The following is a 57,314-nucleotide window of genomic DNA, read 5'->3' as shown; positions in this document are numbered from 1 at the left end:
GTCTCCTGGCATGCCGGAACGCGTCCGAGGCCGATCGCACCCTGACGCTCCGGCACGCTCGACGTTCCGCGCGGTAGATCTTCGCGGGCGCCGGACGTTGCCGCACGCCTGATGTCGCCGCAGGCCTGACGTTCCCGCGCCTCCTACGTCCGTCCCAGACGCCCGGTGCTCGCGCGGGCCTGGTGAGCACGCTTGCCGTCCCGTACAAGCCCCCGCGGCCCACCACCAGGGCCAGGTGCAGTCCGATGTCGCGGCCGCCGGCCCCCAGCAGCGGCCAGGTGAGGGCCGCCTCGCCGGCTTGGCCGACCCTTCTCCTGACGTCCTCTTCGGGGCTCGTCCTGGGCGGATCTCGCTCGCCACCGGCCCCAGCGCCGCGGTTGCGGTCTTGGCCGACGGCTCCAGCCCTCCCGCCTCGAGCCCGGCTCCGGCGCGTCTTTCCACCGAAAGCTCGAATCGTCTTGACAATAAAGTTTGTCGGTGAGACGGTGATGTCAGCACGAGATGGCGCCGATGCCGGCGGGCCCTTCGAAGAGGGACGCGGTCGCGCCAGGACCACGAAGCCACCCGGACACCGACCGTGAAGGATTTCGAAATGAGCCCCACTGGTGAGATCACCGCCGGCCCCCGGGCCGGGCGGCGTGAGTGGATCGGGCTGGCGGTGCTGGCCCTGCCGACCCTGCTGTTGTCGCTGGACATCAGCGTCCTCTACCTGGCGCTTCCCCACCTGAGCGCCGGCCTCGGCGCCGACTCGACCGAGCAGCTGTGGATCCTGGACATCTACTCGTTCATGCTCGCCGGGTTCCTGGTGACCATGGGGACGCTGGGTGACCGCATCGGCCGCCGCAGGCTGCTGCTCACCGGCGCGGCGGCCTTCGGCGTCGCCTCGGTCCTCGCGGCCTACTCGACCAGCCCGGAGATGCTCATCGCCTCGCGGGCGCTGCTCGGCGTCGCCGGAGCCTCGCTGATGCCCTCGACCATGGCGCTGATCCGCAACATGTTCACCGACCCCAAGGAGATGGGCACGGCGATCGGCATCTGGTTCGCCTGCTTCATGGGCGGCATGACCGTCGGCCCGATGGTCGGCGGACTGCTGCTGGAGCACTTCTGGTGGGGCTCGGCCTTCCTGCTCGGCGTCCCGGTGATGGTGCTCCTGCTGGTCGTCGGCCCCCGCCTGCTGCCCGAGTACCGCGACCCGAACGCCGGCCGCCTCGACCTGGCCAGCGTCGCCCTGTCCCTCGGCGCCATCCTGCCCGCGATCTACGGTCTGAAGGAGCTGGCCCGCGGAGGTGTGCAGGCGGTGCCCGTCGCCGCGCTCGTCGCCGGCGTCGCGATCGGCGCGGTGTTCGTCCTGCGTCAGCGCCGCCTCGCCAACCCGCTGCTCGACCTGCGGCTGTTCGCCGGCCGCACCTTCAGCACCGCCATGGGCATCGGGCTGCTCGCCGGGGTCGTCATGGCCGGCACCACGCTGCTGTCCAGCCTCTACCTGCAGACCGTCCAGGGCCTCGGCCCGATGGAGGCCGGCCTGTGGCTGCTGCCGCAGAACATCGCCATGGTCGTCGGCTCGATGGTCGCCCCGGCGCTGGCCCGCCGCATCCGCCCGGCCTACGTCATCGCCGCCGGTCTGCTGGTGGCCGGGGCCGGTCTGGTGGCCCACACCCTGGTGCCGGTCGTCGGCGGACTGCCGCTGCTGATCACCGGGCTGGTGCTCGCCTCCTTCGGCATCGCGTTCCCGATGTCGCTGACCATGAACCTCGTCATGGGCTCGGTCGCGCCGGAGAAGGCCGGCTCGGCCGCCTCGATCAGCCAGACCAGCGGCGAGTTCGGTGTGGCACTCGGGGTCGCCGCGCTCGGCAGCCTCGCGACCTTCGTCTACCGCACCCAGATCGGCGGCGAGCTGCCCGCCGGCGTCCCGGCCGGCACCGCGGACACCGCGCACCAGAGCATCACCGCGGCGCTCGGCGCCGCTCAGGAGCTCGGTGGCCGGTTCGCGGCCGAGGTGACCGACGCCGCCCGCACCGCCTTCACCAGCGGCCTGAACGTGGTCGCCGCGGTCGGCGCCGCCATCTTCATCGGCCTGGCCGTCCTGTCGGTGATCGTCCTGCGCGGCGAGGGCGCCCCGGCCGCCGCGCCCCAGCCGGAGCAGGCGGAGGCCGAGGGTGCGGTCGAGGCGGCCCCGGTGCCCGTCGGCGCCCACTGACCCGCAGCGCTTCGCGAGCCGGAGCCGGGTGGCCAAGCGGCCACCCGGCTCCTTCCATGCCGGTCGTGGCCGGCGTCGCAGGGACGGTCAGACCGGCTCGGGGAGGCGGCCGTGCTCGCCGAACCGGTGGATCCAGCCGGGGTAGTGGGGGACCCGGTCGGCGCTGACCGCGTCCAGCTCGGCCAGGTCCTGATCGGTGAGGGTCAGCTCGGCGGCGGCGAGGTTGTCGGCGAGCTGGTCGGGCCGCTTGGCGCCGATGATGACGCTCGTGACGCCCGGCCGGCCCAGCACCCAGGCGAGGGCCACGCGGGCGGCGCTGACCCCGTGGCGGCCGGCGACCTCCCGGAGCACGTCGATGACGTCGTACCCCTTCTCCTTGTCGATCAACGGGAAGTCGATCTCGGTCTTGGCCCGCCGGGAGTCCGCGTCGGAGGCGCCGTGGCGGTCGAACTTGCCGGACAGGAAGCCGCCGGCGAGCGGGCTCCACACCATCAGGCCGAGCCCTTCATCCTGGAGCATGGGGACCAGCTCGTGCTCGATGTCCCGGGTGGCCAGCGAGTAGTACGACTGCACGGAGACGAACGGCGCGAGGTTGTGGGCGGCCGAGTGGCCGAGCGCCTTGACGACCTGCCAGGCCGCGAGGTTGGAGCACCCGATGTAGCGGATCTTGCCCTGGCGTACGGCGTCGTCGAGTGCGCGCAGCGTCTCCTCGAGCGGCGTGTACCGGTCGATGTTGTGGATCTGGTACAGGTCGATGTGGTCGGTCCGCAGCCGGCGCAGGCTGTCCTCCAGGGCGCGCATGACGTGCAGGCGGGAGAGGCCGGCGTCGTTGGCGCCGGCTCCCATGCGGGCCGAGACCTTGGTGGCCAGCACGACGTCGTCGCGGCGGTCCTTGAGCACCTGGCCGAGCAGGGCCTCGGACTCGCCGTCGGCGTAGACGTTGGCGGTGTCGATGAAGTTGATCCCCGCGTCCAGGGCCGCGCCGACGAGCCGGTCGCTGTCCTGCAGGCCCAGGCCGCCGACCGCCCCCCACACCGGGTGGTCCGGGCCGCCGAACGACATGGTGCCGAGGCAGAGCTCCGAGACGTACACCCCGGTGCGCCCCAACGGGCGATATTTCATGATTTCTCCCCCTGTGGATGGTTGCTCTTGCACGCTACGCACCCGACCAGGGAGAATCCATGCGAGAAAATCCGATTTTCTTGCGAGATGCTCCGGAGCCGCTATGGATCCGCTGTCCTACGTGCTGTCCATGATGAACGTCGAGAGCGCGCAGCCCGTCCGCCTGGAGGCAGGCGGCCCCTGGGCACTGCGCTTCGACGGCTACCGGCGCGTCAAGTTCGCCGCCGTGCTCACCGGCTCCTGCTGGATCGCTCTGGAGGGCCTTGAACCCGTGCGGGTCGAGGCCGGGGACTGTTATCTCGTCAACGCCGGCGCCCCGTACCGCATGTCACGCGATCGCGACCCCGGCACCGAGCCGGTGTACGGGCCGATCGCGTTCCGCGCCGCCGTCGACGGCGTGCTCCGGTACGGAACGGCCGACGAGGTCGTGGTCGTGGGCGGGCCGATCATGCTGGACGAGGGCAACGCCCGCCTGCTGCTGGACGTCCTGCCGCCGTTCGTCCATGTGCCGGGCGACTCCGCCCACGCCGAGGCGCTGCACGCGGCGTTGCGGCTGCTCGCCCACGAGAACTCCGCGCCGGGCCTCGGCGCCGCGTTCATGACCGAGCGCATCGCACAGATCATTTTCGTCCAGGCGCTGCGCGCCCAGGCGGCGGCCGGGGGAGGATCGCGCGCCGGCTGGCTCGTCGCGCTCATGGACCCGCAGATCGGGCCCGCCCTGCGGCTCATGCACGAGCAGGCCGCGCGGCAGTGGACGGTGCCCGAGCTGGCCGCCGCCGCGGGCATGTCACGGTCGAGCTTCGCCCAGCGGTTCAAGGAGGTCGTCGGGTCTGCCCCGCTGGAGTACCTGCTGCGTTGGCGCATGCACGCCGCCGCGCGGGACCTGCGGGGCACCGACCGTACGATCCACTCGATCGCGTCCGCCTGGGGATACGGGTCGGAGAGCGCCTTCAGCAACGCCTTCAAGCGGGTGATGGGCCGCTCGCCGCGTGCCTACCGGGTCGGCGCGGCCCACAGAGAGGGTGACGGCGGTCCGCGGACGCGTCAGGCGGGCTAGCTGAGCTGACGCAGGCGCGTGGAGACGCGCCAGACCTCCTTGTTCAACGAGATGTCCAGGCGCAGGTCCTGGCGGTGGCGGCGCAGGCCGGGGACGCGGAAGCTGTCCTGCACGGCGAAGCGGCCCCGGCGTGGGTAGCCGAACCCGATGGCGTCGGGCAGCACGCGCAGGTCGTCCCGGTTGCCGCACCGCGGGCAGGTCCAGGCGACGAGATCCATGCCGCGGTTGTAGTCGTGGCAGGCGAGGAAGTACTCCTCCGGCCGGAACCGTGACTCGCAGGCGTAGCAGGGGATCAACGTCATGATCCGCTCCTTGGGACAGGCGGTGCGGGCGTACGCCACAGTCGTACCTCTACCCACTTACCCGCTGCTTGCCGCCGGCTTGAACTCCCGGTGCCCCAGCTCTTTCCGGCCCGCCGTCAGGTGTTTCATCCGCCGTTGATCGTATGTTGAGCCGTGGGCGGGACGCTTCTCGACGTAGGCACGGAGCTTGGGGGGTTCAAGTGTTCGTGCCGAAGTCCGGCCGGTCGTCGTCGTGAGGCGGCCGGTCGCCGCAGGCGCTACCGGTAGACACCGGGCCCCCAGCGCCCAGCGGCGGCAGACGGCCGGCCGGGCACAGCATTACATCCTGCCAGTACGCCAACCGACACAACGGGGATCAACGGTGATCAATCACGTGTGGATGACCAGGATGGACGACGAGCCGTTACACGGAGTCAGAGAGCTCATCGCCGATCTGGTCCGGTTCCAGGAGCGCGCGCAGGTCGTCGGCCTCGGGGGCGCCCAGGCGGGTGAAGATGTCCAGGGCCCGGGTGAGGCAGTCGCCGCTGCGCCGGACGCTGCCGAGCCCGGCGAGGGCACGGCCCAGCACCATCAGTGACAGCGCCTCCCCATAGGGATGCCCGATCTCCCTGCTCAGGGTCAGGGCCTGCTCGGCGTACCGCGTCGCGTCCTGGTAGCGCTCGGCGGCGATGAAGGTCTCGGCGATTCGGCAGCAGACCCGCTGCTCCCACACCTTCTGCCCGCCGGCCCGGAAGAAGTCCAGGCACTCGGCGTGGTGGACGACGGCCTCGTTCAGCCGGCCCACCCGCGACAGCACGAGCCCGAGCTGGTAGCGGGCGCGGGCCATGCCCGGCGCGCTTCCCAGCTCGGCGAAGATCGCCAGGCCGCGGTGCGCGGCGGCGATCGCCTCGTCGGCGTCGCCGAGCCCGAGGTGGTCACGCGCCGAGTAGCTCGCCACCAGCGCCTCGCCCGCCGCCGCGCCGATCTCCCGGTACGCCTTGAGCGCGGAGTCGAACAGGACCAGCGCCTCCTCGTGGTGGCGTCTGCGCTGCGCGACGACGGCGAGCCCGTTGTACAGCTCGCCGGTCACGATGCGGTCGCCGGTGGAGGACGCCACGTCCAGGGCCGCCCGGAACTGCTCCTCGGCGGCCCCGAGCCGGTTGCCGCCGAACAGCGTCCGGCCCAGGACGTAACGGCAGCGCAGTTCGCTCGCCGCGTCGCCCACGGCCCGCGCGGCGGCGATCACCGCCTCGGTACGGGAGACGAACTCCCGCAGGTAGGCGCCCGACTCCAGCAACGGCTCCATGGCGACGAGCAGGTCGGCCGCGGGGAGCAGCGTCTCGGGCGGCGGGCCGGACTCGGCGATCTGGCCGATCGTGGCGAACAACGCCTCCGCCTCGACGGTGAGCCAGGTGATCGCCTCGTCGGCGTCCGCGAAGACGCGTCCGGGGACGCCGGTCGCGACCAGGTGGTCGGGGATGACGCTTCCCTCGTACGCGAGCCGGTGCGCCGCCTGGGCGGACGTCAGGTAGAACCCGAGCAGCCGGCGCAGCGCGAGCGCCGCCGCCTCCGGGCTCTCGGTGGCCTCGGCCTGCTTACGGGCGAACAGCCGCAGCAGGTCGTGGAAGCGGTAACGTCCCGGCGCCGGGGCCTCCAGCAGGCTCACGTCGACCAGGGACTCAAGGACGTCCTCGGTCTCGATCGGGCTCAGCGACAGCACGGCTCCGGCGGCCTGCACGCCGATGTCCGGACCGTTGGGCAGCGAGAGCAGCCGGAACGCGCGGGCCTGCACCGGGTCGAGCTGCCGGTACCCCAGCGAGAACGTGGCGTCCACGGCGAGGTGCCCGATGCGCATCTCGGAAAGGCGGCGGCGCTCGTCGGCCAGCCGGGGCACCAGCGAGGCCACCGTCCAGGACGGCCGTGCCGCCAGCCGGGCCGCCACGATGCGCACGGCCAGCGGCAGGAAGCCGCAGATGGCGACCACGTCCATGGCGGCGGCTCGCTCGGCTCCCACCCGTTCGGCGCCGGCGACCGCCGAGAACAGCGTCAGCGCCTCGTCCGGCTCCATGACCTCCAGGTCGAGCAGTCGGGCCGAGGGCAGGTCGGCGAGCTTGACCCGGCTCGTGATGATCGCCGCGCACCCCGCGGTGCCGGGCAGCAGGTGCTCCACCTGCTCGGCGTCCCTGGCGTTGTCCAGCAGCACGATCATCCGCCGGTCGGCGAGCAGCGAGCGGAACAGCGCGCCGCGCTCGGCCAGGCCGTCCGGGATGACGTCGACCGGGATGCCGAGGGCACGCAGGAAGGCCGCGAGCACCGACTCGGGCGCCGTCGGCTCCTTGCCGTATCCGCGCAGGTCGGCGTAGAGCTGCCCGTCGGGGAAAACGTCGTGCAGCGAGTGCGCCACGTGGACCGCCAGAGTGGTCTTGCCGACCCCGCCGATGCCGGAGACCGCGGCGACCGGCATGCCCTCGGTGCCGGTGCCGCTGGTCAGCAGCGTCCGCAACCGGTTGACCACCTGCCTGCGCCCGGTGAAGTCGTTCACGGCGGCCGGGAGCTGGGCGGGACGCGGCATCTCCTGGAAGCCCTCGTCCTCGCCGCCGGCGGTGGGGAACGGCTGCTCGCCCGCCTTCCGGCCGGCCGCGCCCTGCTCCTCGCCGGAGTCGTGGCGGCCGGGACGGTCTCCGGTCGCGGGCGGCGTGGCGGGCCGGGCCGTCTCCGCGGGCGTCCAGGCGAGCCGGGGGTCGGCGCCGAGGATGCGCTGGTGCAGGGAGGTCAGCTCGTGCCCGGGGTCGATGCCGAGCTCGTTCACCAGCGCGCGGCGGGTGTCGGAGAACACCGCCAGTGCCTCGGCCTGCCGGCCGCAGCGGTAGTAGGCGAGCATGAGCTGGCCGCGCAGCCGCTCCCTCAGCGGGTGCTCGGCGGTCAGGGCGATCAGCTCGGGGATGACGTCGGCGTGCCGGCCGAGCCGCAGGTCGAGGTCCATCAGGCTCTCGACGACCCCGATGCGACGCTCGACCAGCCTGCCGCGCTGGCTCTCGATGTACGGGCCGAGTGCCCCGGCGAGCGGCTCGCCGGACCACAGGGCGAGGGCGTCGCGCACGGTCGTGGCGGCGCCGGACAGGTCGCCGGCCTTGCGCCGGGCGTCCGCGGCGGCGACCGACCGTTCGAAGACCGTGAGGTCGAGCGCGTCCGGCGCGAGGCGGAGCGCGTAGCCGCGTCCCACGGAGGTCAGCAGCTCAGGACGCATGCGCGGGGAGCGTTCCGGCTCCAGTACGGCCCGCAGCCGGGAGACGTACGTGCGCAGCGCGCCGAGCGCCCGAGGCGGGGCCTCCTCGCCCCAGATCGCGTCGATCATCTCCATCGGGGTCACCGCGCGCCCCTCGCGGAGCAGCAGCATGGCGAGGATGGATCGCTGCAGGGGGGTGCCCAGCTCGAGCTCCCTGCCGGACAGCCAGGCCTGGACCGGTCCGAGGACCGCGAAGCGGAGGCCAGCCGTACTCTCTTGACCAGCCATTTTCCGTGCTTCTCCAGCCTAAAGACAGTTCTATCGCCAAATGATAGGTCCCCACATGCTTTCTGCCCTATGCGGTCCCCGGCGCGTTAATCGAGTCGTTGATTTCCCGTTGATCTGGCGTTGAACGGATGGGGCGATGCTCGTCTCATGCCGGACGCGACCCGAGGCGGGGGCGGTCACGGCGGCAGCGGCACCACAGCCGGATCCGGGTCTCGGGGACCGGGGTCCGGCAGGGGCCGGGGCTCAAGCGCCTTGCAGGCGGCGATAAGGCCGTTGTAAGTGCTCTGCAGGCGGTGGGCTCTATCACTTAGGCCATAAGCCCCGAGGCAGCAAAAAGCACTACGGGGGGAACCTCACCGAGGAGAGAACCACAATGCGCCGCTCGATCCGCAACATCCTGGGCCTCGCCGCCGCCTCCGCCGTCATCGCGGTGGGTGTGCCCGCCCTAGCCGGTTCGGCCTCCGCGGCCACCGCCACCACCACCTCGGCCTCGGCCGACTACGACGACTACTGGGGCTACTACTACAGCAAGTACTACAACGGCTCGCGGGCCAAGGCCAAGGGCCACGTCTACGAGGACGAGGACGGGGACTTCCACGTCGAGGGCCGCGTGTACGACAAGAACTCCCCGGGCTGGCTGTGCGGCTACGTCCAGGTCAAGTTCGAGAACGAGGACGGCGACGACTCGACGTACTGGGCCAAGAAGTGCGGTTCCAGCGGCTCCCGCTACTTCCACTTCTCCGAGGAGGACGTGGACAACATCCAGGTCCGGGTCTGCTACTGGGACAACTACAAGCACGCCAAGAAGTACTGCGGCCGCTGGAACTACATCTACGAGGCCGACGGCGACGAGTGACGCGTCCGCCGGATGAGGTCCCCACGGCCTCATCCGCGCGGCGGGCCCGCGGCGCGCTGGGGAGCGCGCCCGCGGGGGCACCACAGGGACGTCCCAGGAGGTCTGACGGGGGAACGCGGCCTCCTGGGGCGTCGGGGGGAAGGCCGGCCGGATCCGGGGGAGACGGCCGGGAGACCGGACGGCTCGGGGAGCCGGACGGGCCGGGGGATGACGCCGGCGAACCGGTGGCGCGGGGGGCGCCGCCGGTGGGCCGGACGAGGGGGGAGTGCCGGGAAGCCGGTGGCGCGGGGGGCGCCGCCGGGGGACCGGGATCACGGGGGAGAGGCCGGCGAACCGGACCGGGGGAGCACCGGTGGCCGGCCGGGGGAGGTGCCGGGGAACCGGTGGCGCGGGGAGGGGGCGCCGCCGGGGACCCGGGAACGGGGAATCGGGGGACGCGGGAAAAAGGGGAACACGGGGAGACCCGGGGAGACCCGGGAAACACACAGCCCGCCCGGCGGCCGTGCAGGCCGCCGGGCGGGCTGTGCGTTCCAAGGTCTCATCGAAAGGAACGGGGATCAGGCCGCCTGCGCGTAGCCGAGTCGCGCGTGCATCCGTTCTCGGACGGCCGGCCACTCATGGCTCAGGATCGAGTAGTACGCCGTATCTCGGACCGTGTCGTCGGCGCCTCGGCTGTCCGCCCGCCGCACCCCGTCGAGGTGTGCGCCGAGGGCCTCGATGGCGGCCCGGGAACGATGGTTGCGTACATCTGCCTTGATGGTGATGCGGTGGACCTGCCAGGTGTCGAAGGCGAGGGAGAGCAGAAGGTACTTGCTCTCGCGGTTCACACTGGTGCCCTGGGCCGAAGCGGCCAGCCAGGTGTAACCGATGTCCGCCACGGAGGGGACCTCGCCCACGACGCCGCGTGCACCGGGCGGCCAGGGCAGAGGGCCCTGCCAGTACTCCAGGTGCATCAGGCGGGTGGAACCGACGATTCTGTCGGTGTGCAGCCACCGGATGGCGAAGGGCATGCTGCGACCCTCCGCCTGCTCAGCCAGAGCCGCCTCGACGTACGAGGTCATCTCTTCCCGACCGGCGGGAACCCGAGTGAAGGCGTAGGTGGAGCGGTCTTCACTCGCCGCGGCGACAAGATCATCGATCACCGCGAAGCTGAGGGGTTCCAGGCGCACGGAGCGCCCGGACAAGGTGACAAAAGCGGGCATGAGCACATGATGGGGGCTCCTTTGAATACTCTGCACCAAATCGGATGGAACATCTAGGTCGGCGTCCGGAAGCGCCGGGGTGACCAGGGTTTCTCCGCAGGTCAGAGGCATGATCGTCGGCCGGTGCGCGGCCGGCCGAGGGTAAAGCTTCGGTAATGCAGATCAGGGTGCGACGGGTGTGACCGTGGAGGGTGTCCAGCGGGCGAACCGCCTGGTCCGGCCGCACGTGGTCAGGGCGGGCAGTGGCGGCCGGCCTTCGGTGGCGGTGGCGCTGCGGACGCTGCCCGCGACCTCGCCGCCGGCCCGGCACCGGTGCGCGCCTGCACCGGCTGAGGCGAGAAGTGCGGACGGTCCTTCGCCGGCCGGACAGGGCGGGCCGGCGAAGGACCGCCGGTCAGCAGTCGACCAGGTCGGGCCGCTGGTTGAGGATCTGGGCGCGGGCGGTGACGAACTCCGCGAGCGCCTTCTCGGCCGACGGGTCGAACACCGCCACCCGGTGGCAGTTCTGGAAGGCGAGCCGCACGCCGAAGTGGCGCTCCAGGGCTCCCCGCATGGCATCGCTCGCCATGCAGCGCAGCAACTGGCCCCGCGCGGCCTCGTCCGGCGGAGGCGTCAGGTTGTCGGCGAACTCGGCGCCGCTCTCCTCACGTTCCCGGACCAGCCCCGTGATCATCGACCAGGCGTACGGGAGGGAGTCGCGGACACAGGCGAGAAACGCCTCGTCGTCCACGTCTCCGGCGCGAGCCTGGTCGATGAGCTCGTTCGGAACGGTCAGCGACATGCTGGTTCTCCTCTCGAGATGGGCGACTTTCGACGTTATGCGGCACGTCGGGACGTCTCCAGGTGGCGGAAGGGGGACAGTCACGTGGGCCGGGGCGGTCCCGGCCGGGCGGACGGCGGTCATCGGGCAGGTCATGGAGCCGCTCGTCGCCAGGTCATCCGGCGGTCACCCTGGGGCTCTCGCCGAAGACGAAGCCATGGTCGATCTGCCGCGTGAGGTCCTCACCGGTGGCCGCGTCGGCCCAGGCCCTGGCGTTGCGCACGTGGAACTCGACGGTCTGGCGGCCGAAGCGCTCCCAGTCCTTCTCCTGCACCCGCACCCGTCCCAGCAGCACGGCCAGGGCGTCGAGGTTGATCGGCTCCAGGTCGTCCAGGGTGAACGGGCGGCCCTGCTCCATCGCCCGGACGGCCGGGGAGTGCTCCAGGCACACCAGCAGGTCGTCGCCCACCTGCTCGGCGAGGAAGGCGGCGTCCTGCTCGGAGTGGACCTTGTTGCCGACCACGGCGATGGGCACCTCGAAGTCGCGGGCGTGGTCGAGGTACTGGCGGTAGACGCTCACGCCCTGCCGGGTGGGCTCCGCCACCAGGAAGGTCATGTCGAACCGGGTGAACATGCCGGAAGCGAAGGAGTCGGCCCCGGCGGTCATGTCGACGACGACGTACTCGTCGCGCTCGTCGACCAGGTGGTTGAGGTACAGCTCGACCGCGCCGACCTTGGAGTGATAGCAGGCCACCCCGAGGTCGTCCTCGTCGAACGGGCCGGTGACCATCAGGTCGAAGCCCTGGACGGGCACCGAGAACCGCTCGGCGAAGAACGGGTCGGCGAGGGTGACCAGCCGGGAACCCCGGCCCGGCGGGGTCGTCTTGACCATCGACGCGGCGGAGCGGATCAGCGGGTTGACGCCGCGCAGATATTCCTTGATCTCGCCGAGGTGTGCACCCAGCGGCTCGGGCAGGGCCGCGGGGTCGAGGCCGAGGAGCATGCCGAGGTGCTGGTTGATGTCGGCGTCGATGGCGACCACCGGGTCGCCCTGCCGTGCGACGTACCGGGCGAACAGCGACGACAGCGTGGTCTTGCCGCTGCCGCCCTTGCCGACGAAGGCGACTCTCATAGGTGCGATCCAATCTGGTTATGAAAACCATTGCAAGTACCGACGAGCCCATGATGCCACGGACCGGTGCTCCCGAAGCCGTTCTTCGCCAGGTCATGACCTTGATGTCACCCTGCTGACCAGCACATATGGCCACAATGCCCGCCTAAGCCACAGCCACCCGGAGACCGCTCGCACTTGCCGGGCTGTGCTCCACCACGATCAGCCCGCCGATGTCCGTGCCCGCATCATCGAGTTGGACGTCTTGCCGCCCGTCCGCGAAATGGACCAGCACGCCGTCTCGGGTGCCCGGCGCCGGTCCCGAGTGGTCGAAGGGGGCTGGTGCGGTGACCGCATACATGCACCGGGCGCGGCTCCACACTTCGGCATGTGCCGCATGTGATCGGCGCCGGGCCGGCGGGTCGGCGTACGGCGATGCCGGCGCCGGCTACGGCGTCCGACCCGGTCAACGTTCGTGGACAGCGCACGAGGTACGGCCGGCAGCCGAGGAAGTGCTCACTCGTCAGCGGCCGCCAGGTGGGGCCGGGAGGAGGTCAGGTGCGGGCGGCCGGGGGGTGGTAGTACTTCAGGATGGCCGTCAGGGTCGGCCTCAGCCGTTCCCACTCCGGCCCGGTGGTCACCCAGTCGATCACGCTGGCCCGGCCGCCGGTGACGATCACCCGCCGCAGCTCGTGGTATGGGACGCCCTTCACCGCCCACGAGTGGTAGCCCGGGCCGGTCCAGGTGCTCTCCCAGTCCGCGGCCTGCCGCCCGCCTCCCGTTCCGGCGGTGGCGGGAGAGGGGCTCGCGGTCCCGGCCGGCGCCTTCTCCAGGCGGACCTTCCGGTACTTGCGCACCGACGCCGCCAGGGACCGCTCGGTCTCCTCCAGCAGGTCCAGCGGGGTCCTTCCCCGGGCGTCGCCGACCTGCACCTCCAGGTAGGCGGTGCCGGTCGGCGCCGCCCAGGTGTGCCTGCCGTCCCGCACCGTGAGCCGCCAGCCGCGCGGCACGCCGGCCTTCCAGCCCGCCTCGGCGTCGTACCACCGCAGGCGCAACCGGGCGGGTGCGGGCGCGGCGGAGGCGGTGCCGCCCACGGTCTGGCCGGACGTGGGGGCGGCCGGGCTCCCGGCCGCGGACGTGCCGCCGGAGGTGGGGGCCGCCGCGTCGGACGGCCGCAGGATCGCCCAGCCGCCGACGGCCACCGCGAGCGCCGCGGCGGCCGCCACTCCGGCGAGCATCCTGGTCCGCGCGACGAAGCGCGGACCGGACGGCGCGGGCGTGGGGCATGGGGACCTCAGCGGTTCCAGCAGGGCCTTGGCCTGGGCGGCGCTCATCCGCTTGGCCGGGTCCTTGGCGAGCAGGCCGGTGAGGACCGGGCGCAGCTCTTCGGGGACCCTGGCCAGCTCGGCGTCCTGGGTGAGCAGCGAGGCCAGCGGCCCCATCGAGTTGTCGTGCGGCGGGCGGCCGACCACCGTGGCGAACAGCGTGGCGCCGAGCGACCACAGATCACCCTCGGGGGCGGCGGGCGCTCCGTCGAGCCGTTCGGGGGCGACGAAGCCGGGCGAGCCCACCGTGCCGCTGCGCTGGGCGTAGGGGTCGCCGAGCGAGGTGGCGATGCCGAAGTCGCTGAGCACCACCCGCCCGTCGTAGCCGATCAGGATGTTGGCCGGCTTGACGTCGCGGTGCACCACCCCGGCCGTGTGCGCGACCGACAGCGCCGTGAGGACCTCGCTCGCGATGGTGGCGGCCCGGGTCACCGACAGCGGGCCCTCGCTGGCCAGCACGCGGTCCAGGGAGCGGGAGGGGACGAGCTCCATGATGATCCAGGGATGCCCGTCCTCCTCGGCGACGTCGTAGACCCCGACGATCGTGCGGTGGTTGAGCCGGGCGGCCGTGCGGGCCTCGCGCGAGGTGCGCTGCAGCATCTGGAGCCGCTGGCGGGAGTCCAGCCGGGGCGGGACCAGGACCTCCTTGACGGCGACCGGCCGGTCCAGGAGGGTGTCGTGTCCTTCCCACACCATGCCCATGCCGCCCTGGCCGAGGGCGCGCACCAGGCGGTACCGCCTCACCACCAGTTGACCAGGAGTTCCCATCGCAAAATGCCCCTTCGCAGGCGATGGAGCGACAAGTCAGCAGATGGGCAGTCTTCCACAGTTCCCGGGACCGGCGCGCTCCAATGGCGAGGGCGGCTGTCCAGCGCGGCGTCAGGGGTGCCGCATGCCGTCGAAGGGCAGGGTGCCGCTGGCGATGTGCGCCAGGGTGATCTCGCTCAGCGTCCGGTCCTCGAACGCGCGCAGCGCCGTCCACACATCGGCCAGCGGCCCGGCGGCGCCCGGGAACCGCTCACCCCGGGGAGGCACGCCCTCGATCACCAGGATGACGTCGGCCAGCGTGATCTCCATGGCCGGGCGGGCCAGCCAGTAGCCGCCGTCCGGCCCGCGCTGGCTCTCGATGAGCCCCGCCCGCCGCAACTGCAGCAGGATGTTGTCCAGGAACCGGCGCGGGATGTCCTGGACGGTCGCGATGCGCTCCGCGGGCACCGGCCCGGGCGGCGCCGCCGCGAGTTCCGCGACGGCGCGCAGCGCGTACTGTGTCCTCGCCGAGATCCGCATCAGCCGACGCGCTGGTCGAGCCCCCAGCGGCGCCGGAGAGCGTTGTCGGCCGCACCGAAGACCATGTCCACGACGATGCCGATGACCAGGATCACGATCATCGTCGCGAGGAGCCCGGGGGCGTCGGACAGTTCGCGGGCGTTGTCGAGCTGCTCGCCGATCGACGTCTGGTGCGCGATGATCACGAGCAGCTCGCCGGCCATGAGGGAGCGCCAGGCGAACGCCCAGCCCTGCTTGAGGCCGGACAGGAACGAGGGCAGCGAAGCGGGCAGGATGACGTGCCGGTAGAGCGCGAGGCGCCGCAGGCCGAGGATGTGCCCGGCGCGCAGCAGGATCGGCGGGGTGTAGTCGACCCCGGCGATCAGGCCGTTGGCGATGGACGGGGCGGCCCCGAGGACGACCACGAACAGGATCGCGCTCTCGCTGAGCTTGAACAGCAGGATGGCCAGCGGGAACCACGCGATGGACGGCATGGTCTGCAGGCCGGTGATCAGCGAGCCGAACGCCGCGCGCAGCGGCCGCACCCGGGACACGGCCGCGCCGACGACCAGCCCGGTCAGCACCGCGATGGCGAACCCGATGACCGCCCGGCGCATGGTCACCGCCACGGCCGCGTAGAACTCGCCGTCGCCGAGGCGGTGCCCCAGATCGGCGAGCACCGTGCCGGGCCCGGGCAGGACGTACTCCGGGCGCCAGCCGCTCAGCACGACCAGCTCCCAGATGGCCAGGACCAGGATGATCGCCGAGATCATCGGCCAGGCCCGCGCCCAGACACGCGAGGCGAGGCCGCGCCGCTCCCGGCCGGACAGCTCCAGCGCGTCCAGCCCGGCGAGGTGCTGGGAGACGTCGGCGGTCATCGCTCGCCTCCCGATGGTGTGGTGCCGGTGGCCGCGTCCGGGCCGCTCGCGGCGGGGGCGCGGCGGGCGTGCCGCAGCACCTCCTGCTTGAGGCGGTCGGTGATGGTGGCGGCCTGCCCGGTGACCTCGCCGGAGTCGGTGCGGCGCGGCCGGTCGAGCGTGATCTTGTAGTCCTCGATCACGGTGCCGGGCCTGCTGCTCAGCAGCACCACCCGGTCGCCGAGCCGCACGGCCTCGCGCACGTTGTGCGTCACGAACAGCACCGACAGGCCGCGCTCGCGCCAGATGCGCTCCAGCTCGTCGTGCAGCAGGTCGCGGGTCATCGCGTCGAGCGCGCCGAACGGCTCGTCCATGAGCAGCACGTCGGCGTCCTGCGCGAGGGCCCGCGCGAGCGCCACCCGCTGGCGCATGCCGCCGGACAGCTCGTGCGGCCGCTTGCCGCCGAAGTCGCCCAGGTGGACGGTCTCCAGCAGCTCGGCCGCCCGGGCCCGGCGCTGCTTTCTGGTCGTGCCGGCGCCCGTGCTGGTCACCCGCAGCGCCAGCTCGATGTTGGCCGAGACGGTGAGCCAGGGGAACAGCGCGGGCTCCTGGAACATCATCGCGATGCGCGCGCCGCCGGTGTCGATCGTCCCGGCCGTGGCGCGGTCGAGCCCGGCGACCAGATTGAGCAGCGTGCTCTTGCCGCAGCCGGACGCGCCGAGCAGGCAGACGAACTCGCCCCTGGCGACCGACAGCGTGACCCGGTCCAGGGCGAGCAGTTCCCTGCCGTACACCTTGGAGACGGCGTCCAGCCGGACCGCGGGCTCGCGCCCGTCGATCCGGCCGGAGCGCAGCTCCTTCGTGGGAGCCGTCATCTGTCGGCCACCGCCTGCTCGCCCTTGGCGGCGAGGACCTCGTTGAGGATCTTCAGGTCGTAGATGCCGTTGAGGTCCACCGGGTCGAGCAGCCCGACCTTCACCGCGTGGTCGGCGCTGCCCACCAGCGAGGAGGCGATCGGGTCGTTGGTGAAGGCGATGTTCTTGAACGCGCTCTCCAGCACCTCGGGCTTGAGCGGCTTGCCGCTGAGGTCCTGCAGTTCGGCGTTGATGGCCTCCTTGGCACCGGCCGGGTCGGAGTTGATGTAGGCGGTCGACTCGACGTGCGCCTCGATCAGCTTCTTGACCAGGTCGGGGTGCTCCTTGAGGAACTGCTGCCGGACGATCAGGTGCGTGATCACGAACTTGTTGCCCGGCCACAGGTCGGACTCGTTCAGCAGGATCTTGCCCTTGCTCTCGAGCACGAGACGGCTGGCGAAGGGCTCGGGCACCCAGGCGCCGTCGATGTCGCCGGTCGCGAAGGTCTGCAGGGTCTGGGCGTTCTCCTGGGGCACGATCGAGACGTCGCCGCCGCCCTTGGTGTCGGTCTTGAGCCCCTTCTCCTGCAGCCAGTAGCGCAGCGCGACGTCCTGGGTGTTGCCGAGCTGCGGTGTGGCGATCTTCTTGCCCTTGAGGTCGGCCACGTCGTTGATCTCGGGCTTGACGACGAGGAAGACCCCGCCGGAGGCCGCGCCAGCGATGATCTTGATGGCCTGTCCCTTGGACTTGGACCAGGCGTTGATGGCCGGGTTCGGCCCGATGTAGGTGGCGTCGATGGCGTCGGAGAAGATCGCCTCGGTCGCGGCCGGGCCGGCGTTGAACGTGGCCGTCTTCAGCGTGACGTTCGAGCCGAGCGCCTTGGCGAAGAAGCCCTTCTTGACCCCCACCAGGGCCGTGGAGTGCGTGATGTTCGGAAAGAAGCCGAGGCGCACCTCGGTCTTGGCAGCCTCGCCGCCGGAGGATCCCCCATCCCCTCCGCAGGCCGCCGCGAGGGCGGTCACCGCGACCGCGGCCAGCGCGGCCGCCATCCCTCGTAGCCTGCGAACCTTCATGACACTCTCCCTAATTCCTACTTAATAAGTCGGTTGAGTGCAATAAGACGGCATGCCGGACACGCTGTCAAGCCGAGGATGGGTACGGCGAAAAGGTCGTTACCGGTTCGTGTCTCCGGCGGTCGGCCCGGGGATCAGCCGGCGGTGACGCGGTACGCGCGGCCCGCCGTGGCGGGGAAGGAGACGGCGTCCCCCTCGACCAGGCACGGGACCGGGGTCCGGCAGCCGTTGAGGAAGGCCGGGTTGCGCAGCCGGACCTCGCCGTCGCGATCGGGCATGACCCGCACCTCGGTCAGTTCGCCGTCCCGCCAGGACGCGCCCACCGTGTGCCCGCCGCGGGCGCGCAGCCCGTCGAACGAGCCGGACGGCCACGCCGGCGGCAGCGCCGGAAGCACGTCGATCACCCCGGTGTGGCTCTGCAGCAGCATCTCGGCGATGCCCGCCGTCGTGCCGAGGTTGCCGTCGATCTGGTACGGCGGATGGGTGCTCCACAGATTGGGCAGCGTGCCGTGCCTGAGCTGCTCGCCCAGCAGGTGGTGCGCCCGTTCCCCGTCGAGCAGCCGCGCCCACAGGTTGACCTTCCACGCCCGGCTCCAGCCGGGGCCGCCGTTGCCGCGCCACTCCAGCGTGACCCGCGCCGCCTCGCCGAACTCCGTGCAGGGGTGGATGCGCCGGCCCGGGTGCAGGGCGAAAAGGTGGGAGAGGTGCCGGTGCGTGTCACTCGGGTCGTCCCAGTCTGCCCGCCACTCCTGCAACTGGCCGGACGCCCCGACGCGCAGGCCCTCGTCCAGCTCGCCGAGCGCCTTCAGGATGCGGTACCCGGGGTCCAGGCCCAGGTGGTCGGCCGCCTCGACGGTGTTGGCCAGCAGGTCCCACACGATCTGCTGGGAGGCCGCGGCGCCCGCCGAGAACGGGCCGTGTTCGGGCGAGTGACTGGGCGACACCACCAGGCCGCCGTCCTCCACCAGCGTGTCCAGCCAGAACTCCGCCGCCTCCCGCAGCACCGGGTAGACGTGATCGCGAAGGTGGCCGAGGTCCTGGCCGAACAGGTAGCGCTCGTACAGGTGCTGGGTGAGCCAGGCCGCCGCCTCGGGGAACCAGAACGCTGTGGGCCAGCCGTGGACGCCGGTGAAGCCGAACGGATTGGTGGCCGAGTGCACCACCCAGCCCGGCGCGCCGAACATGCTCGCGGCGGTGCGCCTGCCCGGGACGCGCAGCGCCTCGACGAAGCGCAGCAGCGGGCCGGTGCACTCGGGGAGCGCGGTCACCTCGGCCGGCCAGTAGTTCATCTGCAGGTTGACGTTGGTGTGCCAGTCGCAGTTCCACGGTGGCGCCGGGCTGTCGTTCCACAGGCCCTGCAGGTTGGCCGGCAGCGGCGAGTCCTCCCGGGAGGAGGCGATCAGCAGGTAACGGCCGTAGGCGAACAGCAGCGTCTCCAGCGCCCGGTCATCGGAGCCCTCCCGGCCGTACGCGGCGAGCGCGCGGTCGGTCGGCTGCAGCGGCCCGCGGCCCGCGCCGATGTCGAGCCGGACGCGGTCGAACAGCCCCCGGTGGTCGGCGATGTGCTCGGCGCGCACCTCGGCGTACCCGCGCGCGGACGCCCGCTCCACCTGGGCCGTCACCGTCGCGTGCGGGTGCGGTCCCCGGTAGTGCGGGTGCTCCTGGGCGTAGTCGGTGCCGGCGGCGAAGACCAGCGTCACGGCGTCCGCTCCCTGGACGCCGACCGTCTCGGCCCCGTCGGTGCGGGTGCCGCCCTCGCAGGTCACCTGGACCTGCCCCTCGTAGCGCAGCCCGTTGTCGTCCAGCGCCCCGCGCATGGTGATCCGCCCCGCGGTGACCGAGATGTCCGGCGGCGTGCTCGACGGGCCGGGGACCAGGTGCACCGTCAGGGACACCTGCCCGGGGCGGTCGGCGGTCAGCCGGACGACGAGCACCTGGGCGGGGTTGCTCGCGAAGTGCTCGCGGGTGAAGCGCACCCCGGCGGCCGTGTAGCCCACCGTCGCGACCGCGGTGGCGAGATCGAGCTCCCGGCGGTACCCCGTGACTCCGCCGGCCGTGGTACGGCCCGCGGGGTCTTCGGCGTCCGGGACGGAGATGTCGAGCAGGAGGTCGCCGAACGGCTGGTAGGCGCCGAAGCCGGGGATGTGCCCGTCCATGGCGGCGACGTCGCCGAGCAGATGGGCGGCCTCGGCCGGGGCGATGCGGCCCTCCTCGGCGATGCGCCGCCTGGTCTCGGCCAGCACGCCGGGCCGGGGGGCGGGCCAGTCGCCGTGGCGGTACCCGTCGGGCCCGGCGTCCTTCGATCCGGGGCCGCCGGTCCACAGGGTGCTCTCGTTGAGGGCGAGCCGTTCGGTGCCGAGCCGCCCGAAGACCATCGCGCCGAGTCTGCCGTTGCCGATGGGCAGTGCCTGCCGTTCCCATGCGTCGTGCTCATCCGCCCCGTCCGCGGGCCGGTCGTACCACAGGCTCAGCATGTCTCCCCGATCAGCGTGGTGATCAACCGCATCTTAACCAGGGCATATGGAATTCAGTTACAAGAAGCGTTAAGTGGTACTTGTTCCGCAGGAAAGGGCGTGGTCGGGCCCGGGGACGGCTCCGGCGAACGCGCGTCCCCGGCGTCCCGATCGCCCCGTGCCCTGTGGGCCGAGGCCGGTGGCGCGCCGGTCGCGGCCGAGACCTTCTCTCTGATCAGCGCCCAGTCGGGGGCGGCCGTGTTGATGAGCGGCGGCACGAATTGCACGCTTTCGAGGCGTGCGTCCTTAATCTTCGAGGAGAGAGCGATGAACGCGGGAAGTGATTCTTGGGGGATATCTGTAGATATGTAGCGCTTTGCCGCATCAGCGAGCCGTTCGAAGCTCCTGAGCACCGTGAACGGATCGGCCTGGCGGGCCATCGCGTCCAGCAGGCACCGCTGCCGTCCCATGCGGATGTAGTCGTCGCCGTCGGACCGGGACCGGCCGAACCAGAGAGCCTCCTGGCCGGAGAGCCGCCGGGTGCCCGCCCGCAGCACGCCGCCCTCCAGCCCGTACGGGATGTCGTGCTTGACGGTCACCGTCACGCCGCCGGTCGCGTCGACGATGCGCGCGAAGCCCTTCATGTCCACCATCGCGTAGTAGTCGATGGGGAGACCGAGGATGCCGCCGATGGTGCGCTTGAGCAGTTCGGGCCCGCGCCGCCCGGCAGGGACGCCCGGCACCATCGCCGGATGGTCCTCGGCCCACTGGTACACCTCGTTGAGCAGCGCGGGCCGGCCCGGGATGCCGTCCCCGGTGAAGCCGAAGGGGAACATCCGCCGCGCCGGCCCCTCGGGCATCGGCACGTGCTGCAGGTTGCGGGGCAGGCTGAACAGCACCGTGCGACCGCTCCTGGTGTCGACGGCCGCCACCGACATGCTGTCGGTGCGCGCCCCCGGCCGCGAGGGCGCCGCGTCCGCACCCAGGAGCAGGATGTTCACCCGGTGCCTGCCCCGCCAGGGGTCGGCGTCGGCCGCAGCGCCGCGCTCGGCGAACACCGTGGTCACCACCTCGCGGCCCACATAGGCCAGGCGGGCGGCGTAGAACGAGGGCAGCAGGACCGCGGCGCACATCAGCCCCACGACGCCCCGCGCCAGGGCGTGTCGGACGCCGGTGAGCGGGGACGGGCGCAGCACCCGGTAGGACGCGACGATCAGGGCCGCCCACCACAGGCCGGCCAGCACCGTCGCGACGGCCACCCCCGCCAGCCGGCCCGGCCGGGCCAGCAGGCCGAGCGCCTCCGGGCGCAGCACCGTGGCCGCCGCCGTCCCGACCGCGAGCAGCGTCCCGTACACCGACAGCAGCACGACGCCGGCCGTCCGCCGTCCGGCGCGCAGGTGGGCGAGACCCCACACCAGCGCCGACGCGAGGGTGAGCCCGAGAGTGGCGCTCAGCGGTCGCGGGCCCGGTTCACCTCTCATCGGTATCGCGCCTTCCGGGGATCGTCACCTCACCAGCAGATGATCACAGGTTAGTAACGGTGCACGCCGTGATCTCCGCTCCGGCGTCGCGACACACCGGAGAAGCGGTCTGAGGTGGGAAGATGTCCGGAACGTGATGGAAGGTGACCGGGACCCGCGCCCATCAGCAGGTCACCAGGTGACCGGCACCTCCATCAGGCCCCCGGTCAGCCTGCCCTCCCGCAGCCGCAGCTCCTCTGCCGGCACCGCCAGTTCCATCGTCGGGAACCGCCGGAACAGCGTGCCGAAGACCTCGTTCAGCTCGACCCTGGCCAGGTTCGCCCCGATGCAGTAGTGCTGCGCGTACCCGAAGGCGATGTGCGGCTCGGGCTGCGAGCGGTGCGCGTCGAACACCTCCGGCTCGGCGAAGACGTTCTCGTCCCGGTTCGCCGCCGCGGAGATGATGATCACCGGCTCCCCGGCGCGGATGGTCACCTCCCCCGCCTCCACGTCGGCCTTGGCGTACCGCACCAGGCCGTGGTCGGACGGGGAGGCGATCCGCAGGATCTCCTCCACCACCTGCGGCACCACGGAGGGATCGGCCACCACGGCGTCGCGCTGGGCGAGGTCGCGCAGCAGATACACCACGCCGAAGTCGATACTGTTGACCGTGGTCTCGTGCCCGGCGAACAGCAGGCCCGCCCCCAGCCGGGAGATCTCCTGGTCGTCGGCCTCCATGTGCGCGAGATCCGACAGCACGTCCTCCGCCGGGTGCGCGCGCTTGCGGTTCACCAGCTCCAGGATGTAGGCGCTGAACTTCTCCAGCGCCGCCGCCGACGCCGCGGGGTCCGTCGTGATGGAGATGCCGTCCGACAGCGCCCGGAAGTGCTCGCGGTCCTCGAACGGCACGCCGAGCAACTCGCAGATCACCAGCACCGGCAGCGGGAAGGAGAAGTTCTCGTGCAGGTCGAGCGGCGGCGTCTTCTCCGCCATCTCGTCCAGCAGCCCGCTGACCAGCTCCTGGACGTGGCCCGACAGCGCCTTCATCCGCCGGGCCGAGAACGCGGGCGTCAGGAGCTTGCGCATCCGCTGGTGCCGCTCCTTCTCGGTGGCGTAGTCCCCCGAGGGACCACCCATCAGCGCCGACCCCGACACCCGGGTCGCCGAGTCCGGGTCGGGGTGTGAGCGGCCGAGCCGCTCGTCGGCGAGTAACCGCCGGACCATCTCGTACTCGGTCACCAGCCACGCCTCGCCGCCGGTCTGGGTGCGTACCCTGCTGATCGGCCCTTCCTTGCGCAGCTCCCGGTAGGTCGGCGAGATGTCGAGCGCGTTGTTCCGCTGGAACGGCATCTGCGGCAGATCGGACACAGTCGGGGTCCCTCCGTCGGTTCGCTCCCCTTTGCGAACGGTCCTTTCGACGTTCGCACCCGAGCGCCGATCCCGCAATGCCCACAGTCAAGACAAGTCATGACACATAGTGATCACCAACCTCTGACCGCGCGCGGGTGATCAGCCCAAAGGACGCCCGTCATGATGCACCGTCCCCATGGGCGGACCGAGCCGGCCGCCGGAGCGCGGACCGCAGGACGATCGCGCCGGTGACCTCGTCCCGATAGGCGTCCACCAGAACCAGGCCGTAGTCATAGCAGGGGTAGGGGTGCGCGTATGGGTCGAGCCGGGCGGTGCGGATGGTGCCCTGGCTGCGCACCGGCATGGCCTCCAGCGCGGCGAGCAGTTCCCGGTGGGCGGTCTCGCGTACGTCGGTCACCCCGCATACGCCGTTCCCGTCAGGTGCGTCGGCTTCCCACATCCACAACGTCGGCGGCTCCTCCCGCCGGCCTTCGGTCGCCCGGCTCACCGTCCCGCTCCCAGGTGGTAGGCACGCCGCCTGTCCACAATTCGGTCCGGGTCTCGGCGACGACCCGGCGGAATCGCGGCGGCGTACTCACCGGATGGCGTGACCCCCGGCGGATGAGGCGTACGGATACGCGCCGACGTGGCGGAACCGATGGCGACGGCAGGCTCAGCCCGGGGCCGGGTGAGAGCCGCAGACCGGTCGCGAGCGGCGGAATCGGCGAGAGGACGGGTGAAACCGGCGGAGCGTACGGCGATGGGACGGACGGGGACGGCGGGCGGGTGGTCGCAGCCGCCGAGGCGCCGCCGGGCGTCCAGCCGTGCGCGCATCTGCGCGGCGGTGGGCTGCTCCCACTGGTGGTGCCGCCGATGCGGAAGGGTGTGCGCCCGGTGGTCGTAGGGCGGATGACCACACCACCGGCACCCCAACGGCAAAGGCGGCGCATCCCTCCGCCACCGAATCCGAATCGCCCGAATGGTCCTAGGGTTGGACACGGGTCAGGACCTCGATTCCTGATCAAGGGCCCGTCCGGTCGTGTGCAGCGCCGGGCGGGCCCGCGTTTTTACCTGGCAGGTCCATCACAACCGTGCGCGTTCGGGCTACGGAAGGGGAGACTGGAGGAGGCAGGCGGATATCCTCGTTCCCCCCGAGAGGTGGCACGCGGCGATGAACATGCTTCCGGGGTGGGCCGCTCGGCTTCGTGCTGAGCGTTGTGATCGCCTCTGGTCCTTGAAGGACACGGCCGCCCGGCTGCGAGAGGCGGCCGATGAGCGCACCCGCGAGCGGCTGCCGACCGGCGAAAGTCTTCGCCGCATGATCAGGGCGTGGGAGGCCGGCGAACACCGACCCGGTGAGTTGTACACCGAGTTGTACAGCCGGGTGTTCGGTGTTCCGGCCGAGGAGTTGTTCGCCGGAGCGGCCGAGGTCACGACGGTGGGCGGTTCTGACGACGAACTGGAGGCGCTTGAGCTGGCGCGGCGGATCGAGGCAAGCGACATCGGCCGCGAGACGATCGAGCGGTTGGAACTGGCCGTCGATGAGCTGGCGATCGCCTATCCGGGTACGCCGCCGGGCGAGCTGCTCGTCCGGGTACGCCGCCACCTGAGATATGTGTTTCAGTTGCTGGACGCGCGCAAGACCCTTGACGAACACCGGCGTCTCCTCGTCGTGGGTGGCTGGCTCTCACTGCTCGCCGCGACCTGCCACATAGATCTTCACCAGTTCTCCGCTGGCGGTGCCCGGCTGCGTACGGCCGCTCATCTGGCCAAACACGCCGACTACCCCGAGATCGCCGCGTGGTGCCTGGAGACCCAGGCGTGGCAGGTGCTCACCGCCGGGGACCACCAGCACGCACTCGATCTAGCCCAGGCCGCGCAACGGGTCGCGCCCAAGGGCGGCTCCGCCTACATCCAGGCGACTGCCCAGGAAGGCCGGGCGTGGGCTCGGCTCGGCGCGGCACGGGAGACACGCGAGACGCTCGACCGGGTGGCCCGCCTGGTCGCTCCCCTGCCGACTCCGGACCGGCCCGAACATCACTACCGGTACGACCCCGCCAAGTCGGACGCCTACACCGCCACCACGCTGTCCTGGCTCGGTGACCCCGCGGCCGAGCCGTACGCCCGTGGTGTGCTCGCCCGGCTCCAGTCCACGACCGACGGCCCGCCCCGGCCCCGCCGGGCCGTGTCCGCCCGGCTTGATCTCGCCCTGGCGCTACTGGCCGCCGATCAGCCCGACGAGGCCGGGCACCTGACCCTCACCGCGATCACGAGCGGGCTTCTGGTGCCGTCGAACTACTGGCGAGCAGCCGAGGTGATCAGCGCAGTGGAAACCCGTCACCTCCCCGAGGTGGCTGAGCTACGCGAGGCATACCGGGAACTGTGCGGCCCCACCCACCCGCGACCACGGTGATCGCTTCCGCTCATGGCGGCCCCGAGCCTGCAGAGCCGGCTTGGCAGCGACTACAGGCCGAGTGACGTGCCCACCGCCGCGCGGGCACCTCATCAGAGAGAGCCCCTGCTCAGGATGAGTAGCACCTCATGCGTCGAGGTTCGTGGCTAGGAGCGGGTATGCGGTAGCCATATCGGCAGCGCATCCAGCAGGGCGTTCCATCCCCCTGCCAGCAACCACCACATGCCCATCGCGAGCACGACGCCCATCAGCAGCGTTATCATGATCAACTTTGCTAAAGCTCGTCCAGAAGACGCGGTTGAGCGCCGGGAGGTCAGCACGGCGCCAGTCAATCAAGCGAGCAGGCAGTGCACCAGACCCTACCGAGCAGGTGGCGGATGACAGCGCTCCCGGTTCCGGCTCACCAGGTGGCGGCTCCTTGGAAGGACGTGGGGGTGGGGCGGTAGCCGAGGTGGTGGCGGGCGGCGGTGATGTCGAGGGTGCGCTCCACGGCGAGGTGGCCGACGCCGTACCGGGTCAGGCGCGGCGGGCGGGAGCGGCCGAGCGTGTGGAAGGCGGTCTCGGCGACCGCGGCCAGCGGCCCGGCGACGGCGGCGGGCAGGTAGGCCGGGCGGGCGGCGACGCCTCGTTCACGCAGGAAGGCGCGCAGGGCGTCGTCCAGGACGACGGGGTCGGCGTCGGTCACGTTGAACACCCCGGTCTCCACCGGGCCGGCGGCGGCCTGCAGGCATGCCTGTGCCAGGTTGCCGACCGAGGTCAGGCTGATGCGCTGACGTCCGGTGCCGACCGCCCACAGCCGGCCGCCGCGTACCGCGCCGAGCAGCCGGGGCAGCAGGGTACGGTCACCAGGGCCGTAGATCGCGTGCGGCCTGAGCACCACGGCCGTGTCCCGCACCAATCGCTCGGCCAGGGCCTTCGAAGCGCCATAGGCGTTGACGTACCGCGCCGCGTGGCACTCGTCCTCGCGGGCCATCACCGTGGGGCGCAGCGGGTCGTACACGCTGGCCGTGCTCACGTGGACGAACCGCGCGCCGGGGAAGGCCTGCCGTACCCGTAGCGTGCCGTGCGCGTTGACCTCGAAGAACTCCCGGGACGGGCCCCAGTCGGTCACGGTGCCCGCGCAGTGGATCACCGCGTCCACCTCGGGCAGGTCGTCCGGCGGTGGCCGGGTGATGTCCCAGGAGCGGTACGACGCCGCCATGGTCGCCGCGACGGCGAGGCCGCCGCGCGACCGGCCGACGCCGAACCGGCCGGCCCTGCCGGACCGTCCGTGCGACGGCGTCACGGCCGCTTCCGTCGTGCCGAGAGCCGCGCGGGGGCGGCGGCCGAAGGCGTGAACCTCCCACCCGGCCGCCGCGGCGGCCTGGCACACGGCGCCGCCGACGAACCCCGACGCCCCGGTGACCGCGACCTTCATGGCCGCCCACGAGCGACCGCGGCGCGCAGGCGGGCGCGGTCGAGCTTGTCGGTCCGGCCCGTACGGGGGAAGGCATCGAGGACCGCGACCCGGTCGGGCAGCGCCCCGGCGTCCACCAGGCCGGGTACGGCGCGGCGCAGCGCGGCCGGGTCGAACCCGTCGTCGGGACGCACGGCGAGCACGACCTCCTCGTCGCCGGTCGCCGGGTCGGTGACGCCGACGATCGCGGCCTCCGCCACCCCGGGCAGCGCGGCCAGCGCCGGCTCGTACAGGCCCGGGTAGATGTTCACCCCGTCCCGGAGGATCATGTCCTTCTTGCGGCCGAGCAGGACCAACCGGCCGTGCTCGTCGAGACGGGCCAGGTCACCGGTGGCGACCTCGCGCAGCGGCGGCTCACCGAGGTAGCCGCGGGCGAGCTGCGGACCCGAGACGTGCAGTTCCCCGTCGTCGGCGATCCGGGCGGCGACTCCCGGTAGCGGCGTGCCGAGCAGGTCCCCCTCCGGGCAGGCCAGCTTCTCCTCCGCGGTCGCGATGGCGATCGGCAGTGCCTCGGTCATCGCGTACACCGAGCGGATGTCGGCGCGCGGGGCGGCGGCGCGGGCGCGGCGCAGTACGGCGGGCGGGGAGGGGGCCGTGCCGAGCAGCAGGTGGCGCAGGGTGTCCGGCAGCCGGGGGTCCTCCCGCAGGATGCGGTCGAGCCGCACCGGGACGCAGAAGGCGTGGGTGGCCTCCCGTTCGGCCACTTCCCGGGCGAACGGCCGCCCGCCGGGCAGTGACCAGGTGGCACCGGCCATGAGGGCGGGCAGGCCCAGCATGAGCTGGTCGGTGTGCACGACGTCGCCGGGGGCCAGCGGGACCGCGGAGCGGAAGAGCGCCGAGCCCTCGGCGAGCGACCCCCGGGTGTGCACGACGCCGCGCGGCCGTCCGGTCGTCCCCGAAGTGAACACCACCACGGCCGGCTGCTCGCCCAGGACGGCGCTGCCAGGCCGGGACGGGGCGGCTGTGGGTGGGCGATGCCGCCCATCGGGGTCGTCACGGTGCTCTGCATGGAGGTACGGCGGCGTAGGGGTCTGCGCCGTTCCCAGGCGGTGGCCTGCCGCCGGGTCGTAGGGCGCTGTCGGATCGTGGGCTGCCGCCGGACCATGCGGGACCGCCGGATCGTGGGGTGCTGTCCGGGCGTGGGGTGATTCAGCACCAGAGAGGGCTGCCGGGGTGTGGGGTGGGGCCTGGTAGCCGGGCAGGGAGTGCAGGGCGAGGGCGCCGCGGGGGACGCCGGGCAGCCACCGGCCCGCGTACAGGTGCCGCACCGCACGGCCGGGAATCGGCTCGGCGAGCCGGGGCAGCGTGAGCCCCCGGCGGCGGGCCAGGCCGCGCAGCGGCCCGCTCAGGGTGTAGGCGAGCGCGTCGGCGACCACCCAGGACGGGGGCGCCAGGGCCAGCCGCCCGGCCGCCACCTCGGGGGCCAGGCCGGGATCGACCAGGACGAGCATCCCGCCGGCCGCGACGGCTCCCAGCGCCAGGACCACGGCGTCCGGACCGGGCCGGGTGGCGAAGAGCACCGCCTCGCCCGGCCGCAGGCCCGCCATGGCCTCGGACCCGGCGCGGACCCGGCGCTCCAGCTCGCCGTACGTCAGGCGCGCGCCGCGCTGGTCGATGATCGCGACATGGCGCGGGGCACCCGCCGCTGCGTCGAGCACCTCGGTGACGACGTCCTTCACCTGGTCGCTCCGATCTTCTCGGGTCGGGGGCGCACCCGGGGTCCCGCTGGGCGGCGCTTCGACGTGGTCATGCGGCCGGCCGGGTGGGCACGGACGTGGTGGCGGGGCGGGCCGCGGTGATCCACAGGTGGCGGTAGGCGGGGATGAGCACTCTGCGGGCGGGGCGGCGGGCGGTGACGCGGACGGGGTGGGCGAGGACCGCGGCGGCCACGGCGCGGATCTCGGCCAGCGCCAGCGGGTAGCCGACGCAGAAGTGCGGCCCGGCCCCGAACCACAGGTGGCGCAGCTCCGGCGGGTGCGGCCGGTGCGGGTCGAACGGGCCGTAGGCGCGGGCGCAGTTGTGCGTGACGATGAGCACCCGGTCGCCCGGCCGTACCGGCACCCGGCCGACCCGCGCGGGGGTGGCCACCGAGCGCAGCATGACCGGTGTCGGGGTGGTGATCCGCATCGCCTCTTCGATCGCCCGGTCCAGTTCCTGCGGCCCGTCCGGGTGCAGGCCCGCGTCGTGCAGCAGCGCGACCAGCCGGGGGACGAACGTGGCCACGGTCTCGGTGCCGGTGAGGAAGAACGCGCCCGCCGCGCCCCGCGCCTCGGCCTCCGACAGGCCGAGGGAACGCATGCGGCCCATGACCGTGGTCTCATCGCCCCGCGCGTAGGCGGCCGCGGCGATGTCGCCCACCCGGTCCAGCACTTCGCGGGCGGCGGCGATCTGCGGTTCCGACAGGCGGCGCGAGCGCAGCGACACCATGGACACCACGCGCTCGCCCTCGGCGAAGAGCGCGCGCGCCTCGGTCGCGGAGACCTCGCCCATGCCGATCACCCGGCAGATGACCGCGCCGGCCATGAGCCGCATCTCGTCGGCGAGGTCGACCGTCTCGCCGCGTCCCAGCCGCGCGGACAGGTCCGCGAGCGGCGCGGCGAGCACCTGCGACACCAGCGCGCCGACCGTGGCGGGGGCGAAGAGGGGGGCGAGCCTGCGGCGCAGCGCCGCGTGCGCCTCGCCCTCCATGTTGAGCAGCACGGACGGGCCGAGTACGGGCGTCCACAGGTCGCCGGGCGAACCGGGGCCGTCCTTGCGGAAGCGTTCGTCCAGCAGCACGGCGCGCGCCGTGGCCGCGTCGTTGACCACGACGCCGAGGCCGGGCACCCGCACCACCGGGCCGCACCGGGCGAGCAGCCGCATCAGCGGATAGGCGACCGGATGCGCGGCCAGATACAACCGCGCCTCCTGCCCTGGCCGGCAGCGGCGGGCGGAGGTCATCGGACGTCCACGACCTCGGGGCGGTAGTGGTGGTCGGCGTACCAGGCGAGGGTGCCGGCCAGGCCGTACGCGCGCAGGCGGCGCACCGAGCCGTACACCACGACGTCCCGCCGCGAGGCGTACGCGGCGGTCACCTTGCGCACCCGGTTGACCAGGGCGCGGTCCTCGTGCACCTCCTCGATGGCGGTGCGCGGGAACCCGCCGGAGCGTTCGTAGAGCGAGGCGGTGAGGGCGACCGTGGCGCCCGGCATCATGACGTACGGGCCGAGATAGGCGTCGTCGCGGTTGCCGGGGCGCAGCCGGCCGAACGCGGCGGCGACCTCGACGACGAACGGGATGAGGCGGCGCTCCCACAGCTTCAACCGGAACTCGTCGTTGCGCGGGCGCAGCTTGCCGCCGACCATCTCCAGCCCGTCGCCGAAGGCCCGCCTGATCGCGCGTACCCAGTCGCGGCGCGGCAGGCAGTCGGCGTCCGTCCTGGCCAGGTGGGTGGCCCCCTGCGCGATGGCGTGTCGCATGCCGGTGTCGGAGGCGGCGCCGGTGCCCTTGTGCTCTTCCTGGACGAGGTGGACGGTCAGCGATGACGCGGCGGCGTACGCCCGCACCGCCTCGGCCGTGCCGTCCGTGCTCGCGTTGTCCACGACGAGCAGCGTGAAGTCCCGGTCGTCCTGTTCCTCCAGGGCGCGCAGCGTCGCCTCGATGCCCTTGACCTCGTTGTACGCCGGGACGATCACCCACAGGTCCATGCCGGTCACGCTTCTCCGCCCGCCGGTCACAGGTCCGCGAACAGCACGCCGAGGCTGATGCCGCCGCCGAGGCCGAGCAGCGCGACCCGGTCGCCGGGACGCGCGCCGCCGGCGCACAGTTGCAGCGGCAGTGACGCCGAGGCGCAGTTGCCGTGGTCGGGCAGCGTCACCGCCAGGCGGTCCTCGGGAACGCCCAGCATGTGGACCAGCGTGGTCAGGTAGGGCAGCGCCACCTGGTGGACGGCCACGAGCGTGAAGTCGTCCCAGGTGAGGCCGGTGCGTTTGAGGGCGTTGAGGAAGAGGTCGGGGCCGACGAGCTCGAACGCCTCCTTCAGCCGCCGCCCGTCGCCGTGGAAGTAGGAGTACTCGGGGTCGCGCGGGTGGGCCGAGCCGCCGCCGGGCAGTGTGCCGATCGGCCATGCCGTGGAGTCCGCCGCGAAGTCGCGGTAGAAGATGCCGCGGTGCGGGTCGGCGGTCACCAGCACCGCCGCGCCGGCGTCGGAGAGCGTGTAGCCCGCGAAGGCGTCGGCGAACTGCGTCCGGTCGTTGACCCGCCAGCGGACGGCCCGCGAGGGCATCTCGCCCGTGCAGACCAGCACTTTGCGGTGGGCTCCGGTCCTGATCAGCGCGTCGGCCACCTGCAGACCGTTGAGCAGGCTGTTGCAGGCGTTCTTGACGTCGAACACCGGGCAGGACAGGCCGAGCTTGGCCGCGACGATGTGCGCGGTCGCCGGCTCGACCATGTCCTGCGAGGCCGAGGCGAAGATCAGCAGGTCGGCGTCCGCGTGGTCGTCGAGCTTCCGGACGGCGGCCACCGCGAGGTCGGACGCCTGCTGCCCGTCGGGCGCGACGTGCCGCCGCCGGATGCCGGTCATCCGCTCGATGACGCCGGGACGCGGGACGTACCCCTCGATGCGCGCCTCCACCTCGGCACTGCTCATGGTGCGCTCAGGCAGATGCGCCGCCACCCCCGCTATCCGGGCTCTCATCGCGCCCCTCCGTGTCGGTCGACTGGCCCCGTTTGCGGGAATCTACCGATATATGACGCAGTGGCGGACGGTGGGGTTCGCATGCACGGCCGTGTGGGGCGAGGGGGTCAGGCGGCGGGGATGACGTTGGTGGTCACGGCGGCGATGACGAGGATGCCGAGCAGGACGCGGTAGATGATGAACGGCGTGAAGCGGTGGGTGCTGATGTAGCGCAGGAACCAGGCGATGGCTGCGTACCCCACGGCGAACGACACCACGGTGGCGACGATCGTGGGCCCCCATGCCGGAGCCGGCCCCTCGCCGATCTTGAACAGCTCCAGGGCGCCCGACATGAGCACGGCCGGCACGGCGAGCAGGAAGGAGTACTCCGCGGCCTCCTCGCGCCGGTAGCCGAGCAGCAGGCCGGCGCCGGTCGTGCCGCCGGAGCGGGAGACGCCGGGGATGAGGGCGAGCGCCTGGGCCAGGCCGTAGGTGAGGGCGTGCGGCAGGTTGAGGTTCTTGTCCAGGGTCAGCTCGTTGCGGGCCAGCCGGTCGGCGACGGCCAGCAGCAGGCCGAAGACGATGAGGCACGCGCCGACCAGGCGCAGGTCGCGCAGGGTGGTCTCGATGGTGTGCTGGAAGGCCAGGCCGAGCACGCCGATCGGGACGCTGCCCGCGATCACGTACCAGCCCATGCGCGCCGCGGGGGCCTCGCGCAGCTCGGGCCGCACCAGCGAGCGGGTCCAGGTGGAGACGATCTCGAAGATGCGTGCCCGGAAGTAGATCAGCACGGCGGCCTCGGTGCCGAGCTGGATCACCGCGGTGAAGGCCGCGCCGGGGTCCTGCCAGCCGAAGAACGCCGACACCACCCGGACGTGCGCGCTCGACGAGATGGGCAGGAACTCCGTCAGTCCCTGCACCAGACCGAGCACGAGGGCCTCGAACCAGCCGATCACTGCACACACCTTTCACGGGAGGGCCGCCGGGGACGCACTAAGCGAGGCTAGCGGACCCGGCGGCCTCCCATGATCGGCCGGACGGCCGACCGGGCGGAGCGCGCCTGGTCAGGCGTCGGTGCGGGCCTCGGGGCGGTCGTCGAGCTCCCACTGGGTGTGGAAGACGCCCTCGCGGTCGGTCCTGCGGTAGGTGTGGGCGCCGAAGAAGTCGCGCTGCGCCTGGATGAGCGCGGCCGGCAGCCGGTCGGCGCGCAGCCCGTCGTAGTAGGCCAGCGAGCTGGCGAAGCCCGGGGCGGGGATGCCGCTCCTGGTCGCGGTGACCGCGACGTCACGCCAGGCGTCCTGGGCGTCGCCCACCTCGGCGGCGAAGCGCGCGTCGGTCAGCAGGGTCGGGGTGGCCGGGTCGGTCTCGTACGCCTCGCGGATGCGGTCGAGGAACTTCGCCCGGATGATGCAGCCGCCCCGCCAGATGGTGGCCATCGCCCCGAGGTCGATGTTCCAGCCGTACTCGGCGCTGCCGGCCTGGATCTCGTTGAAGCCCTGCGCGTAGGCGACGACCTTGGAGGCGTACAGCGCCTGCTCCACCGCGTCGGCGAAGGAGCTGCCGAGACCGCCGCCGGACGGGCCGGCGAGGCCGCGCGCGGCGCCGCGCATGTCGACGTGGCCGGACAGCGACCGGGCGAAGGTGGCCTCGGCGATGCCGGTGACCGGGACTCCGAGGTCGAGGGCGGCCTGGACGGTCCACCGGCCGGTGCCCTTCTGCTCGGCCTGGTCGAGCACGATGTCCACGAACGGCTTGCCGGTGGCCTTGTCCACGTGGGACAGCACGTCGGCGGTGATCTCGATCAGGTAGGAGCCGAGCCGGCCCTCGTTCCAGGTGCGGAAGGTCTCGGCGATCTCGCCCGGGGCCATCCCCGACGCCTTGCGCAGCAGGTCGTAGGCCTCGGCGATCAGCTGCATGTCGGCGTACTCGATGCCGTTGTGCACCATCTTGACGAAGTGGCCCGCGCCGTCCGGGCCGACGTAGGTGCAACAGGGGACGCCGTCGACCTTGGCCGCGATGTCCTCCAGGATGGGGCCGAGCGACTCGTAGGCCTCCGGCGAGCCGCCGGGCATGATGCTCGGGCCTTCGAGGGCGCCCTGCTCGCCGCCGGAGATGCCGACGCCGACGAAGTGGATGCCGCGCTCGCGCAGCGCCTGCTCGCGGCGGCGGGTGTCGGCGAAGTGGGCGTTGCCGCCGTCGATCAGGATGTCGCCGGGTTCGAGCAGCGGGGCGTACTCGTCGATCACCGCGTCGGTCGAGGCGCCCGCCTGGACCATGATCACCATCTTGCGCGGACGGGCCAGCGAGGCGACGAACTCCTGCGGGGTCTCGGCCGGGATGAAGTCCCCTTCGTGGCCGAACTCCTCCATCAGCGCCTTGGTCTTGGTGGGCGTGCGGTTGTGCACGGCGACGGCGTACCCGTGCCGGGCGAAGTTGCGCGCAAGGTTGCGGCCCATGACGCCGAGTCCTGTCACACCGATGACCGCTTGCTGTGCCATGTCCGATCACTCTCCTTCTGATCCGGCTATACGCCGTGCGTGGCCGCCCGGTTCGATGGAGCAGGGGGAACCTCCACCCTGGGCCATCTGGGTAACCTGGCCGGCGGCCGGATCAATTCCGGACAAACCGCCGGGTCAGTGCCGGAGGAGCCGTCCGATCGGGCTGTCGTCCAGGTGCTTGAGGAGATCCTCGCAGTCCTTGTAAACGGCCTCGGCACCGCCCTCCATCAGTGAGGTGGTGTCGATGCCGCCCGAGCGTACGGCCACCCGGCCGGTCATCGCCGCGCGTGCGGCGAGCATGTCCCACAGGGTGTCGCCGAGCATCACGGCGTTCTCGGGCCGCAGGCCGCCCTTCTCCAGCGCGCGGCGCACGGGCTCGGCGTCCGGCTTGGATCTGTCCACGTCGTCGGCGTGGACCAGCTCGGCGACCGCGTCCTGCGCGCCGGTGATGGCGATCAGCCGCTCGGCCTCGTCCTTGGGCGCGCTGGTGGCGACCACGACGGTGAGGCCGCGCGCGGCGACCGCCTGGATCAGCTCGCCGGCCCCGGGTAGCGGCCGCACCTCCTCCAGCCGGGGCTTGTACAGCTGGGCGTGCGTCTCGGTGATCTCCCTGGCGTCCTGGTCGGTGGCGTCGGGCAGCAGGTAGTCGATCAGGGCGCGGTCGGCGCGGCCGATCGCCCCGTGCACGTCCACCATGGGCACGTCCCGGCCGCGCCGCCGGAATCCCTCCCACCAGGCGACGACGTGCAGATAGTTCGTGTCGACCAGCGTTCCGTCGATATCGAAGACGACACCGCGTCGCATCGTTCACCGTCCCTCGTGACGCCGGGCCCCAGCCCGCCCCCGTGCCGCCGGCCGGGTGCCGGCGGCGCCGTCCCGCCGCGCCCGCTCGTGATCGACATGATCGGCGGCGGTGCGCGGCGTACGCCCGGTTCCGTACCCCGGACGGCGGTGATCCAACGAGCGCCCCGGGGAACAAGGGGGCGGACGGGCGCCAGGTGGGAGCGCCGGCCGGGCCGGATGCGCGGGGGGTCAGGCGGCCGAGCAGGAATCCTGGGTGGCGTCGATGCCCTTCACGTCATGGTCGGAGACCGGGGGCGGCTTGAGGCCCTTCCAGTCGTCGCCGACGACCAGGACGAGCCGGGCGGTCGTGGTGCCGGTCACCGCCTGGTTGCGCGACACCACCAGGTCGCCGGCCAGGGTGGGCACCCGGGTCTGGCCGGCCGTGGCGTACCTGATCGTCGTCTTGGCCTGCGGCTTGACCTTGGGGTCACCGATGCGCACCACCGTGTAGCCGCGCTGCTCCAGCGCCGCGGCCACCTGGCGGCCCAGGCCCGCGCGGTAGGTGCCGTTCTGCACCACGATCTCGATCTTGGACTTCGGCACCTTGGTGGTCTGGCGGCCGGTCTTGATGTTCGAGCCCTTGATCTTGGTATCGGTGGCCACCAGGTGGAAGAGCTGCTTGGCCTGCGGCTGCACCCACTCCACCCGGCCGGGCTGGGTCAGCGAGTAGCGCCACGGGGTGGTGACGAAGCGGATGTTGCCCGCGGCCAGGCCCTGCGCGCTGGACAGCATGTCCCGCATGACGCTCACGGTGAGCCCGCGGTCGGTGGTGACCGACTGGGTGGCGGCGTCCAGGAAGTGGAACAGCCGGGCGGGGTCGGTGAGCGTGTCGCCGCTCATCGCCTTCTTGACCATCGAGGCGATGAACATCTGCTGCCGCTGGATGCGCCCGATGTCGGATCCGTCGCCCAGGCTGTAGCGGGCCCGCACGTACCCGAGTGCCTGCTCGCCCTTGACGAGCTGGCGGCCGGCCTGCAGGTGCAGCATCGCCTTGGTGTCGTTGATCGCCTTGGGCACGCAGATCTCCACGCCGCCGAGCGCGTTCACCATGCTCTTGAAGCCGGTGAAGTCGACCTTCACGAAGTGGTCGATGCGGATGCCGGTGAGCGCCTCGATGGTCTTCCAGGTGCAGCCGATGCCGCCGAAGTTGAACGACTCGTTGATCATGCCGACGTGCGGGCGCTGGCCCATCAGGCCGTTCTTACGCGGGCAGGCGGGCAGTTGCACCAGCGAGTCGCGCGGGAAGCTGATCAGCAGCGCGTTGCCACGGTCGGGGGACATGTGTGCGAGGATGATCGTGTCGGTGCGCTCGCCGACCTCCCGGTGGCCGTACTTCACGTTGGCCCCCGCCCGGGTGTCGGAGCCCACGATCAGGATGTTCAGGGCCTTGCTCACCTTCGCCGGGCGAGCGCCGAGGTCGGTGGCGTCCACGTCGACGTGCTTGATGTTGCCGTTCAGCTTGGTGTAGGCGCCGACCAGGGTGATGCCGGCGGCCAGGGACACCCCGGTGATCGCCGCGACCAGGCACCACAGCCATGGCTTCCACAGCCGTTTCGCACCACCGGTCGCCGAGCCGGTGGACTGGTCCACGGGCTGGGTCGGGTGTACATCGACAAGCCCGCCGTTCATCGTCCCCACGCAACTGGACAGGGCTGGTGGCCCTGGGCCACGCGCCGACTACAGGCACCGGATCCACCCGCCCGGCAAGCCGTGGGCAAGTCTAGCCAGGCAGGTGACAGTTGTAGCACCTTGTCGGGGTTTTAGGTGGAATTCGCAGGAATTGGGCAGTTTTCCCCGTGGTCTATCCGCGCCCGGCGGGCACCGGGATCCGCGCCGATGGGTCGTCCCGCTGTGGTGCCGTCCCGTGGCGGGCGGCGAGGCGGCGGCCCAGCTCCTGCGCGGGCCGCTCGACGTACCGGTAGGCGAGCGCGGCCAGGGCCACCACCACGGCGAACAGCGTGGCCAGCCAGGAGAGCCGCTCCTCCAGCGTCAGCAGCGCCGGGTCCCAGGTGATCCGCCGGACCACCTGGAGCACCAGCGGATGCAGCAGGTAGATCGAGTAGCTGACCAGCCCGAGCCACGCCACCGCGCGCGGGATCGCGCGGTTGCGCAGAGCGAGTCCGGCGGCGAAGGTCAGCCACGCTCCGGCCAGAGCGGCCGACCAGCTCCACTTGAACGCGAGCTGATCGGCCTCGGACATGCCCCAGCCCGGCCCGAGCCAGACCGCCGTGGCCACCAAGAGCACCGGCACCAGCGCCAGCGCCCAGGCCCGCTTCGTCCGCTCGCCCGAGGAGTGTTCCAGGTGGCGGAGCGCCGTCCCGCCGAACATCGTCGCCATGATCGCCAGGCTCTGCCAGGCGCCCACCCTGCTGTTGGCGGCCAGCAGGACGAGCGCGAGGACGCCGAGCGCGGCGGCGCCGCACCGCCGCAGGTCACGCCCCTTCCCGAGCACGGCGGCGAAGCCGAAGGCCAGCACGACCGCGACGCCGCAGATCACCGTCGTCTCACCGAGGTTCCTGGTCAGCAGCCCCGCGGGCAGCAGGGCTCCGGCGATGGGCGCGCACACCGCGAACACCAGCGCGGCGCCGAGCCCGGTACGGCGGACGCCGGTCACGAAGAACGCGGTCACCAGCAGGTAGAACGCCATCTCGTACGACAGCGTCCAGAAGACGTTGATCACGGCCGGCACCTGGAGCAGGTCCTGCAGCATGGTGAGGTGCGCCAGCAGCGCGGTCCACGGCCGTTCGGCGGCCTGGGCCGGCAGGCGGGTGTAGACCTCCGCGACGGCGAAGACCGTGCCGGCCGCCGCCGCGAGCGCCCACAGCGGGTACAGCCGGAACAGCCGGGTGATCCAGAAGCCACGGACGCTGCCGCGCCGTTCCAGCGATATCGGCACCACATAGCCGCTGACCAGGAAGAACACCAGAACGCCGTACTGGCCGAAGTCGAACCACGGGCTGATCGCCGCGCGGACCTCCGGCAGCAGCGGGTCCAGGGAGTGTTCGAAGACGACGATCAGGGCGGCGACGCCGCGCAGCGCGTCCAGCCAGGACTGCCGGAGTGCGCGCGAGGCGCGCGGCGCGGCGGGCGGCGACGGAGGGGGCGTCGGTCGGGTCGCGACGTGCATTCGCGCCAGGCTACCCGTGAGACCGGGGTCTCTAACCAGCGGCCTCCGCGGCCGGTCAACCGGGGCTGTCGGAACGCGGGTGGCGCAGCAGGCCGGTGGTGACGTCCTCCAGGGTCACGATGCCGGTCACCGTGCCGTCGTCCCCGGTGATCGCGGCGAGCTGCGCCCGCCGGCGGCGCATGATCGCCAGCACCTCGGCCATCGTCGTCCGCTCGCCGACGTGCGGCAACTCCCGGGTGGGCAGCGGCCGGTCCGGCGCGTGGCCGTTCAGCGCGTCCAGCACGTGCAGGTAGCCGCCGAGCCGCCCGGGCGCGGCGCCGCTCACCGGGAAGCGCGAGTGGCCGTACCGCCCGGCGTACCGCTGCAGCTCGGCGGCGCGGGTGGTGGCCGGCACGCTGACGACCTGGCCGATCGGGATCATCACCGACGACACCGGGCGCGCGTAGAGGCCCAGCGCGGCGATCATGCGGTCGTGCTCGTCCCGGTCGAGCAGCCGGTGCCGGAGCGACTCCTGGATGAGCGCCGGCATCTCGTCGGAGGTGAAGACCGTCTGGATCTCCTCGGCCTGCGGGATGCGCAGCGCCCGCAGCACGCCGGCCGTGAGGGCGTTGACCGCGACCAGCAGCGGGCGGGTGGCGCGGGCGACGACCCGCAGGACGGGCACCAGCCACAGCGCGGCCTGGTCGGGGCCCGCCAGGGCGAGGTTCTTCGGCACCATCTCGCCGATGATCACGTGCGCGGAGACCACGATGAGCAGGGCGAGCGCGAACGCCGTCGGATGGACCAGCCCTTCGGGCAGGCCGAGGGCGGCGAACAGCGGCTCCAGCGCGTGGGCCAGGACGGGCTCGCCGACGGCGCCGAGCGCGAGCGTGGCGAGGGTGACGCCGAGCTGCGCGGCGGTGAGCATCAGCGGGACGGCGTCCATGGCGGCCAGCACCGCCCGCGCCCGGCGGGACCCCTCACGGGCGGCCGGCTCGATCTGGGTGCGGCGCGCGGCGATCAGCGCGAACTCCGCGCCGACGAAGAACCCGTTGGCGCCGATCAGCAGGACGATGACCAGGGCGTCCAGCGGGGTCATCGGTCCTCGCCTTCCTCGGGGGCGGTCAGTGTGATCTGCTCGACCCGGCGGCGGCGCACCGTGTCGGCCCTGAGCGTCCAGCCCGAGACCTCCGCGAGATCGCCGGGGTCGGGTATGCGGCCGAGGCGGCTGATCAGCAGCCCGGCGAGCGTCTCGTACGGCCCCTCGGGCATCTGGAAGCCGGTGCGCTCCTCGACCTCGTGCGCCCGCAGCAGCGCGGGCACGGCCACCGAGGAGCCGGGGGCGAGCAGGGCGCCCTCGGGCTCGGCCGAGACCTCCTCGGGCAGGTCGTACTCGTCGGCGATGTCGCCGATCAGCTCCTCGGCCAGGTCCTCCACGGTGACCACGCCCGCGAAGCCGCCGTACTCGTCGACCACGACCGCCATCTCGCGCCCGGCCGTGAACAGGCGTTCCTGGACGGTCTCCAGGTCGAGCGACTCGGGGACCAGCAGGGGAGGCCGCATGATGGCCGCCACGCGGGTGCCCGCCCGGTCGTCCTCGGCGACGGCGAAGGCGTCCACCACCGAGGCCACGCCGACGATGTCGTCCAGGGCGTCGCCGGACACCGGCAGCCGCAGGTGGCGTTCGCGCCGGGCCAGGGTCAGGAACTCGGTGACGCTGCCGGCCGCGGCCACGGTCACGCAGTCGGGGCGCGGGGTCATCGCCTCGCCGGCGGTCCGGTCGCCGAAGCTCAGCGCCCGGCGCAGCATGGCCGCGGTGGTCGCGGGCATCGCGCCCGCCTCGGCGGACAGGCTGGTGAGCAGGCTCAGCTCGTCGGGGGACCGGGCCGAGGCCAGCTCGTCCTGCGGCTCGGCGCCGAGCGCCCGCACCAGGGCGTTCGCCGTCGCGTTGCACACCTTGATCAGCGGGGCGAAGACCACGGAGAACACGCGCTGCGGCGGCACGGAGACCCGGGAGATCGCCAGCGGCCGGGACAGGGCGGCGTTCTTCGGCACCAGCTCGCCGAGCACCATCTGGCCCACGGTCGCGATGAGCAGGCCGAGCACCGCGGCGATGCTCTGCCCGACCGGCGCGGGCAGGGCGGGAATGGTGTCGAACAGCAGGCGCAGCAGGTCGATGACGGCGGGTTCGGCGAGCACGCCCAGCAGGAGTGAGGTGATCGTGATGCCGAGCTGGGCGCCGGAGAGCTGGAAGGACAGCCTGCCCACGGCGGCCAGGACGCCCTGGGCCCCGCGGTCGCCGGCGGCGGCGAGCCGCTGCAGCTCGCCCCGCTCCACGGTGACCAGGGAGAACTCCGCCGCGACGAAGACACCGTTCGCGATGACCAGGGCCAGCGCGCCCAGCAGGAAGATCAGATCGACGATCACGTGTCGCCCTCCCGTGCAGCCCGCTCCTCCAGTAGATCAGGCTGCACGCCGTGTCCGGTCTTGGCGGGAACCGTACCGGCACGACGGGGCGCTGGGAATCCCGGACCACCCCCGGCCGGGGAACCGGGGGCGGCTTCCCGGGATGATCAGCCGGCGAAGTGGATGACGCGCTCGGGCCGGACGCGGACGGTGATCCGCTCCTCGCCGGGAGTGCGGCCGGGGTAGGAGTCCACGCCGAGGTACTTCTTGGCCAGCTTGTCGATCAGCTCGTCGGAGCCCTCCAGCTCGAACTCGGCCGTTCCCGAGATGCTGACCCGGCGGTAGGGGTTGTCCGGGTCCAGCACGCTGATCGACAGACGCGGATCGGCGCGCAGGTAGCGCTCCTTGGCCCGGCCGACCGCGGTGTTGAACAGGACGTCACCGGCGTCGTCGACGTCGATCCAGACCACGGTGCTGTGCAGTGATCCGTCGGGGCGGTGCGTGGTCACCCAGCCGGGGATGGGACGGCGCAGCAGCGCGATGGCGTCCTCGTTCAGCCTGGTCACGGTGTCTCCTCACGATCTGCGGGTCCTTGCCTCGACACTCGGCAACGCCCGCCCGCGACTGATCATTCCGCCGCCGGGCGGGCCGTACACCGATCGGAGGAGGGCGCTCGGCGCAGGAAGGCGATCACGCTCTAGGCAGGGCGGCGCGGTGACCGGATACTACGCGCAGCGGCATCGGCGGTCGCGGCGTGGCGGTCCGGGCTCCCCCGTCCGGGCCCGTGCGGTGCGGCAGCCCGCCACCGAGCCCGGCGGCCGATGACCAGATGGGCAGGTACCAGGGAAGGAGCCCCGAATTCGGCAGGCGAACCGTTCGAGGAGGCAGTGGTGGCCGGCAAGAAGCTCACCGAGGCGCGGTGGACGCACGTCGCGCTGCCGAGCAGCGACCTGGACGCGGCGATCGAGTTCTACACCACCATGACACCACTTGTGGTGGTGTCGAGGCACGAGGACAAGGACGGCCGCAACGTCTGGCTCTCCAACGACAGGCAGGTGGAGACGCCGTTCGTGCTCGTCCTCGTCGAGTTCGCCAGGGACCGGGGACGCAGGCAGCCGCAGCTCGCGCCGTTCGCCCACCTCGGCATGGAGGTGCCGAACCGCGAGGACGTCGACGAGGTCGCCCGCCGGGCGCGGGAGATGGGGTGCCTGCACTGGGAGCCCATGCAGTTGCCACCGCCCGTCGGCTACGTCTGCGCGCTGACCGACCCCGATGGCAACGTCGTCGAGATCTCGCACGATCAGAAGGTCTTCGAGGAGGTCCGCAGGCTCTGGGCCGAGTGACGGCGTCCCCCCGTCCGTCATCGTCGCCACCACCATCGGCACGCGGCCGCCCGGGGACGGCCGCGGCCTCTCCCGCCGTGCCGGTGTCCCGGGGAGCCGGGACCTGCGCGATGGGACGCCACACCCGGACCGGACGTCCGTCCGGTTCGCGGACGCACGTCGCCGCCCGTCACCAGGGCCGGCCTCGCGCAGGAAGAGGGTGACATGCGCGTCTCGTGTGCTTCACCGCGTGCGCGGGGTCCGACCAGGTAGGGCGCGTTCCGGCAGGTCTGACACCGCACCCGAGGGGCTGTCACGCCCACCTCAGTCGGCAAGATCCGGAAATCTCCCCATAAGAGGTGATCGATACTGTGGTTCCGCCTACCACCGCGATCGCGGATGTACTGCAACTCCGGGGGCAGACGGGCTGGCTCAGCCCGCCGCTGCGCCCCGTTCACCGTACGCAAGGACTGATGGGCAAGCCCCGCACCGTCCGGCTCGCCCCTGGACCGGGTGAGCACGGCCTCCAGCCCCTGCGCGCGGTGCTGGACGAATGCCTCGACGGCCGCGTGATCGTCGTGGCCGGCGCGCAGGCGGCGGCCGGGGCGGTGTGGGACGAGATCCTCACCCGCGCCGCGCTCGCCCGCGGGGTGCGCGGCCTGCTCGTGGAGGGCGGGGTGCGGGACGTCAACGCCCACCGCGACCTCGGCCTGCCCGTGTGGGCCCTGTACGAGGCGACGGCCGGCCCCGGGCCGGACGTTCACGTCGCCGCCGTCGGCGGCCCCGTCGAGATCGGCGGCGTGACGGTGGACGAGAGCAGCACCATCGTCATGGACGCCGCGGGCGTGGTCGCCCTCGACTCCACCGACGTCTTCCCCGATTGCTACATGTACGCCGACGCCGAGGAGAACGTCGTCGCCGCGCTGCGCGAGGGAGCGACGCTGGCCGAGGCGAACCGCTACCGGGAGGACATGGTCGCCAAACTGCGGCGGTCCGTGTGAGCGCTCTCGCGGCGCGCGGCCCGCCGTCCGCACGCGCGGCCTGGTGGCGCGTGGCGGCGCCCGCGGGTTCTCCCGCCCCGCGGGCGCCGGGACGTCGGCCCTGGTGAGGGGCGTCAGTCCTTGAAGGCGTCCTTGACGTTCTTGGCGGCGTCCTTCACCCGCTCGCCGGCCTGCTTCAGCCGGCCCTTGGCCTCGTCGGCCTCGCCTTCGGCCCGCAGGTCCTCATCGTCGGTCGCCTCGCCCACACCCTGCTTGACCTTGCCCTTGAGCTGCTCGGCCTTGTTGGAGAACTTGTCGTCCACACCCATGATCGGCCCCCTTCGCTGAATGGGTCTGTCCGTAGTGCACCTGTCCGATGCGAGGGCCGGTAAACACGGCCTCCGGCCAACCGGTCGCCCAAGTCCTCCCCTGAGCTGGGCAAAGCCCGTGGACGCCCCGCAGACCCTCGCCATCTTCCACAAACACCGACATACTCGATCAAGCGCGGGCAACAGCGACGGTACGCATCCGATGACGAGGAAGCAGGATGATGGCCTCTCCCCGGCGTTCGATCGTGTTGGTGTCCACCGCGTCGGCGGTGGCCGTCGTCCTCGCGGCGCTCGCCGTGCTCTTCGGCGCTCTGTGGTTCGGCGGCGGCTGGCCGCCGCAGCAGATCCCGGGACTGCCCGCGCCCGGCCTGCTCACCACCGCCGGCCTGCCCATCGTGCGGGTGCTGCACGACGTGTGCGCGGTGGCCACGGTCGGCACCCTGCTCGCCGCCGCGGCCCTCGGCGGCGGCGCGGACGCCCGCCGCGAGATCACCAGGGCCGCCGGGCCGTGGGCGCTCGCCTGGGCGGCGACCGCGGCGTGCACCCAGATCCTCACCATGTCGGACCTGATCGGCCTGCCGGTCGGGGAGGCCATCGAGTCCGGCTTCCTGCCGACCTACAGCATGGAGGTGCCGCAGGGGCAGGCGTTCCTGCTGGTGACGGTGCTGACCGTGGTCGTGGCGATCGGGACGTCGCTGCGCGTCGGCACCCTCGGCCGGGTCGTGCTGCTGGCCATCGCGGTCTTCGCGGTGCTGCCGCCCGCCTACGTCGGCCACTCCGCCTCCGCCGCCGACCACAACATCGCGATCTCCAGCCTGATGGCGCACATCGCCGGAGTGACACTGTGGGTGGGCGGCCTGTTCGCGCTGGTGGCCCACCTGCGCCGCTACGACGCCGCGTCCGCCGCGGTCGCGGTGCGGCGCTTCAGCGCGGTCGCGCTGTGCTGCTTCGCCATCGTCGGGGCCTCCGGGCTGGTCAACGCGTGGATCCGGCTCGGCGGGGTGGCCGAGGTGTGGCAGACGCGGTACGGGCTGCTGGTGCTGGCCAAGCTGGCGGCGCTCTGCGTGCTGGGATGGTTCGGCTGGAGGCACCGCCGCGCCACCATCGCCACGCTGGACGGCGCCGCGGCCGGCGACGGGCGGCCGGGCTCGGGGCCGTTCCTGCGGCTCGCCGCCGCCGAGGCCGCGGTGATGGCCTGCGCGATCGCGCTGGCGGTCGGCCTGTCGCGCACCCCGCCGCCGCGCGCGGAGGCCTCGCACGACCAGCACGAGCTCCTCGGCTACGTGCTGCCGCCGTTCGCCCCGGGCCGGCTGCTCACCGAGTTCCGGCCGGACCCGATCCTGATCATGGCCGTGATCCTGATCGCCGCCGGCTATCTGGTCGGCGTGTGGCGGCTCGCCCGCCGTGGCGAGGCGTGGCCGGTGGGCCAGGTCGCGACGGCGGTCGCGGGCGTCCTCGTCGTGCTGTACGCCGTCGCCGGCGGGCTGGCCGCGTACGCGCCGGCGCTCTTCTCGGCGCACGCCCTGCAGTACGCGCTCGTCGGCACCGCAGGACCCGCGCTGTTCGCCCTGGGAGCGCCGCTGGTGCCGCTGCGCGAGGCCGCGCCGTCGGCCGCCCGCGCCGCCGAAGGGCGCCACGCCACGGCGCTGACCCACCCGGCCGCCGCGACGGCGGTGTACGGCGTGCCGTACCTGCTGCTCTACGTCACCGGCCTGTTCGACTGGGCGCAGTCGAGCCTGGCCGTGCGACTGGCCGTCCTGGCGACGCTGGCCGTCACCGGCACGTGGTTCTTCCACGTCGCGCTGGGGCTCGACCCGCTGCCCCGGGTCATCGGCCCGGCTCTGCGCACCGGCATGCTCGGCGCGGCGGTGGCGGTGCAGGTCTGGGTGGCACTGGTCTTCCTCGCCGGTCCGCGCCAGGGCCAGGAGTGGTACGCCGCCCTGGCCCTCCCGTGGGCGCCCGAGCTCGGCGCCGACCAGCGGACCGGGGCCCTGATCGGCCCGGGAACGTCGGCCGCCGTCCTCCTCGCGCTGATCGCCTTGTTGGCCCTGCGCCGGCGCGGCGCCCGCCGGCGCGCCGCCTCCGCGACGGCGGTGGCCGAGCCCGCCGAGACCCGCGGCTGACCCACCGCGGCCCCGTCCATCCCCGGCTCTTCGCGCCGGGCCGCAGGGAACCGCGGGAGCCGTCTGCCTAGAGTGACGTCATGACCCCCGCTCCCGTTGACGGCTCGCTCGCCCGGCGTCTCGGCACCACCGACGCCGTCGTCATCGGTCTCGGCTCCATGATCGGCGCGGGGGTGTTCGCCGCGTTCGCCCCCGCCGCGGCGGCGGCCGGCTCCGGCCTGCTGCTCGCGCTCGCGGTCGCGGCCCTGGTCGCGTACTGCAACGCCACCTCCTCGGCGCGGCTCGCCGCCCGCTATCCCGCCTCCGGCGGCACCTACGTGTACGGGCGCGAGCGCCTGGGCGACTTCTGGGGGTATCTCGCCGGCTGGGGCTTCGTGGTGGGCAAGACGGCGAGCTGCGCCGCGATGGCGCTCACCGTGGGCGCCTACGCCTGGCCGGGGCGCGAGCATCTCGTCGCGGTGGCCGCCGTGGCGGTGGTCACGGTGGTCGACTACATGGGAGTGCACAAGGCCGCGTGGGCGACCCGGCTGATCGTGACGGCCGTCCTGGTCGTGCTGGCCGTGGCCGTGGCCGTCTGCCTCGCGGGCGGCCGGGCCGGTCTGGCGCCGCCGTCGCCGGCCACCGGGATGACCGCCGGCGGGGTGCTCCAGGCGGCCGGGCTGCTCTTCTTCGCCTTCGCCGGATACGCCCGCATCGCCACGCTCGGCGAGGAGGTGCGCGACCCGGCCAGGACGATTCCGCGCGCCATTCCGATCGCCCTGGGGTTCACCCTGGTGGTCTACGCCGCCGTGGCCGTCGCGGTGCCGGCCGCGCTCGGCCCGGAGCGGCTCGCCCGCTCGGCCGCGCCGGTGGCGGACGCCGTCCGCGCGGCCGGAGCCGGAGGCCTGGTCCCCCTGATCACGGCCGGGGCGGCGATCGCCGCCCTCGGTTCGCTGCTGGCGCTGGTCCTCGGCGTCTCGCGCACCGTGCTGGCCATGGCCAGGGACGGCCATCTGCCGCGCCCCCTGGGCGCCGTCCACCCGCGCTTCCAGGTGCCGCACCGCGCGGCGCTCGCCGTGGGCATCGTGGTGGCCGTCGTCGCCGGGACGGTGGACCTGCGTGGCGCCATCGGCTTCTCGTCGTTCGGCGTGCTGGTCTACTACGCCATCGCCAACGCCTCGGCGCTGACGCTGACCCGCGGGGAAGGGCGCCCGCCGAGGGCCGTCCCCGTGATCGGGCTGGCCGGATGTCTGCTGCTGGCCTTCAGCCTCCCTCTGCCCGCGACGCTCGCCGGATGCGCGGTGCTCGCCGCGGGTGCCCTCGCCTGGGCCGTGCGGAGGCCGTGGCGAGGGCGGTGACGGTCTAGAAGAGCCAGTCGAGCAGGCCGCCGTTGTTGCGCTCCGGAGTGGGCGCGGGAGGCGGGGGCGCCTGCGTGGACGGCGGGGGCGGGGGCGGGGCCGAGGAGCTCGGCGGGTCGGACGGCTCGTCGTCCTGAACCCGCGGGTTCTCCGGCTGCTGCTGCGGGGTGTCGCTGGATCTCGGCGTGGGCGGCGCCGAGGAGTGGCGGGTGCGGGTGGGCGACGGCCGGGTGCTCGGCTCCTCGCTCGTCTGGGGACGGGAGGCCACGGTGGGCGTCGTGCTCGGCGAGGCGCTGGGGGTAGGCGACCCGGTCAGGGTCTCCTCCGGCGTGGCGGCCGGACCGGTGGCCTCGCCGCTGGGGTCGGCGGCCGGGCTCTCGACGGTCTCGGGGAGCTTCTCCCCGGCGGGTGAGCAGTTGGCGGGTGCGGCGCACGCCGCTTCGGGCTTGGAGCCGACCGAGGACGAGACGATCCAGCCGCCGGCGACCGCCAGCACGACGATGGCGACCATGGCGAGGATGAGGCCCTTGTTCTTGCTGCGCTTCTCCTCCTCGGCGTCGTCCTCGCCGGTCCAGCCGGAGCCGAGGAATCCGCGGCGCTCCTCGCCCTCGGGGTCGTGCTCGCCGTCGGGGGCCCAGCCCTCCTCGTCCGGTCGCGCGTACCCCTCGGGGCGCTCGTAGTCGTCGGCGGGGTAACCCTCGCCGTAGTGCTCGGGGCCGTCGGGGTCGTACCCCTCCTGCAGGGCGGTCGCGTCGGGCGAACGTCCCGGCTCGAACTCCGAATGCTCGGGGTGCTCGGCGCGCGGGTGGTCGTCGCCGTGGGCGGGCTCGTGCCCGGCCGCCCAGCCGTCGGACAGCAGATCGCCGCGTGGGGACTCCGGCTCGCCGGTCCAGTCGATGTCGAAGGGACCGGTCTGCTTCAGAGGATCCTCGTCGGGGGATCTCGGGTTGCCGTCGCGGTCCATCGCGAACCTTTCTCCATGAATAAACCTGGCCGCGAAACTTCTTAGCAGCTTCGACAGTGGCTTGTCTGGAAACTTCACAGTTAGTCCGAGAATCGCAACCTTCTCATGAGTCACACAGGTCACACAATTCACGGCTTCCGGTCGTTCATGGCGCTCCGCACGGCAGGACCGCGACGCCGCGCCGGACGGTTGGGACGGGCTTCCGCGGGCACCATCAGGGCCCGGGTGCCAGTGCGCGGCCACTCGTCGTATTTTGGTGATAGGAAGATGACGGTGCGTACGAAAGCGCAGGTGGCGGGCAGGGTCGAACGTCCCGCGCCAGAGACGTCGTAAGACCCTGCCGGGTCGCTCGCCCGTGGCCGAGTCTGGAAATCAGATTCCCGGACAGGGAGGTGCCCCATGCGATCCTTGGCCAGGTGGACGTTGCGGTGTGCTCGGCGATATCGGTTCGACCGCAATCCGTTGCGGCGCCGCTCCGACCGCGTCGAGGGCGTGGCCGTGCTGATCACGTTGCTGGCACTGCTGCTCTGTCTGTGGCCGGCCGCCCTGGCCGCCGGCGCGGTCTACCAACGCGGGGCGACCGCCGAACGTGAGGAGCCGGCCCAGCGCAGGCAGGTCACCGCCGTCCTGATCGAGGACGCCACGAGCACGAGCACGGTCTCCTCGCAGGGCGCCATCCTCGGCACCAAGGCCAAGGTCCGCTGGTACGGCCCGGACCGGCGGGAGCACACACAGGTCATGGCCGTCCCCGCGCAGTCCAAGGCAGGGTCGACGCTGGAGCTGTGGATCGACTCCGCCGACCATCCCGTGGCCGCGCCGCGCACCCACGCGCAGACGCTGGCCGACACGATCGTCGCGGGGTTCGGCGTCATGGCCGCGGCCGGAGGCGTCCTGTTCCTGAACCTGACGCTCGTGCGATGGCTGCTCGACCGCCGCCGGTACGCCGAATGGGACGCCGAATGGGCCGGTGTCCACCAACGGTGGCGCCGCCCGCGCCAGCCCTGAGAGGGGAGACCCATGAGCGGACATGTCGTCGCCGCCGTCGACGGCTCGCCCCCCTCGATGGACGCCGTGCGCTTCGCCGCCGACGACGCGGCGCGGCGCGGGGAGGGGCTGCGCATCGTCAACGTCATCGACCCGTGGGTGTTCGACCAGCCGTTGACCACCCCACCCGGCTTCCAGGAATCGTTGTGCGAGAGCTCGCAGGCCGTCCTGGACGAGGCGGCGAAGGCCGCCCGCGAGCGGGTGCCGGGGCTGTCCGTCGAGACCGCCACCCTGACCGGCACCGTCCGCGAGCGATTGCTGGGCGCGGCGAAGGACGCGGCCGTCCTGGTAGTCGGGAGCCGGGGGCTCGGCGGGTTCCTCGGGCTGATCCTGGGATCGGTGTCGATGGGCGTCGCCGGGCGCACGGCCTGCCCGGCCATCGTGGTCCGGCACCTCATGACCGCCCCGCGCCAGGAGATCGCCGTCGGTCACGACATGTCGCCCGAGTCCGAGGCCGCCCTGGAGTACGCCTTCGAGGAGGCGGCCCGCAGGCAGGCCGCGCTCCGGGCGATCTGCGCCTGGCAGGTGGAGACCCACATGCCGGTGTTCGCCGCCTACACCACCGACCTGGAGAAGATGTTCGAGCTCGGCCGGCGGGCCGCCCAGGAGCAGCTCGCGCCCTGGCGGGAGAAGTTCCCGCAGGTGCCGGTGCACGAGGCCGTGGTGCGCGAGCACCCGGTGGAGGCACTGAGCCGGGCGTCCTCGGCGGTGGACCTGCTCGTCGTGGGATCGCACGGCAGAGGCGGCTTCCGCTCGGCCATGCTCGGCTCGGTCGGCCACGGCGTGCTCCACCACGCGCACTGCCCGGTCGCCGTCGTGCCGTCACGGCCCCTCGACCGGCCGGAAGGCGGGCGAGCATGAGGCAGAGCCTCCGTCTCGGTCACGTGGCCGGCATCCCCGTCGGCGCCCACTGGTCCACCCTGGTGATCGCGGTGCTGATCGGCGCGGTGCTCGCCGTGTCGGTGCTGCCCCAGGAGGCCCCGGGTGAGGAGGCGGTGCGCTACTGGCTGGTCGCCGCGGCCGCCGCCATCGTGTTCCTCGCCTCCCTGCTGGCCCACGAGCTGGCGCACGCCCTCGTGGCCCGCCGCAGGGGGATCGCCGTCCGGTCGATCACCCTGTGGCTGCTGGGCGGCATCACCGAGTTCGCGGGGGAGGAGGCGAGGACCCCGAAGGACGAGTTCCGGGTGTCGGTGGCCGGTCCGCTGGCCAGCCTGCTGGCCTCCGGCGTCTTCTTCCTCGTGGCGCTGCCCCTGCGCGGGCCCGCCGTGCTCGTCTCTGCGGTGTGGTGGCTGGCGCTGATGAACGCCGTGCTCGCCGTGTTCAACATGCTGCCCGGCGCTCCGCTGGACGGCGGGCGGGTGCTGCACGCGTTCCTGTGGCACCGGCACCGCGACCGCGCGCGGGCCGACCGCTCGGTGGCCAAGGCCGGTCAGGCCCTCGGCATGACGCTGATCGCCATCGGCGGTCTGGAGCTGATCCTGCTGGGCTGGACCGGCGGGCTCTGGCTGATGCTGGTGGGCTGGTTCCTGGCCGGCGCCGCCCGCAGCGAGGGCCTGGTCCGCATCGCGCACCGGGGGTTCCAGGGCTGGCGGGTGCGCGACGTCATGACCGCCTCGCCGGAGGTCGCCCCCGGATGGCAGGACGTCGAGGAGTTCGTCGAGAACGTGGCGCTGCGCTCCCGCCAGTCGGTCTTCCCGGTGGTCGACTTCTCCGGCCGGGCGACCGGCGTCCTCACCATGCAGGCCCTGGCCGCGGTGCCGGCGGAGGTGCGCCACGGCCGCCGCGTCGCGTCGGTCAGCGCGAGCCTTCCCGCCGACCACGTGCTCACCCCCGACGAGGACGCCGAGCACATCATGCGGCTCGGCACCTTCACCGGCGACCTGGTGGCCGTGGTCGCCGAGGACGGCCGGGTCGTCGGCATGGTCACCACCGCCGACCTGGCCCGCTCCCTGCAGCAGGCGATCTTGCGCACCGGCGTTCCCCGGCATCCGCACAACGGGCAGCGCCCGCTCCAGGGCTGAGCGCCGCGCGCCATCCCGGAACGCGGCGGGCCGGTCACCGCAGGGCGGCCCCCAGCCGGGCGAGGGCGTCGGCGAACCGCGACCCGGGGGCCGCCGCCGCGACCTCGGCGGCGTCGGCGGCGGTGTCCACGTCGGTCAGCACCGGCAGGTGGGCGACGCTCAGCCCGGCCGACCTCAGCCGCGCGAGCTGCGCCGTCCCGGTGTCGGGCCGCGACATCGGCACCCCGGTCAGCAGGGACGGCCGCGGGTCGCGCAGCCCGAGCAGCCAGAACCCGCCGTCGGCGGCCGGGCCGAACACCGCGTCCCAGGTGCCGAGCAGGGTCAGCGCCGAGGACAGCGCCTGCGCGGTGACCTGCGGGGTGTCCATGCCGATCAGCACGACCGGCGCGGCCGACAGCCGCCCGGCGTCCTCGAACGCCGCGGCCAGCCGCTCGTCCAGGCCTCGCCCGCGCTGGGCGACCACGGTGAACCCGGCGGGCAGCCATGGTCCCGGCGTCCCGTCGAGCGCCAGCACCCTGGTCACCCCGGGGACGCGCGCCACCGCGCCGAGGGTGTCCGCCAGGGCCGCGGCGGCCAGGGCCGCCGCCTCGTGCGGGGTGAACGGCGGGGTCAGCCGGGTCTTGACCCGGCCGGGCGCGGGCTCCTTGGCGATGACCACGACGCTGCCCCGGCTGCCGAGGTGGACCCGCCCGGTCACCGTGCCGCTCTCCGTCATCGGGCCGTGCCCTCGTCCCGGTCCGATGACGGGGGCCCGCTGCTCGTGGCCGGGGTCACCGGGACCGGCCCCGTAAGGGCGAGGGTGCCGCGGGGGAGGAGATCAGGTCGATGTCCATGGCAGGGACGGTACGGGCCGAAAAGCCTGGCAACTCTTACGAGGTGATGACGGCCGCGCGGGGCGATGGCCCCGCGCGGCCCGTCCCACGGTGGGCCCGGGTCAGCTGTCGCGGCAGCGCAGCAGGAGCATGGCCGCGTCGTCGTGCAGGGGCGCGTCGACGTGCGCGACCAGGTCGAGCCGCAGGGCCTCCAGCGCCGCCTCCGGGTCGTCGTCCTTGAGCAGGAACGCGCGCTCGGCGAGCGGGTAGAACCGCCCGGCCCGGTCGCGGGCCTCGATCACCCCGTCGGTGTACAGCAGGATCTGGTCTCCGGGGGTGAACGCCACCTCGTGCGGGTCGGGCCCTTCGACCTGCAGGACGGCCAGGCCCAGCGGCGGCGCGGTGTCGTCCGGCTCGGCCAGGATGATCTCGCCGTTGGCCCGCAGGATCAGCGGCGGCGGATGGCCGTAGTTCAGCAGCGTGAGCCGCCCGGCGGGGTCGGCGTCGACGAGGATGGCCGTGACGAACTCCTCGCCGGACAGCCGCCGGTTGAGGGCCTTCTCCAGGCGGCCGCTCACGCCGCGCAGGTCGGGCTCGTCATGGGCGGCCTCGCGGAACGCGCCGAGCACCAGCGCCGCGGTCTCGACCGCCTCCAGGCCCTTGCCCTGCACATCGCCCACGATGGCCCGCACCCCGCCCGGCCCGGTGACGACCTCGTACAGGTCGCCGCCGATGCGCGCCTCGGCGTTGGCCGAGGTGTAGGAGACGGCCGCGCGCAGGTGGCCGGCCCGCCGCGGGACCGGGCGCAGCAGCACGCGCTGGGCCACCTCGGCGACCGAGCGGACGGTGTCGAGCTCACGCTCGCGACGCTGCCGTCCCACCGTGGCCAGGATGCTCGCCGCGGTGACGCCGGTGATGGAGACCAGGCTCATGGTGCTCTGCCGGTCGCCGAGGACGCCGGAGTACAGGGCGAGGAGCAGCGACATGACCAGTGCCACGACGCCGATCAGCACGGTGCGCCGGATGCCGCCCGTCAGGCTGGCGAACGCGGGGCCGACCGCGAGCAGGGACAGGTAGCCGAGATCGGGCCCGGACAGCAGGTCGACCGCGGCGACGATGCCGAGGGAGGCGAAGGGCAACGCCCCCATGAGCCGCTGGGTCCTGGCGTTGACCGCGCTCATAGGCGACGCTCCGCTGCCGTGACGGATCGTCCTCGATGCGGGTCTCTCGTCACAGGGCGCCTCCGTGGAACAGGCCTGACTCGGTGCGCGCCGACCAGGCTTCCCGGTGGTCCTCCGCGGCCACTGTAACAAGGCGGGGAATCGGGCGACAGGGCCCCCGCCTTACGCGATGGCCACAGACGTGAACGGCCCTGACACCGGCGGGCCCGAGGGGGGACGGGGGTGTGCGCCGGGAAATCGGCCGGGGGCCGATCTTCGCGCGCATCCCGGTCACCGAAGAACCTCGGCGGGCCGCCGAGAGGGATAACCTGAACCATTTTCCGTTAATGCCTGCTTGCACCTCGACGACCTCGCAACCGCGGCGACGAACTGGACGCCCTCCGGCGTCGGAAAGCCGGACCGAGCCTGCCCGAGCGGGATTCGAACCGGGAGGTCTCTGAAGGGCTCATGAACCGAACCTTACTCGTGGATCGGCCAACCGGGACCGATTCGATATACGACCTTGTCGTTCCCGGGCGAGTTCGCCATGCGGAAAGGCCGGCCGCTCGCCGGCGGAAAACCAGGAGGAGCCGGATATGTTTACTGAAATGCCTTTATCGGATTTGTCAGAAAGTCCGGGTTTCGCGCACCCGTGCCCGAGGGCTCAGCGGTCGCGGGCGGCCGGGTGCTTCACCTGGAGCTCGGCCAGCAGCGTGGTGGTCGCGGCCGTGATCGACTCCACGGCACGCTCGAACGCCTCGGTGTTGCGCGCGGACGGGGCGCGGAACCCCGAGATCTTGCGTACGTACTGCAGCGCGGCGGCCCGGACGTCCTCGTCGGTGACGTCGCTGGTGTAGGGCTCACGAAGGGTCTTGATGCTCCGGCACATGCAGAGACGGTACGTCATGCGCCGTGACCATGCTCAGGCCCTCCGCCCGGCCAGGGGGGACCCCAGGAGCGCCAGGATGACCTGCCCCATGGACGCCACCGCTTTCGTTAAGTCCCGGTCAACCGGCGTTATTCGCCGAAAGGCGCGGGGGATGGGCAGGACATCCCGACGCACGGAGGTCGTCATGCCGCAGAAGGCCACTGCCGCTCCGAAGGACGCCAAGCGTGAGCGGGCGAACGCCGGCCGCGGGGCGAAGCGGAAGCAGGAGCCCGAGCCGCGGAGCGCGCACGAGGAGGCCCGGCGCGGGCGGCCCCGGCGTCCGGGAGTGGAACTGCCACTGCTCGGCCGGGTGGAGGTGCCCCCGCCCGACCGCGTCGCGTTCTACGTGGCGCTGAGCCTGCTGGCCGCGTTCGAGGTCATCGAGTGGCCGCTCGCGCTGGTGATCGGGGCGGGCCATTTTCTCGCCGCGCAGGATTTCTCCAAGGCGCTCCGGGGCGTGGGTCAGGCCGCCGAGACGGTCTGACGGTTCCGGCGCGGCCAGAACCGCCCCCAAAGCCTGCGTCATACTCGGCCGCCTGACGATCATTCGTCCTCTGGCGTGCGATGGTGAACGCGGCATTTCCGGCTGCCGGCTGTCAACGTCCGGCAACGGCAAAAATTGATATTTCACGCGCACTGCCAGAGGGCAAAAATGGCAACAAGTCTCGCCAAGGGAGGACCTGGGGCTCCGGCGGGGCGGGTTGTGGTCCGTTCGGCTCGGGTACATGATTCTCGCCCGCCGAAATAGGACAAAAGGAGTCATATCAATGACTTTTCGACCTTTGGAACAGCGGGGAATTCCGCTGGACCAGCAACTGCGCAACTGGCGGGAACTGAACGTCCCCCAGCTCGATCCCGACCACTCCGATCCCTACGCCCGCTGCCGGGTCATCACGATGAACGGCATCGAGACCGAGGCGATCTTCTTCGGCCACCAGTTCGCACGGCACTGTCCCGATCTGGAGGTGCGCCGGCAGCTCGCCGAGGTGCGCTACATCGAACAACAGCAGCAGAAGGCCGTGAACTGGCTGCTCCCGGGCCTGGCCTCGGTGCTGGAGACCACGATCGCCTACGAGCAGGTCGCGGTGGACCTCACCGCCTGGGTCGCCCGCATGGAACCCGACCCGTACCTCAAGCAGGGGTTCGAGTTCGGCATGCTGGAGGACTTCGACCACCTCTACCGGTACGCCAACCTGTACGAGCTGATCGAGCACCGCAAGGCCGAGAAGATCGTGGACGCGCTGACCGAGGTCATGCCCGGCCGGCCCACGCCGATGCATCACCGGCATCCGATCGACAACGTCCGCGACCACTACGACAAGGACGTGGCCAGTCCGCTCTCCAAGCTGCACACGCTGACGATCATGGCCGCCGAGCAGCAGACCATGAACTTCTACATGAACGTCGGCCCGGAGTACATGGAGCCGATCGCCCGCCAGCTCTACCAGGAGATCGGGCTGATCGAGGAGGAGCACGTCACCCACTACGAGTCGATGCTCGACCCGAACGAGACGTGGTGGGAACAGCTCGTCAACCACGAGTACAACGAGTGCTACCTGTACTACTCGTTCATGGAGACCGAGACCGACGACCGGCTCAGGGCGATCTGGGAGCTCCACCTGAACATGGAGCTGGAGCACCTGCGCATCGCCTGTGAGCTGATGCGCCGCCACCAGGGCCGCGACCCCGCCGAGATCGTGGCGGCCGAGTTCCCGGCGCCGGTGACCTTCGAGCCGAACAAGGCCTACATCCGCGAGGTGCTGGCCGACCAGGTCGACCTCACCACCCTCGGCACCGGCTATGTGCGCGATGCGCACGAGCGGTTCGTGCGGTTCCAGGAGCGGCTCATGGGCGGCGAGCCGGCGCCGAGCGACCAGGTGCTGGAGGAGACCAGGGCGAAGTTCGGCCAGGACTACCGGATGGAGACCGAGGGCCCGAGTCCGGTGCCGAGCCTGCGCCGCCCCTCAGAGCGCTGACCGCGGCGCCGGCCCTCCAAATCGGCGGCCGGACGGCCGGCCGGTGACCACGTCACCGGCCGGCCGCAGACGTGCCGGGATCAGCGGAGGTGTCCCCTCGCCGTACCGGTGCGCCGCCCGCGCGTCATGGTCACGTCCCCTTCTTGCCCAACGCCTGGCGGACCACGTCGCGGACGCGGTCCATCATCGCCGTCGGGGTGCCGATGAGCAGGTTCTTCGTGGCCGACTCCACTCCCGCGTGCGGGTGCGTCGGGGCGAGTGCCTCGGCGGCCTTGACCCCGAACGCCATCGTCCGGCGCTCGGTCTCGCTGGTCACTCGGACGAGCTGGGCGAACTCGTACCGCTCCTCGGCGCGCGCGTGCTCCTCCACCGCGATGCGCAGTTTCTGCAGGTGGGAGGGGAAGGACGGGTCGTCGGTCCCGCGCTCTTCCATCAGCTCCAGAAGTTGCTTGGCCTCGTTCTCCTCGCGCAGCCGCTCGTCCACGATCTCGTCGCCGCCGTCGAGCGCGCGCCGGGCGTACGGGTGGACGATCTCCTCCTCGGCGGTCTCGTGGACGGCCAGCATCCGCACGAGGTCGCGGAACGACTCGGCGCGGGCCTCTCCGGTGGACTGCTCCACCTCGTCGAACATGTCCCTGATGGTGGCGTGCTGGCGGAGCAGCAGCCCCACCACGTCGCTCTCGTCCATCAGCTCCGGCATGGTCCTGCTCTTGGCCATTGCGGCTCCCCCGTGTTCTCGCCGTGCTGGCGCGATCGACTGGTTCGGGCAATGAACACCTTCCCCACCGGCAGCAGTCGGACGGACATATGGCTACAAGCCACAGCAAAGACCCTGATGATCCCGGCAAAGCCCTGAACCGGTGGGTGGTACCGGCGTGCCGGGTCCCCGGCCGAGACCGTGAGGTGGTCCGGCTGGGCGGCGCCGGTGGTGGTCTGAAACGTTCAGCGTCGTCAGCGCGTCCCGGTCCTGGCCGTGCTGGGCGATGACGTGCAAATATGCCGATATATCATCACTGACACACCATCTGACCAGCAGCGAAGTGCCGCGTCGCCTTTGACGGACCGCTTCCGCGCGCGGATGCTCGTGCCCGGACGGACCCAGCGAGAGTCCGGCTCGTGGTGTCCGAGTACCTGCCCACAGTCCTCGGAGGAAGCCGATGAGACGCCGCCTCTCCCGACCCGCCGTCGCCGCGCCGCCATGGAGCGGTACGGGACCGGGCGCCCGCCGCCTCAGGTTCTGGCCGGCCGCGGTGGTCGCCGCCGTCGTCGCCCTGGCCGGAGCCCTGCTCGTCCCGACCGCCCAGGCCGCCATCGCCTGCCGGATCACCTACACCGTCGCCAGTCAGTGGGACGGCGGCTTCGGCGCGAATGTTAGCGTTAACAACCTGGGTGACCCGGTCAACGGATGGCGGCTGACCTGGTCGTTCCCCGCCGGTCAGACCGTCACCCAGCTCTGGAACGGCAGCTTCACCCAGTCCGGCTCGCAGGTCACCGTCACCAACGCCGACTACAACGGCACCCTGGCGAGCGGTGCGAGCGCCTCGTTCGGCTTCAACGGCGCCTGGACCGGGTCCAACCCGGTCCCCACCTCCTTCGCCCTCAACGGGGTCACCTGCAGCGGGTCGGCCAACCCCTCGCCGTCGCCGAGCCCGAGCGGGCCGAACCCGAGCCCCAGCCCGAGCCCCAGTCCTTCGCCGAGTCCGAGTCCGCAGCCCCAGACGGGCCTGGTCGGCTGGGCCACCCAGGGCGGCGGCACCACCGGCGGCGGCAACGCCTCGCCCACCACGGTGAACAGCCTCTCGGCACTGACCAGCGCGCTCTCCTCCGGAAGCGCCGCCGTGATCCGGGTATCCGGCACGATCAACTGCTCGGGCATGCTGAAGGTCACCTCGAACAAGAGCGTGATCGGCAACTCCGGGGCCGCCATCGTCGGCTGCGGGCTCAACGTGACCAACGCCTCGAACGTCATCATCCGGAACCTGACCTTCCGGAACTGGGACGACGACGCGATCAACGTGCAGTACTCGACCCGGGTGTGGATCGACCACAACTCCCTGTCGAACGGCTACGACGGCGCGATCGACGTCAAGCGGGCCAGCGACTACGTCACCGTCTCCTGGAACCGCGTCTCCAGCCACGACAAGACGATGCTGCTCGGCCACAGCGACGACAACGGCGCCGAGGACCGCGGGCACCTGCGGGTG

Annotated in this window: 48 protein-coding genes; 14 read left to right on the top strand and 34 right to left on the bottom strand. The window is 72.3% G+C overall.

Going from position 1 to position 57,314, the window contains the following annotated elements:
- The first annotated feature begins 592 nt into the window (after positions 1-592).
- A complete protein-coding gene (locus IEY93_RS23935; RefSeq protein ID WP_189165358.1) occupies positions 593-2,197 on the top strand; it encodes an MFS transporter in 1,605 nt (534 codons plus the stop codon).
- A gap of 87 nt (positions 2,198-2,284) precedes the next feature.
- Here the strand turns inward: IEY93_RS23935 and IEY93_RS23930 are convergent, their stop codons facing one another.
- Positions 2,285-3,319, bottom strand: coding sequence for an aldo/keto reductase (locus IEY93_RS23930; RefSeq protein WP_189165357.1), 1,035 nt, complete (start codon positions 3,317-3,319; stop codon positions 2,285-2,287).
- A 103-nt stretch (positions 3,320-3,422) separates the two neighbouring features.
- Between IEY93_RS23930 and IEY93_RS23925 the strand changes: the two genes are divergently transcribed.
- A complete protein-coding gene (locus IEY93_RS23925; protein WP_189165356.1) occupies positions 3,423-4,376 on the top strand; it encodes an AraC family transcriptional regulator in 954 nt (317 codons plus the stop codon).
- On the opposite strand, the gene IEY93_RS23920 is transcribed toward IEY93_RS23925, so the two are convergent.
- Together IEY93_RS23920 and IEY93_RS23915 are read right to left on the bottom strand one after the other, a co-directional pair.
- Positions 4,373-4,678 (bottom strand): hypothetical protein, encoded by a 306-nt coding sequence (locus IEY93_RS23920; RefSeq protein WP_189165355.1) that lies wholly within the window; start codon positions 4,676-4,678, stop codon positions 4,373-4,375. The two genes, IEY93_RS23925 and IEY93_RS23920, sit on opposite strands and share 4 nt — an antisense overlap.
- 403 nt (positions 4,679-5,081) lie before the next feature.
- Positions 5,082-8,171 (bottom strand): AfsR/SARP family transcriptional regulator, encoded by a 3,090-nt coding sequence (locus IEY93_RS23915; RefSeq protein ID WP_189165354.1) that lies wholly within the window; start codon positions 8,169-8,171, stop codon positions 5,082-5,084.
- A 373-nt stretch (positions 8,172-8,544) separates the two neighbouring features.
- Between IEY93_RS23915 and IEY93_RS23910 the strand changes: the two genes are divergently transcribed.
- Complete coding sequence (locus IEY93_RS23910; protein WP_189165353.1) at positions 8,545-9,027, top strand: hypothetical protein; 483 nt, start codon at positions 8,545-8,547, stop codon at positions 9,025-9,027.
- 557 nt (positions 9,028-9,584) lie between these two features.
- On the opposite strand, the gene IEY93_RS23905 is transcribed toward IEY93_RS23910, so the two are convergent.
- The 12 genes from IEY93_RS23905 to IEY93_RS23850 form a co-directional block, all read right to left on the bottom strand.
- Positions 9,585-10,229, bottom strand: coding sequence for a GNAT family N-acetyltransferase (locus IEY93_RS23905; protein WP_189165421.1), 645 nt, complete (start codon positions 10,227-10,229; stop codon positions 9,585-9,587).
- A 394-nt stretch (positions 10,230-10,623) separates the two neighbouring features.
- Positions 10,624-11,010, bottom strand: a complete 387-nt coding sequence (locus IEY93_RS23900; protein WP_189165352.1) for an SCO5389 family protein — start codon at positions 11,008-11,010, stop codon at positions 10,624-10,626.
- Between the two features lie 154 nt (positions 11,011-11,164).
- Positions 11,165-12,121 carry an ATP-binding protein gene (locus IEY93_RS23895; RefSeq protein WP_189165351.1) on the bottom strand — a complete coding sequence of 319 codons (957 nt, stop codon included), beginning with the start codon at positions 12,119-12,121 and terminating at the stop codon, positions 11,165-11,167.
- A 533-nt stretch (positions 12,122-12,654) separates the two neighbouring features.
- The gene (locus IEY93_RS23890) at positions 12,655-14,193 is read right to left on the bottom strand and encodes a serine/threonine-protein kinase (protein ID WP_189165350.1); all 1,539 of its coding nucleotides are present in this window, start codon (positions 14,191-14,193) and stop codon (positions 12,655-12,657) included.
- A gap of 111 nt (positions 14,194-14,304) precedes the next feature.
- Positions 14,305-14,712 carry an RrF2 family transcriptional regulator gene (locus IEY93_RS23885; RefSeq protein WP_189165349.1) on the bottom strand — a complete coding sequence of 136 codons (408 nt, stop codon included), beginning with the start codon at positions 14,710-14,712 and terminating at the stop codon, positions 14,305-14,307.
- Entirely contained in the window at positions 14,712-15,569 is an 858-nt protein-coding gene (locus IEY93_RS23880) for an ABC transporter permease (protein WP_189165348.1), read from the bottom strand. The genes IEY93_RS23885 and IEY93_RS23880 overlap by 1 nt, the downstream gene beginning before the upstream one ends.
- Positions 15,566-16,423, bottom strand: coding sequence for an ABC transporter ATP-binding protein (locus IEY93_RS23875; protein ID WP_189165347.1), 858 nt, complete (start codon positions 16,421-16,423; stop codon positions 15,566-15,568). Before IEY93_RS23875 ends, IEY93_RS23880 begins: the two co-directional genes overlap by 4 nt.
- On the bottom strand, positions 16,420-17,475 hold the full coding sequence (locus tag IEY93_RS23870) for an ABC transporter substrate-binding protein (protein ID WP_189165346.1): 1,056 nt from the start codon (positions 17,473-17,475) through the stop codon (positions 16,420-16,422). The genes IEY93_RS23875 and IEY93_RS23870 overlap by 4 nt, the downstream gene beginning before the upstream one ends.
- A 134-nt stretch (positions 17,476-17,609) precedes the next feature.
- A complete protein-coding gene (locus IEY93_RS23865) occupies positions 17,610-19,949 on the bottom strand; it encodes a glycoside hydrolase family 95 protein (protein WP_189165345.1) in 2,340 nt (779 codons plus the stop codon).
- A 53-nt stretch (positions 19,950-20,002) separates the two neighbouring features.
- The gene (locus IEY93_RS23860) at positions 20,003-21,409 is read right to left on the bottom strand and encodes an LCP family protein (RefSeq protein ID WP_189165344.1); all 1,407 of its coding nucleotides are present in this window, start codon (positions 21,407-21,409) and stop codon (positions 20,003-20,005) included.
- Positions 21,410-21,580: 171 nt separating this feature from the next.
- On the bottom strand, positions 21,581-22,756 hold the full coding sequence (locus IEY93_RS23855) for a cytochrome P450 (protein WP_229691409.1): 1,176 nt from the start codon (positions 22,754-22,756) through the stop codon (positions 21,581-21,583).
- Between the two features lie 160 nt (positions 22,757-22,916).
- Positions 22,917-23,246: a hypothetical protein gene (locus IEY93_RS23850; RefSeq protein ID WP_189165343.1), complete on the bottom strand. Its 330-nt coding sequence runs from the start codon at positions 23,244-23,246 to the stop codon at positions 22,917-22,919.
- A gap of 726 nt (positions 23,247-23,972) precedes the next feature.
- On the opposite strand from IEY93_RS23850, the gene IEY93_RS23845 reads away from it, so the two are divergent.
- A complete protein-coding gene (locus IEY93_RS23845) occupies positions 23,973-25,151 on the top strand; it encodes an NsdA family TPR-like regulatory protein (protein ID WP_189165342.1) in 1,179 nt (392 codons plus the stop codon).
- Positions 25,152-25,551: 400 nt separating this feature from the next.
- On the opposite strand, the gene IEY93_RS23840 is transcribed toward IEY93_RS23845, so the two are convergent.
- The 13 genes from IEY93_RS23840 to IEY93_RS23780 all read right to left on the bottom strand — a co-directional run bounded on the left by IEY93_RS23840 (position 25,552) and on the right by IEY93_RS23780 (position 40,680).
- The gene (locus IEY93_RS23840) at positions 25,552-26,568 is read right to left on the bottom strand and encodes an NAD-dependent epimerase/dehydratase family protein (RefSeq protein ID WP_189165341.1); all 1,017 of its coding nucleotides are present in this window, start codon (positions 26,566-26,568) and stop codon (positions 25,552-25,554) included.
- On the bottom strand, positions 26,565-28,286 hold the full coding sequence (locus IEY93_RS23835) for an ANL family adenylate-forming protein (protein ID WP_229691408.1): 1,722 nt from the start codon (positions 28,284-28,286) through the stop codon (positions 26,565-26,567). Before IEY93_RS23835 ends, IEY93_RS23840 begins: the two co-directional genes overlap by 4 nt.
- A gap of 67 nt (positions 28,287-28,353) precedes the next feature.
- The gene (locus IEY93_RS23830) at positions 28,354-29,547 is read right to left on the bottom strand and encodes a cytochrome P450 (RefSeq protein WP_189165340.1); all 1,194 of its coding nucleotides are present in this window, start codon (positions 29,545-29,547) and stop codon (positions 28,354-28,356) included.
- Positions 29,544-30,293, bottom strand: a complete 750-nt coding sequence (locus tag IEY93_RS23825; RefSeq protein WP_189165419.1) for a glycosyltransferase family A protein — start codon at positions 30,291-30,293, stop codon at positions 29,544-29,546. Before IEY93_RS23825 ends, IEY93_RS23830 begins: the two co-directional genes overlap by 4 nt.
- Before the next feature lie 26 nt (positions 30,294-30,319).
- On the bottom strand, positions 30,320-31,282 hold the full coding sequence (locus tag IEY93_RS23820) for a 3-oxoacyl-ACP synthase III family protein (protein WP_189165339.1): 963 nt from the start codon (positions 31,280-31,282) through the stop codon (positions 30,320-30,322).
- Positions 31,283-31,389: 107 nt separating this feature from the next.
- On the bottom strand, positions 31,390-32,217 hold the full coding sequence (locus IEY93_RS23815; protein ID WP_229691407.1) for an undecaprenyl-diphosphate phosphatase: 828 nt from the start codon (positions 32,215-32,217) through the stop codon (positions 31,390-31,392).
- Between the two features lie 108 nt (positions 32,218-32,325).
- Positions 32,326-33,759, bottom strand: a complete 1,434-nt coding sequence (gene gnd, locus IEY93_RS23810) for an NADP-dependent phosphogluconate dehydrogenase (protein WP_189165338.1) — start codon at positions 33,757-33,759, stop codon at positions 32,326-32,328.
- A 135-nt stretch (positions 33,760-33,894) separates the two neighbouring features.
- Complete coding sequence (locus IEY93_RS23805) at positions 33,895-34,563, bottom strand: HAD family hydrolase (RefSeq protein ID WP_189165337.1); 669 nt, start codon at positions 34,561-34,563, stop codon at positions 33,895-33,897.
- A 228-nt stretch (positions 34,564-34,791) separates the two neighbouring features.
- Positions 34,792-36,231 carry an LCP family protein gene (locus tag IEY93_RS23800; RefSeq protein WP_189165336.1) on the bottom strand — a complete coding sequence of 480 codons (1,440 nt, stop codon included), beginning with the start codon at positions 36,229-36,231 and terminating at the stop codon, positions 34,792-34,794.
- 172 nt (positions 36,232-36,403) lie between these two features.
- Positions 36,404-37,729: an acyltransferase family protein gene (locus IEY93_RS23795; protein ID WP_189165335.1), complete on the bottom strand. Its 1,326-nt coding sequence runs from the start codon at positions 37,727-37,729 to the stop codon at positions 36,404-36,406.
- Positions 37,730-37,784: 55 nt separating this feature from the next.
- Entirely contained in the window at positions 37,785-38,807 is a 1,023-nt protein-coding gene (locus IEY93_RS23790) for a hemolysin family protein (protein ID WP_189165334.1), read from the bottom strand.
- Positions 38,804-40,135: a hemolysin family protein gene (locus IEY93_RS23785; RefSeq protein ID WP_189165333.1), complete on the bottom strand. Its 1,332-nt coding sequence runs from the start codon at positions 40,133-40,135 to the stop codon at positions 38,804-38,806. Before IEY93_RS23785 ends, IEY93_RS23790 begins: the two co-directional genes overlap by 4 nt.
- Before the next feature lie 146 nt (positions 40,136-40,281).
- Positions 40,282-40,680 (bottom strand): PPOX class F420-dependent oxidoreductase, encoded by a 399-nt coding sequence (locus IEY93_RS23780; protein WP_189165332.1) that lies wholly within the window; start codon positions 40,678-40,680, stop codon positions 40,282-40,284.
- Positions 40,681-41,004: 324 nt separating this feature from the next.
- On the opposite strand from IEY93_RS23780, the gene IEY93_RS23775 reads away from it, so the two are divergent.
- Entirely contained in the window at positions 41,005-41,457 is a 453-nt protein-coding gene (locus IEY93_RS23775; protein WP_203968527.1) for a VOC family protein, read from the top strand.
- 338 nt (positions 41,458-41,795) lie between these two features.
- Positions 41,796-42,437: an RraA family protein gene (locus IEY93_RS23770; RefSeq protein ID WP_307837588.1), complete on the top strand. Its 642-nt coding sequence runs from the start codon at positions 41,796-41,798 to the stop codon at positions 42,435-42,437.
- A gap of 113 nt (positions 42,438-42,550) precedes the next feature.
- Here IEY93_RS23770 and IEY93_RS23765 read toward each other — a convergent pair whose 3' ends face one another.
- Positions 42,551-42,745, bottom strand: a complete 195-nt coding sequence (locus IEY93_RS23765; RefSeq protein WP_189165329.1) for a CsbD family protein — start codon at positions 42,743-42,745, stop codon at positions 42,551-42,553.
- A gap of 251 nt (positions 42,746-42,996) precedes the next feature.
- On the opposite strand from IEY93_RS23765, the gene IEY93_RS23760 reads away from it, so the two are divergent.
- Both IEY93_RS23760 and IEY93_RS23755 read left to right on the top strand, forming a co-directional pair.
- Complete coding sequence (locus IEY93_RS23760; RefSeq protein WP_189165328.1) at positions 42,997-44,868, top strand: bifunctional copper resistance protein CopD/cytochrome c oxidase assembly protein; 1,872 nt, start codon at positions 42,997-42,999, stop codon at positions 44,866-44,868.
- Positions 44,869-44,948: 80 nt separating this feature from the next.
- The gene (locus tag IEY93_RS23755; protein ID WP_189165327.1) at positions 44,949-46,205 is read left to right on the top strand and encodes an APC family permease; all 1,257 of its coding nucleotides are present in this window, start codon (positions 44,949-44,951) and stop codon (positions 46,203-46,205) included.
- Positions 46,206-46,209: 4 nt separating this feature from the next.
- Here IEY93_RS23755 and IEY93_RS23750 read toward each other — a convergent pair whose 3' ends face one another.
- Positions 46,210-47,169 (bottom strand): hypothetical protein, encoded by a 960-nt coding sequence (locus IEY93_RS23750; protein ID WP_189165326.1) that lies wholly within the window; start codon positions 47,167-47,169, stop codon positions 46,210-46,212.
- 399 nt (positions 47,170-47,568) lie between these two features.
- Between IEY93_RS23750 and IEY93_RS23745 the strand changes: the two genes are divergently transcribed.
- The 3 genes from IEY93_RS23745 to IEY93_RS23735 are packed head-to-tail and all read left to right on the top strand — an operon-like array spanning position 47,569 to position 50,234.
- The gene (locus tag IEY93_RS23745; RefSeq protein WP_189165325.1) at positions 47,569-48,174 is read left to right on the top strand and encodes an Rv1733c family protein; all 606 of its coding nucleotides are present in this window, start codon (positions 47,569-47,571) and stop codon (positions 48,172-48,174) included.
- A gap of 12 nt (positions 48,175-48,186) precedes the next feature.
- On the top strand, positions 48,187-49,074 hold the full coding sequence (locus IEY93_RS23740) for a universal stress protein (protein WP_189165324.1): 888 nt from the start codon (positions 48,187-48,189) through the stop codon (positions 49,072-49,074).
- The gene (locus IEY93_RS23735) at positions 49,071-50,234 is read left to right on the top strand and encodes a site-2 protease family protein (RefSeq protein WP_189165323.1); all 1,164 of its coding nucleotides are present in this window, start codon (positions 49,071-49,073) and stop codon (positions 50,232-50,234) included. Before IEY93_RS23740 ends, IEY93_RS23735 begins: the two co-directional genes overlap by 4 nt.
- Positions 50,235-50,268: 34 nt before the next feature.
- Here IEY93_RS23735 and IEY93_RS23730 read toward each other — a convergent pair whose 3' ends face one another.
- From IEY93_RS23730 to IEY93_RS23720, 3 genes are all read right to left on the bottom strand, one after another.
- Positions 50,269-50,949: a TIGR04282 family arsenosugar biosynthesis glycosyltransferase gene (locus IEY93_RS23730; RefSeq protein ID WP_189165322.1), complete on the bottom strand. Its 681-nt coding sequence runs from the start codon at positions 50,947-50,949 to the stop codon at positions 50,269-50,271.
- Between the two features lie 219 nt (positions 50,950-51,168).
- Entirely contained in the window at positions 51,169-52,227 is a 1,059-nt protein-coding gene (locus tag IEY93_RS23725; protein ID WP_189165321.1) for a PP2C family protein-serine/threonine phosphatase, read from the bottom strand.
- A 643-nt stretch (positions 52,228-52,870) separates the two neighbouring features.
- Positions 52,871-53,113: a DUF2277 domain-containing protein gene (locus tag IEY93_RS23720; protein ID WP_229691406.1), complete on the bottom strand. Its 243-nt coding sequence runs from the start codon at positions 53,111-53,113 to the stop codon at positions 52,871-52,873.
- Between the two features lie 166 nt (positions 53,114-53,279).
- Here IEY93_RS23720 and IEY93_RS38550 point away from each other — a divergent pair, with 166 nt between their 5' ends.
- Positions 53,280-53,618, top strand: a complete 339-nt coding sequence (locus IEY93_RS38550) for a hypothetical protein (protein WP_203968526.1) — start codon at positions 53,280-53,282, stop codon at positions 53,616-53,618.
- A 283-nt stretch (positions 53,619-53,901) separates the two neighbouring features.
- Positions 53,902-55,110, top strand: coding sequence for a Sec1 family protein (locus IEY93_RS23710; protein WP_189165320.1), 1,209 nt, complete (start codon positions 53,902-53,904; stop codon positions 55,108-55,110).
- Between the two features lie 130 nt (positions 55,111-55,240).
- On the opposite strand, the gene IEY93_RS23705 is transcribed toward IEY93_RS23710, so the two are convergent.
- A complete protein-coding gene (locus IEY93_RS23705) occupies positions 55,241-55,828 on the bottom strand; it encodes a hemerythrin domain-containing protein (protein WP_189165319.1) in 588 nt (195 codons plus the stop codon).
- A gap of 439 nt (positions 55,829-56,267) precedes the next feature.
- Here IEY93_RS23705 and IEY93_RS23700 point away from each other — a divergent pair.
- The coding region (locus IEY93_RS23700; RefSeq protein WP_189165318.1) for a cellulose binding domain-containing protein at positions 56,268-57,314 on the top strand (1,047 nt) is incomplete at its 3' end.

The sequence above is a fragment of the Sphaerisporangium melleum genome (assembly GCF_014646695.1).
Classification (GTDB): Bacteria; Actinomycetota; Actinomycetes; order Streptosporangiales; family Streptosporangiaceae; genus Sphaerisporangium; species Sphaerisporangium melleum.
Note: the sequence above shows the minus strand (reverse complement) of the source record. Positions and strands in the feature narration are given on the sequence as shown.

Bases quoted from the DNA above. Each gene is read 5' to 3' on its own strand.
- IEY93_RS23875 (WP_189165347.1), bottom strand. From the start codon at position 16,423: ATGACGGCTCCCACGAAGGAGCTGCGCTCCGGCCGGATCGACGGGCGC.
- IEY93_RS23750 (WP_189165326.1), bottom strand. From the start codon at position 47,169: ATGGACCGCGACGGCAACCCGAGATCCCCCGACGAGGATCCTCTGAAG.
- IEY93_RS38550 (WP_203968526.1), top strand. From the start codon at position 53,280: ATGCCGCAGAAGGCCACTGCCGCTCCGAAGGACGCCAAGCGTGAGCGG.
- IEY93_RS23765 (WP_189165329.1), bottom strand. From the start codon at position 42,745: ATGGGTGTGGACGACAAGTTCTCCAACAAGGCCGAGCAGCTCAAGGGC.
- IEY93_RS23745 (WP_189165325.1), top strand. From the start codon at position 47,569: ATGCGATCCTTGGCCAGGTGGACGTTGCGGTGTGCTCGGCGATATCGG.
- IEY93_RS23790 (WP_189165334.1), bottom strand. From the start codon at position 38,807: ATGACCCCGCTGGACGCCCTGGTCATCGTCCTGCTGATCGGCGCCAAC.
- IEY93_RS23880 (WP_189165348.1), bottom strand. From the start codon at position 15,569: ATGACCGCCGACGTCTCCCAGCACCTCGCCGGGCTGGACGCGCTGGAG.
- IEY93_RS23800 (WP_189165336.1), bottom strand. From the start codon at position 36,231: ATGAACGGCGGGCTTGTCGATGTACACCCGACCCAGCCCGTGGACCAG.
- IEY93_RS23890 (WP_189165350.1), bottom strand. From the start codon at position 14,193: ATGGGAACTCCTGGTCAACTGGTGGTGAGGCGGTACCGCCTGGTGCGC.
- IEY93_RS23735 (WP_189165323.1), top strand. From the start codon at position 49,071: ATGAGGCAGAGCCTCCGTCTCGGTCACGTGGCCGGCATCCCCGTCGGC.
- IEY93_RS23865 (WP_189165345.1), bottom strand. From the start codon at position 19,949: ATGCTGAGCCTGTGGTACGACCGGCCCGCGGACGGGGCGGATGAGCAC.
- IEY93_RS23935 (WP_189165358.1), top strand. From the start codon at position 593: ATGAGCCCCACTGGTGAGATCACCGCCGGCCCCCGGGCCGGGCGGCGT.
- IEY93_RS23805 (WP_189165337.1), bottom strand. From the start codon at position 34,563: ATGCGACGCGGTGTCGTCTTCGATATCGACGGAACGCTGGTCGACACG.
- IEY93_RS23870 (WP_189165346.1), bottom strand. From the start codon at position 17,475: ATGAAGGTTCGCAGGCTACGAGGGATGGCGGCCGCGCTGGCCGCGGTC.
- IEY93_RS23910 (WP_189165353.1), top strand. From the start codon at position 8,545: ATGCGCCGCTCGATCCGCAACATCCTGGGCCTCGCCGCCGCCTCCGCC.
- IEY93_RS23905 (WP_189165421.1), bottom strand. From the start codon at position 10,229: ATGCCCGCTTTTGTCACCTTGTCCGGGCGCTCCGTGCGCCTGGAACCC.
- IEY93_RS23885 (WP_189165349.1), bottom strand. From the start codon at position 14,712: ATGCGGATCTCGGCGAGGACACAGTACGCGCTGCGCGCCGTCGCGGAA.
- IEY93_RS23730 (WP_189165322.1), bottom strand. From the start codon at position 50,949: ATGACGGAGAGCGGCACGGTGACCGGGCGGGTCCACCTCGGCAGCCGG.
- gnd (WP_189165338.1), bottom strand. From the start codon at position 33,759: ATGGCACAGCAAGCGGTCATCGGTGTGACAGGACTCGGCGTCATGGGC.
- IEY93_RS23860 (WP_189165344.1), bottom strand. From the start codon at position 21,409: ATGAGAGGTGAACCGGGCCCGCGACCGCTGAGCGCCACTCTCGGGCTC.
- IEY93_RS23740 (WP_189165324.1), top strand. From the start codon at position 48,187: ATGAGCGGACATGTCGTCGCCGCCGTCGACGGCTCGCCCCCCTCGATG.
- IEY93_RS23820 (WP_189165339.1), bottom strand. From the start codon at position 31,282: ATGAGAGCCCGGATAGCGGGGGTGGCGGCGCATCTGCCTGAGCGCACC.
- IEY93_RS23895 (WP_189165351.1), bottom strand. From the start codon at position 12,121: ATGAGAGTCGCCTTCGTCGGCAAGGGCGGCAGCGGCAAGACCACGCTG.
- IEY93_RS23900 (WP_189165352.1), bottom strand. From the start codon at position 11,010: ATGTCGCTGACCGTTCCGAACGAGCTCATCGACCAGGCTCGCGCCGGA.
- IEY93_RS23925 (WP_189165356.1), top strand. From the start codon at position 3,423: ATGGATCCGCTGTCCTACGTGCTGTCCATGATGAACGTCGAGAGCGCG.
- IEY93_RS23930 (WP_189165357.1), bottom strand. From the start codon at position 3,319: ATGAAATATCGCCCGTTGGGGCGCACCGGGGTGTACGTCTCGGAGCTC.
- IEY93_RS23830 (WP_189165340.1), bottom strand. From the start codon at position 29,547: ATGACCTCCGCCCGCCGCTGCCGGCCAGGGCAGGAGGCGCGGTTGTAT.
- IEY93_RS23795 (WP_189165335.1), bottom strand. From the start codon at position 37,729: ATGCACGTCGCGACCCGACCGACGCCCCCTCCGTCGCCGCCCGCCGCG.
- IEY93_RS23840 (WP_189165341.1), bottom strand. From the start codon at position 26,568: ATGAAGGTCGCGGTCACCGGGGCGTCGGGGTTCGTCGGCGGCGCCGTG.
- IEY93_RS23710 (WP_189165320.1), top strand. From the start codon at position 53,902: ATGACTTTTCGACCTTTGGAACAGCGGGGAATTCCGCTGGACCAGCAA.
- IEY93_RS23725 (WP_189165321.1), bottom strand. From the start codon at position 52,227: ATGAGCGCGGTCAACGCCAGGACCCAGCGGCTCATGGGGGCGTTGCCC.
- IEY93_RS23915 (WP_189165354.1), bottom strand. From the start codon at position 8,171: ATGGCTGGTCAAGAGAGTACGGCTGGCCTCCGCTTCGCGGTCCTCGGA.
- IEY93_RS23720 (WP_229691406.1), bottom strand. From the start codon at position 53,113: ATGACGTACCGTCTCTGCATGTGCCGGAGCATCAAGACCCTTCGTGAG.
- IEY93_RS23705 (WP_189165319.1), bottom strand. From the start codon at position 55,828: ATGGCCAAGAGCAGGACCATGCCGGAGCTGATGGACGAGAGCGACGTG.
- IEY93_RS23920 (WP_189165355.1), bottom strand. From the start codon at position 4,678: ATGACGTTGATCCCCTGCTACGCCTGCGAGTCACGGTTCCGGCCGGAG.
- IEY93_RS23755 (WP_189165327.1), top strand. From the start codon at position 44,949: ATGACCCCCGCTCCCGTTGACGGCTCGCTCGCCCGGCGTCTCGGCACC.
- IEY93_RS23825 (WP_189165419.1), bottom strand. From the start codon at position 30,293: ATGGACCTGTGGGTGATCGTCCCGGCGTACAACGAGGTCAAGGGCATC.